This is a genomic window from Flavihumibacter fluminis (genome assembly GCF_021491375.1).
Classification (GTDB): Bacteria; Bacteroidota; Bacteroidia; order Chitinophagales; family Chitinophagaceae; genus Flavihumibacter; species Flavihumibacter fluminis.
The window spans coordinates 690,685-748,355 of record NZ_JAKEVY010000001.1; the positions used below are offsets into that span (position 1 = coordinate 690,685).

Here is a 57,671-nt window from a genome sequence, read left to right on the forward strand (position 1 = left end):
CCATGAGATTCCCCTACAATGGATACCCGAAAATTACGTCCGAATGAATTCATGCTTCTTGGTTTAGTTTGGCTCCCAATGAACGGATATGTTCATAAAAATCGGGATAGGATTTATTGATGGCTTCCGCTTTTTCGATGTTGGTGCTGCCATCCGCTTTTAAGGCTGCCACGGCACAGGCCATTGCAATGCGATGATCATGATGCGAATGCACCTTCGCACCGGTCAGTCCGTTTCCTCCCTTAATCAGCATCAGGTCGTCCTGCAATTCAATCGAAAGTCCCATTTTGCCGAATTCCTCCTGCAGGGTCAGCGCGCGATTACTTTCCTTGTGCGTGAGCCTGCCAACCCCTTCAATTACCGTGGTGCCTTCACAATAGGCGGCCAGCGCTACAAGCGGAGGAAATAAATCCGGACAATCAGTCGCATTGAAATGAAATGCTTTCATCGGCACCGGACGAATGGTGATCTGTTCCGGTTCAATACTGATGCCGGCACCACAACTCATCAATGCCTGCAGGATAGCTTTATCCGCCTGCGTTGAAAAAACATCCAGCCCCTTAATAATCGTTTCACCTGCAATTGCTGCTGCTACCAGTAAAAAGGCTCCCCCACTCCAGTCGCCTTCTACTGTGTAAGTTCGACTATCCGTTACTGTTGGGCGATTACCAGTAAAATAAAAGCTTTCATAGTTGTTATTCTGCGGCACTTCCAACCCAAAGTCTTCCATCACTTTGAGCGTGAGGTCGACATATGGTTTACTTTTTAAATTAGTTACCGTTATGGTTACATCTTTTGCCCCAGATGCAGCATAAGCCAGGAGAATTCCAGTCAGAAACTGTGAGCTGAGTGATCCGTCGATGGTGATATTACCGGGTTTAACCGGACCTTTCACAACCAATGGCAATTTGCCCTGTTGCGATTGAACCGACACCTGCAGTTGAGGCAATACTTCATCAAAAAAATCCATGGGACGTGTTACCAGGCTTCCTTCACCGGTGATGGTAATCGCCTGCTCATTCAACGCCACCAGTGGTGTAAACATCCGGATACCAAGGCCACTTTCACCGCAATGAACGGTAGTAGAACGGGCATGGATACCCGAAGAACGGATGATCAGTTCATTCTCTTTCTGTTCAATAGCCGCGCCCAATGCCTGGATTACGCCCAAAGCAGCTTTGTCGTCATTTGATTTTCCGGGATTGCGGATGATGCTGGTGCCACCGGCAGCAATCGCTGCCGCACAGGCGCGCTGCATGGAGCTTTTGGAGGCAGGTGCCCAGATTTCACCCTTTATGGAAGAAGGTTCTACCGTAACTACCATTATGCTGTATTATATCTGTTCTATTAATTGTTTAACCTGCGTCAATGGAAGCGTATGAACAACTCCCTTTCCGATTTTTTGCAGCAGGATATAATGAAGATTGGAGCGCTCTCTTTTTTTGTCGTGTTTCAACACATCAAAAACTTTGGTTCGATCGAAATCAGCATAGGTCGGTAACCCATACTGATCAATCAGCTTCACCAACGCAGTCGCCTGCTTAAATCCGAGCAATGCTTCTGATAAATGTGCCGCATAGGTCATACCAATAGAAACCGCCTGTCCGTGAGACAATTCATACTGATTCTCCAGGGCGTGCCCGAGGGTATGTCCGAAATTCAGCAGTTTGCGATCACCCTGTTCGGTTTCATCGAGCTGCACCACTTTTGTTTTTAACAGGGCATTCCTTCGAACCAGGGCAGCAAGCTCCGATTTCTTTTTCTGATACCAGGCGGCATCATGTTCCTTTAAACTGCGAAACATGGCTGCATCCTTGATAGCTGCATGTTTAATGATCTCCGCAAACCCGTTTTGCCATTCGGCTGTTGGCAGGGTTTGAAGCAGACTGGTATCAAAAAACAGGAAGGAAGGTTGTCTGATAGTACCTACCAGATTCTTGTAAACCTCCACATCCACGCCGTTTTTGCCACCAATAGAAGCATCCACCATGGCCAGCAGACTGGTTGGAATAAAACCGGTTCGGATCCCACGCATGTAAATCGCGCCCACATATCCTGCAAGATCAGTTATTACACCTCCTCCCAGGCCAATTAGGGTGGTTTTTCGGTCGGCTTCCATCTCAATGAGCGAATCAATCACAGTATCCGCTGTTTGCTGGATCTTGTATTCTTCACCAGCTTTGATGACAATGGTATTCCAGCCTTTCAACTTTGATTTACAAGCTTCAAATACATGTTCATCAGTGAGGATGATACTATGTTTTTTATCGGCAACATTTTTCAGTTGGGATAAACTCGCACCAAAATAATAGTCGGTGATGGTTTGTCCGATCCGGATTTTTTTTATTTCCATGCGCCCTGCTTAGCTGTTCATGATTTTGTTCTGGTGGTTGATGGACTCCATATGCACCGCATCAAAGTAACGGGTGATGAATTCCTTGCTCAATCCCAGTTTATCGCCTTTCAGGAAGGCACGATCCAGGATTTCATTCCAGCGATTGGTTTGCAGGATGGTGATATTGTTATTCTTTTTGTAAGTACCGATTTGTTCAGCCACTTTCATACGTTGTCCCAGTATCTGCATCAGTTCATCATCGAGGTGATTGATCTGCTGGCGAAGTTTTTCAAGTGCCGCATGATAGGCTTCGGAATCCACATCTTCTCTTCTCCAGGTAATGCTGTCAAGCATTTCTGCGAGACGGGCGGGGGTTACCTGCTGCTTGGCATCGCTCCAGGCATTATCAGGATCAATATGGCTTTCGATGATCATGCCGTCGTAATCAAGGTCAATAGCTTTCTGCATCACATCCAGCAGGATATCTCTTCTGCCGCAGATATGGGAAGGATCATTGATCATCATCATTTCCGGGAAGCGGCGTTTCATTTCGATTGCCAGATGCCACATCGGTGCATTTCGGAATTCTGTATTTCCATATGAAGAGAAACCGCGATGGATCAAACCAATCTGGTTGATACCGGCTTTCGCAACACGTTCAACCGCGCCGAGCCACAGTTCAAGATCAGGATTGATAGGGTTCTTGATCAGTACTGGCACATCCACTCCTTTAAGCGCATCGGCTACTTCCTGCACACTGAAGGGGTTTACGGTGGTTCGGGCACCAATCCACAAAACATCCACGTCGAAGTGCAGCGCATCTTCCACCTGCTTGGCTGTAGCTACTTCCACTGCAACCGGCATCCCGGTGAGCTTTTTAGCCTGCTGTAACCAGGGTAGCCCTTTGGTACCGATACCTTCAAAAGAACCCGGACGTGTACGTGGTTTCCAGATACCGGCTCTCATGATATCTACCTTACCGGTCTGTGCCAGCTGCTGGGCAGTTTGTAATACCTGCTCTTCGGTTTCTGCGCTGCAGGGACCCGCGATGATCAATGGGCGCTTGGCCCATGCTTCCTGTGTTACCTGTTTCATTGTTTTGTTGTCGGTTGCTTGCATAAAATTACTGTATTTAAAAAGTTTACTATTTATTGTTTAATACTTCCATCCCCCATCTTCCATTCCTCCCTCTTCCATTCTCACTTCTCACGTCTCACGTTTCACTTAATTATCCTGCTAATCCTGTTCGCATTCTCTATCAATTCCTGCAAATACGCATAGTTCTCTTTCTCCAGGCAGGCTTTGAATTTGCGTAGCTGTGTAATATGTTCATTGAGCACATCGAGCACATTCTCGCGGTTTTGCATAAAGATAGGAACCCACATAGAGGGATTGGATTTAGCCAGGCGTACGGTACTCTCAAAACCACCACTCGCCAGTTCAAAAATCGCCTGGTCTTCTCTTTCTTTCTCCAATACGGTATTGGCGAGCGCGAAGGAAGTAATATGGGAAATATGACTCACATAGGCAGCATGCAGATCGTGATCATGTGCATTCATTTCCAGCAGGTGCATGCCAATTTTCTGAAAAGCATTTTTTACCCAGCTAACAGCATCCGCATCACTTTCTGCGGCGTTGCACAATACGACAGCCTTATTTTCAAATGCATGTTTTACAGCGGCGGCAGGGCCGCTGTATTCCGTACCCCACATCGGATGTGAAGCTACATATCGCCCTCTACGGGGATGTTCTTTCACTGCATCAATCAATTGCCCCTTGGTAGATCCGGCATCCAGCACAATCTGATGGCTAACGCGGTCCAGCACTTTGGGCAACAATCCTGTCATTTTATCAACGGGAATGCAGAGGATAACGACATCCGATTCTTCAATTGCCTGCTCCAGCGGCAACACTTCGTCCACCAATCCCATTTCCAGCGCTTTTGCTGCGTGATCCGGATTGGCTTCCACACCAACAATACCGGCCGCCAGGCCTTTTTCATTTAACTGCAATGCCAGCGATCCGCCAATCAGCCCCACTCCAACTATTGCAATTCGTTTTCGTTCCATGCTATTTTCAACTTTACTGTATGTTTATTAGTCTCCCCTGTCTCCCTTCTCCTCCGTCTCCTTTGTCTCCCGCCTCCATTCCCTCACCCCTTCTTCCATCCTCCGGAATTTTTCCTTACCCGTTCCATCGCTTCTTTCAATTTCTCCTCCGGACTGCAAAGACTCACCCGAATAAATCCATTACCTGCTGAACCGAAGATGCCGCCCGGCGTAATGAATACATTTGCGCCATAGAGGATCGCATCACTCATTTCAAAACCATCTTTATATTGGTCAGGAATTTTTGCCCAAACGAACATGCCTACCTGTTCCGGATTATACGTTGCGTTCAATTCATCAAGTAATTCAAATACCAGTTTCCTCCGCCGGCGATATACATCATTTACAGATGCATACCAATCAGCTCCCAGTTGCAAAGCTTTTGCAGCAGCCAACTGAGCAGGCAAAAACATACCGCTGTCCATATTGCTTTTGAAGCGGATCACTTCATCAATGCGATCCTTCGCACCTGCCAGCATACCAATTCTCCAGCCTGCCATATTCTGGCTTTTACTGAGTGAGTTCAATTCTACCACTACTTCCATCGCACCAGGTACAGCCAGCAAACTAGATGGCTGATCATTCAGAATAAAACTATAGGGATTATCATGACAGATCAGGATCTGATGTTTTTTGGCAAATGCAATCAGGCGTGCATAAAAGGCCGCCGATGGAACCTGCCCGGTTGGCATATGCGGATAATTCACCCACATCAGTTTCACCTTACTCAGATCCGTTTTATCCAGCGCATCCAAATCCGGCTCCCAGTTTAAGGCTTCCACCAGTTCATACGAAACCGGTTCTCCACCCGCCAGTTTCACGGCACTGCTGTATGTTGGATAACCCGGGTTGGGAATCAACGCCTGATCTCCCGTATTCAGATAAGTCATGCAGATATGCATAATCCCCTCCTTGCTTCCGATCAATGGCAGGATTTCGGTTTCCGGATTCAAATCCACCCCATACCAGGTAGCATACCAATCGGCCATTGCCTTGCGCAATACAGGCGATCCCTTATAGCTCTGGTAAGCGTGTACATTGGGTTTTGCGGCTTCTTCCTGAAGGGTTTTTATCACATCGGGATGTGGCGGTAAATCCGGACTTCCAATACCCAAATTGATAATCGCCTTGCCCTCTTTATTAAGCGCATCAATCTCGCGAAGCTTCTGAGAAAAATAATATTCTCCAATGCCATTCAGTCGGTCTGCGGTTTTCAGCTGCATCATTGCTTACCATTTTTATAAATTCCATAAACCTGCAAACTCACGGTCAGCGGTTCGATTTCTTTTATTACTCCCTGGAACTGTTCCAGGCTGTCGAATTCCATATCCGCATGGAAACTGTATTGCCAGTCGCTGCCAGGAATCGGAAAACTCTGCAACTTGCTCAAATTGATTCCTCCTTCCGCAATTCTGGTCAATACTTTCGCAAGGCTTCCCCTTGAGTGATCGGTATGAAAATTAACCGAAGCTTTGTTGGCATCCGTAATCTCCTGCACCATATCCCTTCTTTGAAGAATGAGAAAGCGGGTATAGTTGTTTTTCATCGTGTGGATATTCGGAGCCAGCACTTCGAGATCAAACAGATCTGCCGCCAGTTTACTGGCAATAGCTGCTGCATGTTTATTGTGCTTCTGGTGAATATGTTTGGCACTGAGGGCAGTATCCTCTGTTTCCACGAGTTTCCAGTTGAACTTCTCCAGGTAATCGATGCATTGCAGAATGGCCATCGGATGTGAATGCACTTCCCGGATGTCTTCCAGTTTTACACCGGGATTTACCAGCAGGTTCTGTTTAATCTGGAGATACACTTCGCCTACCACCTGCAGGTTACTTTTCTGTAATAAATTATAGTTGGGAAGTATGCTGCCCGCGATGGAATTCTCAATTGCCATTACTCCGCCTTCGCTTTCTTTTTTACTGGATGCAATTTTAACTACCTCGCGGAAGGTATCGCAGGGAATGACTTCAACATCCTTGCCGAAAAATTGCTGGGCTGCCACCTGGTGGAAGCTGCCTTCATAACCCTGTATGGATACTCTTGTTGCCATAAAAAACAAGAGTCCCGGGCTTTCGCCGGGACTCTTTATGTTTAGTTTTAGTGATCTTAATTCGCTGATCTAACACAAAGCATCGCCGGCCTTCTGCCTGTAAAAAAGTAGAAGTAAAAATAAAATCGGCCAAATGCATTTGCTGTGATCATGAAGTAAAAATATACAATGATTGAATACAACAAAAAAGTTTTTTCCTTACGAATGTTAGTTAAACCGCCTCATTGCAGGCGTTTCATCTGTTGTTCATCCATTTTCCGGAAAAGGTGAAAAGGTTTAAACGTACGCCAGTTATCCAGCTCCACCAGCTCTATTATCCGTTGTAATTTAGATTTCCGGAAATCATACTGTGTTTGTTCCGGCATATTTAATAAGACAGCCCATCCGTTTTCATCCACCATCTCCTCGTACCACTCTTCATAGTAATCGCGGTCTCCGGAATGATAGTTCAACACATTTTCAGCAATGAAGATGAACTTATGAATGCCTGCTTCCTGGAACTTGTCAATCACCTCCCTTTTAAGTTGCATGATGTCATTCTCAATGGCATCATTCCATTCACCCAGCAGTTCAATGATAGCGTACTGTTCTTCGTAATCTGCCAGGATGACTTTCAGATAGAGGGTTCTAGATCCAAACTCATCCCACTGGGGATGGATATAGAAATTATAAATGGTTTGGGAATATTCAAACTCAGAATAAACGCGCCCGTAAAAAGGTGATCGCTCATCTTCTTCGCTCACATAGATATGACGCCAGTTGTAAAATGGTTCAATTTCGTGCACACCGGCAAGTTACTAAGTTCTCCCAAATATGCTTAAGCCGGATTGGCTGCTCTCCAGGCGTCTACTGCTTTTTTAACACTACCGTATTTTAGCAGTAACCCTTTTGCCGCTTCGTAATCGTCCAGTTTCAGTTGCTGCAAAACCATATGGGTACCACGGTCTACCAGCTTTTCATTACTGAGCTGCATGTTCACCATTTTATTGTCTTCCACCCTTCCGATTTGTATCATGACAGTAGTGGAAATCATATTGAGCACCAGTTTTTGTGCGGTTCCACTTTTCATGCGGGTTGATCCGGTAACGAATTCGGGGCCAACCACTACTTCAATTGGGAAATCTGCTTCCTGGCTTACAGGAGAGTTGGGATTGCAGGAAATGGAGCCGGTGAGTATACCATTTTCGCGGCATTTTTTTAAAGCACCGATTACATAAGGAGTGGTACCACTTGCAGCAATTCCAACCACCACGTCCTTTTCACTGACAAAATGTTTTTTAAGGTCTTCCCAGCCCTGCTGCAAACTGTCTTCTGCATTTTCCACCGCTTTCTGAATGGCTTCCTCACCACCGGCAATCAATCCGATTACGAGCCCATACGGCATGCCATATGTTGGCGGAATTTCACTGGCATCCAGAATTCCCAAACGCCCGCTGGTACCTGCTCCCAGATAGAATAAACGTCCGCCTGCAAGCATATTATCTGTAATAGCGGAAACCAGTTTTTCAATCTGAGGGATTGCTTTGGCAACGGCCAACGGTACTTCCTGGTCTTCTCTGTTTATATTCTGCAAAATCTCCGACACCTCCATTTTTTCCAGGTGACGATACCGGCTTTCCTGCTCGGTTACTTTAACAAATTCGGGCATATGCTTGCGTTGATCTTGAAATTATTGGTGGTACTGAATCAATCCTTCAATCGGATGCTGAAGAATTTTTCCAAGTTCCAGTTCGTACGAGGAACAAAGGTCGGAAACCACATCACGGAATCCAAATGCTACCCCACCCACAAAATGAATCGGATAGTTCCAACTTTCCTTGTATTTGATCACATGTTGAAAGAAGAAATCATTCAGGCCATCTTCAATGATATTTTCAATCATGTAATGGCCGCGGTTTTCAGCCAGGAAAAGTGTGAAGCTGGCCAGAAAACGGTTGGGCAGAGGTTGTTTATAAACCCGATCCAAGATATCAACATCGTTCATTTTAAACTTGTCTTCAAACCGGTAGGCCAATTCTTCATCAAAGGTTTTATACAGGTAATACTGAATTACTTTTTTCCCCAGGTAGGCGCCGCTTCCTTCATCGCCCAGTACATAGCCCAAACCCGGACTGTTCTTCACAATTTTTTTTCCATCGTAATAACAGGAATTACTACCGGTTCCAAGGATACAGGCAATGCCTTTCCCCCGCTGACAAACTGCACGGGCAGCACCCATCAGGTCGTGATTGACTTCCACCGGCTGACCCGGAAATACCCGTTGAATGGCTTTCTGTACAGATTTCCGGTTGGCGGGATTTTTGCACCCCGTACCGTAATAGTAGATTGCTTCCAGTTTATAACGACTGATTTCGGGGTATAAATCACGCCGAATCAGTTCTTCGATTTGGTCAGTATTGAGAAAATAGGGACTGATACCCAGGGTGAAAACCGTTTTTTTAACCTTTCCTTTGTCCACTACACACCATTCGCACTTGGTTGCACCACTGTCTGCAAGTAATATGGCCATGAATTCACTTTAATGCTGGGACGAAAATAAAACTATGTTAGCATACTGGAGCAATAATATGGAGAGCGGCTCCGGGCATTTCAGTAATTTGCAGCTTTAGAACGTAATATGAAGCAAGGAAAAAAAGTTCAGGTTTGGCTTCCCCTGCTCTTCGCAGTTGTCATGATCGGGGGAATGGTAATAGGTTACAAACTGCGCGATAATACACAGGTTGCCAGTAATGTTTTCAGGTTTGATACCAAAAGATCACCACTTCAGGAAGTACTGGACCTGGTGATGTTGAAATACGTAGACAAAGTATCGGTGGATACACTTGGAAATGCTGCTATCCAGGATATGCTGACCAAACTGGATCCGCACAGCAATTTTATCCCGGCGCAACACCTGGGTGCTTTAACAGAAGACCTTCAGGGAAATTTCCAGGGTATTGGAATTGAATTCCAACTATTCCGGGATACCGTCAATGTTGTAAATGTGGTTCCGGGCGGCCCAAGTGAAAAAGCCGGCCTTCAGGTTGGGGATAAATTTCTCAAAGTGGGTGATACCACTGTTACCGGAGGTATCAGTTCGGATCGTATCAAGGAACTGCTGCGTGGCCCTGGCGGCTCCAAAGTAACCACGACCCTCCTGCGGAATGGCCAACCTATAACGGTGACAATTACGCGTGGAACCATCCCGCTTCCTTCCCTGGATGCAGCCTATTTACTAGAACCTGAAACAGGTTACATGCGGATCAGCAAATTTTCAGAAACTACCTATGAAGAATTCATGGCTGGACTGGAAAAATTGCTGGGTGAAGGGATGAAATCGCTGATTCTTGACCTCCGTGGCAATGGTGGCGGCATTTTGGGTGAAGCGGTTGATATGGCGGATGAATTTCTGGATGGCGATAAACTGATCGTATACACCGAAGGAAATAACATGAAACGCCAGGAGTATCGGTCCCGCCGGAATGGGTTGTTTGAAAAAGGCAACCTGGTGTTGTTGATGGATGAACAATCTGCCTCCGCCAGTGAAGTGTTGGCAGGTGCCCTGCAGGACTGGGACCGGGCTACCATAATAGGCAGACGCAGTTTTGGCAAAGGATTGGTGCAGGAACAGTATCAGTTGAGCGATGGGTCGGCTTTGCGCCTCACTGTTGCCCGTTATTATACTCCCAGTGGACGCAGTATTCAGAAACCCTACGATAAGGGTATTGAAGACTACCAGGATGACCTGCACAAGCGATTTGAAAACGGCGAAATGAACAATGCCGACAGCATTCATGCAGCCAATGGTAAAGCTTATAAGACCAGCAAAGGCAGAACGGTTTATGGAGGTGGAGGAATTGTACCGGATGTATTTGTTGGCGCCGATACCACCCTTTTATCCAGCTCAGTAACTGCCTTGTACCGGAACAACACCATTGGTAATTTCACCTACCTCTATTATGTCCGCAACCGCGCATCCGTGGATGAATTCAAGAGTCCGGTTTCCTACAATGATGCCATCCGGTTTTCAGAAAATGACTGGCAAAGCCTTAAAAAGATGGCTGAACAGGACAGTGTTAAGGTGGGTGATTTCACTTCCGCTGACCTTTCCTTTTTATCTGAGCGCATGAAAGCCCTAATTGCCCGGTATCGCTGGAGAAGCGAAGGGTATTTCCAGGTACTGAATGCAGGGGATGAAGTAGTGAGGAAGGCGATGGAGGAAGTACATGGAAGTGGAGGAATGGAAGAGGGGAAAAAGGGGGAAGGGAAGATGGAAGAAGGGAAGAAATGACACCTAACCCCCAATAATTAGCACTTGACCGAAAGCAGGGCGTTTCACAGGAAAGTGAGACGTCAGACGTCAGACGTGAAAAGTGAAACCGGAGGGTTTTTAAGGCAATCGCTAGCAGTGCGTTACTTTAAAAACCCTCCGGTTTTAAATACAGGTATAAGGTTTAGTATTCAGGATGAGGTAGTATTTCTTATAAAGGTGCAGCATCCAGGAATCAGGTGTAAAGTATGGGAGTCTTCCATTCCTACATCTTCCTTTCCCCCTCTTCCCTTCTCACGTCTGACGTCTGACGTTTCACTTTTCCCCTTCCTTATCCAACAACTCCTTCTTCTCAATCTGATAGGATCTGATCAGGCCAAGACCACCACCGATGGCGATCAGCGCGAACCAGAGGGCAGGGTTTTCATCATCGTGCAACATATATTGGGTAATGATATACGCAAGGGCCAAACCGATACCGGCGCCCAGGAAAAGCAAACCGTTCTTAAGGTTGCGGTAAGGAGCGGGGCGATTGGCAAACTCCTTGGGATTGAGTCCTCTTTCAATCATTGCCATATTCTCACGGCTTTTCAGGTAAACGATACCAAATACCATGGCGAAGGCGCCCAGGGGAACTAAAATCGGGATCAAAACTTCTGCGGTTTGCATACAATGTTTTTTATGGTTGTGTTTTAATTGTTTCTGTTCAATCAGACTACCGCTTCCGGATCCAGGTTACAGCAGCGAAGAACTTTTTTTTGACTGGTTGTATAAACCCCGATCAGTCAACAACCGGGTTCTGGGAATATGACGGCAGGTTTTTCTATCAGGTTACAGCCGAATCCGAAATACGCCCAACTTATCTTAATTTTAGTGTTGTACATTATTACCTGTAACCTAACAACCGCAACCGGCGTCCTACTCCCTGTAATGCAACCAGCAACACCGGATAACGAGATCATACAAATGGTGAAGAATGGTAATCAGCAGGCCTACAGCCAGTTGGTTACCAGGTACCAGAACTATGTATTCACCATAGTGTTAAGGTATATCAACAGTCGGGAGGATGCTGAGGAAGTGGCCCAGGATGTGTTCATCAAAGCCTATAAAAGCCTCGCAGATTTCAGAGGAGAGAGTAAGTTCAGTACATGGATCTATACGATTACCACCACCAGCTGCCTGACCTTCCTGAGAAAGAAAAAACTGGAAGTACATTCGCTGGATAATGAAAAGGTAATGGCCCATGCGGAACAGGTTGACAGTGGAATGCGGGCCAACCAGGTGGAACAGAAATCCAAACTGGCGATGGTGAACCAGGCTATTTCCCTGCTGTCGCCGGATGACGCCCAGGTAATTACACTTTTCTATAAGGGAGAACAGAGCCTGGATGAAATTGCACAGATATTGGGACAGGAAACCAATGCAATTAAAGTAAGGTTACACCGGGCAAGGCAACGACTTCGGGATAAAATGGAAAAATTCTTCCCCCAGGAAGTCCGCGACCTGACCACTTAAAATATAATTCACAATTCATCATTCATAATTTTTACTTCATGTCACAGAATATAGAAATGGAAGCCCGCCTCTGGGAATACATCGATGGGATAGCGAAGCCGGAAGAACGTTCGGTGATTGAAGCCCTGATTCAAACCCAGCAGGAATGGAGGGAGAAATACCAGGAGATGGTAGCACTTCACCAGGATTTGCAGGAACACCTGGAGTTGGAAGCCCCTTCCCTTCGTTTTACCAAAAACGTGATGGAAGAAATCGCAAGATTACATATTGCTCCAGCTACCAGCACTTATATCAATAAAAAGATCATCTACGGAATTGCAGGATTTTTCATCACCCTGATTGTTGGCTTTGTAATATATGCCATTGCACAGATCGATTGGAGCAGTGGATCCGGTAGTGGGGGCTTTGAATGGAACCGCATCGATTTTTCCGGAATATTCAACAATCAATTCGTGAATATTTTCATGATGGTGAATATTGTACTGGGATTGATGCTCTTTGACCGGTATCTCACTGCACAGAAAAAAAACTGGAAAAAGCAGGCTTCCTGAGCGATTGGGCTTCATCTGGCAAAATCACTCAAACGGTTGCATATGGAAGGATGAGACCGAATGCTTAAGTTCGGTCTATAAAAGGCCTTATCCATATAAACTAACATGGAACAACAGATTTTGCCAGCCTATCTGAAAGAAACAGCCCATCTTTCAACCGAAACGTTCGGATCGGGATTGATTAATACTACCTGGAAAGTAACGGATAAAAATCGCTCTTATATCCTGCAACGCATTAACCAGGATGTATTCAAACATCCGGAATGGATTGCATCCAATCTCAGGCAAATCGGGAGTTACCTTAAAACTCATCACCCTGATTATCTGTTTGTTGAACCTGTTAAAACGCTTGATAACCAGGACCTCGCAATTTCAAAAGAAGCCGGTTATTTCAGATTGCTCCCTTTTATCAAAGATTCCCATAGCATTGATGTGGTAACAGAACCTTCCCAGGCCTATGAAGCTGCCAAACAATTCGGAAGATTTACCGCTTTGCTGGAAGGAATAAAACTGGATGAACTACATACTACGATCGCGGATTTCCATAATCTCACCTTGCGGTTTCGTCAGTTTGAAGATGCCATTGCTTCCGGGATTCCGGATCGGATACAAAAGGCCGGTCCCGAAATTGACTATCTCAAGAATAAATCGGGAATCGTTACTACCTACCAGCATATTTGTAATAACCCTTCTTTCCATTTACGTGTAACCCATCATGATACCAAGATCAGTAATGTATTGCTGGATGCCTCCAATAAAGGGCTCTGTGTGATAGACCTCGATACCGTGATGGCAGGGTATTTCATTAGTGATGTGGGTGATATGTTACGGACTTATCTCTCTCCCGCCAGTGAAGAAGAAACAGACCTGGAAAAGATCTGCATTCGTACGGATATTTTTGAAGCCATCGTAAAAGGTTACCTGTCCGAAATGAATGCAATTCTTTCGGACGATGAAAGAAGAGCTTTCATTTATGCGGGCAAATTCATGATCTATATGCAGGCCATTCGGTTTCTCTCCGATTACCTGATTGGCGACACCTATTATGGTGCCAGGTATGCTGATCATAACCTGCAACGCGCGCGCAACCAGATCCGCCTTTTACAGGAACTGGAAGCAAAAGAACCAGAACTAACAGAGATCCTTAACCGATATATTTTTCATCAAGATCAAACAACATCAATATGAGTTCAAACAGAAGAAAATTCCTGCGGAACCTCACAATGGGTACCGGCGCGCTGGTGAGCAGCTGGCCGGTTCTGGGCAAGGACCTTGCAGAAGATGCACCCCATCCCACAGCAAAGACCTCTCCCTCCTTTAACATGTGCGGATACGCTGCACCCAAACTTGAAAAGGTTCGAATCGGTTTTATCGGGCTGGGCATGCGCGGTCCGGGAGCTGTTGAGCGCATGAGCCATATTGAAGGAGTAGAAATTAAAGCGCTTTGCGATCTTTATCCCGAAAGGGCCGCGGCCGCTCAGCAAATCCTCACCAAAGCAGGATTACCCAAGGCGAAAGAATTCTCTGGTGAAAATGGCTGGAGACAGGTTTGTGAGCAAAAAGATATTGATTTGATTTATATCACAACACCCTGGGACTTACACACACCAATCGCTCTTTATGCCATGAACAATGGCAAACACGCAGCCACTGAAGTACCGGCAGCGCTTTCTATTGATGAATGCTGGCAGCTCGTGGAAACATCCGAGCGCACCCGTAAACATTGTATGATGCTGGAGAACTGCTGTTATGATTTCTTTGAACTGCTTACGCTGAACATGGCGCGGAATGGCCTCTTTGGAGAAGTACTCCATGTAGAAGGAGCCTATATCCACGATCTGCTGGATCTAAATTTCAGTAAAAAAGGATATGCCAATATGTGGAGACTAAAAGAGAATATCCGCATGAACGGTAGTCTCTATCCAACCCACGGCCTGGGTCCTGTTGCACAATGCATGAATATCAATCGTGGTGATCAGTTCGATTACCTGATCTCCATGTCAACGAATGATTTCACCATGGGAGCACATGCAGCAGAACTTGCAAAAACCGATTCGTTTTTCTCCCCTTACGTTAATCAGAAATACCGGGGAAATATGAACAATACCCTGATCCGCACCCACAAGGGCAAAAGCATTCTCATCCAGCACGATGTCAGCTCTCCCCGTCCCTACAGCCGCATACACCTGGTAAGTGGCACAAAAGGGGTGGCACAGAAATGGCCCAGTCCTGCGAAGATCGCTTTTGGCCACAGTTGGATAAAACAGGAAGAATTTAAGGCTTTGGAAGATAAACATACTCCACCCATCGTCAAACATATTGGAGAAATAGCCAAGGGCGTTGGTGGTCATGGGGGTATGGATTTCATTATGGACTGGCGACTGATCGATTGTTTGCGTAATGGTTTGCCGCTGGACCAGGACGTGTACGATGCAGCACTTTGGAGTTGTATTATTCCGCTCTCTAACCAGTCGGTAAATAACAGGAGCCGCAGTATGGATATCCCTGATTTCAGCAGGGGCAACTGGATCACAAATAAACCGGTGGATCTGACACTCAATGGAGGAGGCAATACCCCGGTTCGTAAAATTGAAAAAAGCGGTAAACAGCTATAAAGAAGGTTTTCGTTGATTGGTTTTACTTAAACCCGTTCTCTGAAAAGAGACGGGTTTTTTAATAAAAATTGGCAGCTCGGCGGTTAGTAGAAACAAACCATCTGCTGCCAACAAAACGACTGCTAAATTGCTCATTCTGGAAGAACCAAAACGAACCTGTAAAATAGCTCGTAATTCAACTGGTATTTAATACTATTTTACTCAATCTTCATACTTTCATTTCCAAAACGGTTACTGGTTATCAATCCCTGGCTAAAGTCATATTCCTGATTTTTTGTAATTTACCCCAGACTAATACTATTTTGACTAGCTACATATGAAAAACGACCTGCTTAGAGAGATTACGCCGCTTACCCAAAGTGATTGTTTTACCCTTTTTTCCCGAGTGAAATCAGATTTCGATTTTCCTCTGCATTATCACGAAGAGTTTGAACTCAACTTTATTGAAAATGCAACTGGAGCAAGGAGGATTATCGGCGATCACATGGAAGAAATAAGCTCCCTGGAATTGGTATTGGTTGGATCAAACCTTCAGCATGGCTGGTTCAATCACAAATGTGTCAGTAAAGAAATCAAAGAAGTAACCATACAGTTTCACAAGGATCTGTTTGATGAAAAATTTCTGCGCCGGAATCAGTTAAGCTTTATCCGGGCTATGCTGGAAAAATCAAACCGGGGTATTCTGTTTTCGCCGGAAACTACCCAACAGGTAGCCGGCCGGATAAAAGCATTGAACCAGAAACATGGGTTTGACTCGGTATTAGAATTGTTTTCTATCCTGCATGATCTCTCCACCTCCAGGAATATGCGCATCCTTTCCGATGCCAGCTTCAACAATGCAGAACACTTCACATATAACAGTCGCCGTATTGGTACAGCAATGGATTACCTCAACAATAATTTTGAAAAGCCGATCTCTTTAACCGATGTGGCTAAACTGGTCAATATGTCGGATGTGGCTTTCAGCCGGTTTTTTAAAAACAGAACGGGTAATAATTTTATTGACAGCCTGATTGAGATCAGGTTGGGACATGCCTCGCGTATGCTCATAGACACCACACACACAATCGGAGAAATCGCCTATCGTTGCGGCTTCAATAATATGTCCAATTTCAACCGGGTTTTCAAAAAGAAAAAAGGCTGTACACCCAAAGAATTCCGCGAAAACTATAATGCCGTTGGAGCCGGCACCCGCGTCTTTATCTGATCAGCGCGGAAACAGGCTCGCATCGATGCCCGGAATAATGCGAAGGGCGTTTTTGTAATATACTTTTTTAAGTACCTCATCCGGCAGATCAAGTCCGTACATTCTCCAGAATGCATGGTATTTTTTATGGTAAGGAAAATATTCATCGGCTGTTTCCAGTACCCTGAAATAGGTTGCATATTCTGAAGGCACCCAACTGTCTTTTCCAAAAAGGATACGATCCTGGTATTTAAGGAAAAAATCATGAGCTGAACGGGGCTGCCGACCCAGTTCTGCAATTACGGCTCCAAACTCCACCACCACATTCGGCATCACCTGCAACAGGGAGTCCAGTTTTTTCAGGTTATTCGGATACCAGCCAAAATGCGCAGCAATAAATGTAGTGCCCGGGTGTTTTTTGAACATCCGGTGCTGCTCTGCAATCAATACCTCCCAGGGAGCCGGATCCTCATTCGAACGTTTCCGACGCGGATGTGTGTAAAGTTCCAGCAATCGCTCGTTTTCATTCGTTAATTCTTCCCAGAAAGAGGCAGGGTCTGCTGTGTGAATAAGGACCGGAATCTTGAGTTCGCCACATTTTTTCCAGATGGGATCCAGTCGGTGATCATCTACAGTCACCCGGTTTCCCCTGGTATCCTTCACCGAAAATCCCAGGTTTTTGAACACTTTCAATCCGCGGGCACCATTGTTATAATCTTCCTGTAATTGCTTTACTGCATTCTCCGACCAGCCTTCTGTGCCGATGCCCCCAAAATCGATATTGTGAAACACAATAAATCTTCCGGGATATTGCTTACGCGCGTTCTCTACTTTCTGTTTGAGCTCGGCACCATTACCACCACTCAGGTTGACCATCACCTTCATATTGAGCGCATCCATATTGCTGATGATATCAGCCAGTGAACCTGAGCCCATCCGGTACTGGTGGTTGTGCACGTCAACAAATGGAAATTTTGAACGGGTTACCGGATTTTCGGGCACCACCAGCGTAGAGGGAGGGTTATACGATTCAAAATCAATTTTAGGTTGTTGGGCACAGGCGATCAGGGTGGTTGACAACAAAACAGAACCCAGAACTGTAATTCGTTTAAGCATATCGGTTTAATTAAGCAGGTTGCTGATGTATCTTGCGCTCAGTTTAATCAGAAACATAAAAATATGGCAAGAGGACGGAACAGGAACAAGGAGGATAACGCAGAGGAGCGTCCAAAAGTTAAAATTTCCAAAGAATCACTTCGCCAGGCCCTGGTGCTTTTCAGGTATCTGAAGCCTTTCCGCGGTCAATTTATCATGAGCCTGGTATTCATCGCTTTATCGGCTTTAACCACCAGTCTCTTCCCTTTGTTTCTTGGAAAAATGATAGATGCAGCCGTTCCGGGAGGCGGCGCTGCGGTTGTTCCTTCTGCCCCTTCCAATCTGCCTTTCGGGCAGCAGTTGAAGGAAGTGAAATGGAGTCTGAATACCAGCCTGCTTTTCATCTTTATTACGCTCAGTTTTCAAATGTTCTTTTCCTATATGCGTGTATACCTGCTGACGGCAGTGGGCGAACGTTCCCTGGCAGGCATGCGGAAAGACGTATACAGCAAACTGCTGAGTATGCCCATGTCTTATTTCTCTGAAAAAAGAGTAGGTGAATTGAGCAACCGGATTTCATCGGATCTCTCCCAGATCCAGGACGCAATATCCTTTACCCTGGCCGAATTCCTTCGGGGCATATTCACTCTGGTAATAGGGCTTTTCTTTATTTTCTGGATCAGTCCGGAACTGGCACTGGTAATGCTGGGCGTGGTACCTGTAATTGCAATCCTGGCCGTTGTTTTTGGCAAGCGCATTCGCAAAATGGCACGGAAAGCACAGGATGAATTAGCTGAAAGTGGCACGATTGTGCAGGAAACTTTTCAGGGGATAACGGTTGTTAAAGCTTTCACCAGTGAATTTCACGAGATCAAGCGGTATGTAAAAAGTATTTTTGCTGTTGTTGATACATCTATCAAAAACGCACGCTATCGGGGTGCGTTTGTTTCCTTTATGATCTTTAGTGTGTTTGGTGCCATCGCTTTTGTTATGTGGTATGGTGCTAATATGATTCAATCAGGTGAACTTACCCTGGGTTCCCTTACCATGTTCGTCATCTTTTCAATGTTTGTAGGTGGAACTTTTGCAGGCTTCGCCGATATGTTTTCCCAATTGCAAAAAACCCTGGGGGCAACTGAAAGCATCCGCGAAATTCTCCGCAGCGAAAGCGAACCGGTTTCGCTGGAAGCTATCACTGTGGCACCGGAAAACCGCATCCGTGGGGATGTACAGTTCGAACATATTTTCTTCAGCTATCCTTCGCGTAAAGACACACCTGTGCTGAAAGGCCTTAGCTTGTCTGCGCAAAATGGGCAACAGGTTGCGATTGTGGGGCCCAGTGGTGCAGGTAAATCCACCCTGGTTTCCATGCTGCTCCGCTTTTATGAACCCGATGCGGGGAATTTGTTTTTCGATGGCAAACCAGCCTCCAGTTTTCCTTTATCAGAGTTACGTGCCCAGATGGCCTATGTACCACAGGAAGTATTGCTGTTTGGTGGCACTATCCGGGAAAACATCGCTTATGGAAAACCTGATGCAACAGATGAAGAAATCACCCAGGCAGCAATCAAAGCAAATGCACATCGGTTTATTGAAGCTTTTCCTGATCAATACAACACTGTTGTAGGTGAAAGAGGTATTCAGTTGAGTGGCGGACAAAGACAACGGGTTGCCATCGCGCGAGCTATCCTGAAAGATCCGGCTATCCTGATACTCGATGAAGCTACTTCTTCTCTCGATAGCGAAAGTGAACAGCTGGTTCAGGAAGCCCTCGATAATCTGATGAAAGGCAGAACCTCTTTTGTGATTGCACACCGGCTGTCCACCATCCGGAATGCTGATAAGATAGTGGTAGTGGATAAGGGCGTAGTACACGAATCTGGCACCCATGCAGAACTGATGGCAAAAGACGGACTCTACCGCAGGCTGAATGAAATGCAATTCGAATTTGGAGTCGTTACCCAATCAGTTACCGAAACCATTTAACCTATGCTAATTCGGGCAGTTTTGACAGGAATGCTGTCAGTACTCATATTTACTAACACTCAGGCACAGCCGAAATCCAGCGTTCGGTACAAAGACATCCTGTTTGAGAAAGTGGATCGTAAAAGGAATCTTTCCTACCAGGAACAAGAAACACCTGGCGTTAAAAAAAGGTTCCACAAATTTGATTGGTATGCATCCGCCGAAGACAAAAACCGCAGGCGTCCTTTGATCATTGCCATGCATGGCGGCGGATTTAAACTCGGCAACAAAGCATCCGACAGTACTCCTTTCTGGGCAAGAGAATTTGCCAAAAGGGGATACGCTGTAGCGTCGATCAATTACAGGAAGAGTAAAAAAAAGCCGCTCTCCCGTTTTGAAGATCTTGCCGACGGTTGTTTTGAAGCGTTGAAAGACCTGCAGTTAGCCATTGATTACTTCAAACGAAATCACGAGCAATACGGCATTGATCCGGATCAAATCATCCTGGCAGGGAATTCAGCCGGTGGCATGATGGCCCTCCACGAAGTATGCAGCAGTGAATCGGAACTTGCTGCCTATCTCAAACGCGCCAATAGTGCCAGTCTCGACACCACCCACAATCCTAACCGGGTATTGGCCGCTATCAATATGTGGGGCTCAATTTATGACAGTACGTGGATTAAAAATGCCAGGGTGCCAATTGTTTCCATACATGGAAGCAAAGACCGGGTAGTACCTTCCAATAATACGGCAGGACCGTTTTTTGGCACTGAAATCATTGCACGGGAGGCCCATCGTGCGGGAATTACCCATTATGTACAGTTATATGAAGGAGCCGGACATGAGCTGCACAAACATTTCAACCCGGTATTTGGCGGAGGCCCTGGTGCGAGGCGCCGCTGGCGCGATATGACCCAACGGATTGCTGCTTACCTCCAGGAAGAACTTTCCTTAAAGGATGCTTCTCAATAAAGGATGCAGGGCAGCCGTATGAATATTTCTCCACACACGATTTAGTTCAGAATCTTCTTTAGCGCCGGCCAGCGACTGATATCCGTACAAGTTCTGAATCAATTGTAAGGCTTGCCGCGTAATACTTCTGGCTTGAGCACTGACAACATCAATAGCCGACGGCTCAGGACCTATGCCTTGCTTTACCTGCTCCCAGTTGTCCCGACAGGTTTGCAATAACTCCATTCTCAATTGATTAAAGGGTTCCGTTGAAATCCTACTTTGATGTTCAGCCAATTCAACAAAACGTTTAACCATTCCAGTTATATTGGCTGCCAGCGTATAAGCAGCCAGCAATTCAAAAGGCAATTTAAACACCGGATCCGGATGGGTTGCCCGTTCGGGATCAATAACAAAAGCTCTTCGTGCTGGAATCCATTGCGGAGTAACTTTAAAACCATTGCTGGCAGTGGCTTTCATTCCCATGGTTGACCAGTTTCCGATTAGCTCAACTTCTTTTGCATCAAGCAGCATCGCAACTATAGTTCCTTGTACATTGAAATTGGCAGTCAGGTAAGTTGCATTGGAAGCACCACTTGCATGTGGCCATTCTCCTTTTATCCAATACCCCCCATCTAAAGGAACTGCGGCACCTCCGGCATTCCCACTACCCGTAATACACAAGCCTTCCTGGATAAGCAAATCAGCCTGCAGCGTTTTATCCATAAAACCAAGAAACCAGTGAGCCCCACTGCAAAGCGTAATGGTCCAGCCCAGCGAACCATCTATCCACGCTATCTTTTCCAGTATTTCCACTGCTTCGGGGAATTCCATGCCCATTCCTCTCAAATCTATTGGAAGATAGAGGTTCAGCCAGTTGGCTTTAAGCACCTGTTCCCATATAACCTCTGGCAATTCCCCTCTCAATTCCGCTTCCCTGGCGGTATCCCGTACCAGCTCTATAAACTCAACACTCGTATCAATATTCATTTTTACCGGCTTGTGATCACTATTTTCCCTGCACCATGATAGGAATGATAATCATTGTTATACATAGCATCTGCGCTTACTGGTCCCTGTTGAAATGTACCTGGAGAAACCGCACGCACCGTGTAATAATACACTTGCCGGTTATTAGTAGCATCCACAAACAGATGCAGCCGGTCATCGCGTATATCCATTGCTGTTGGAGTAACTGCATCTTTTATCCAGTCCATACCAGGAATATCTTTTATCCTTGGATTTTCAATTTCAAATCCGGCAGGAAGCAAATCCGTAATAACTACATTATCAATAGCACCTGCATACGCTTTTTCAAGGGTTAGCTGAACAACAACGAGGTCGTTCTGCCGGAAATTTCTGCCTGCAATCGGTTTCCCGTTCCGGTCAAAGAAAGCTCTCCGGATTTTGAGGTATTGGTCCTCCTGCTTATAGGATCCGCTTGCACTGATTCCTTCTGCTTCCCACCAGTAATATACGGGTCCACCGTTTGCGCTGATCTGCACAGGCCCGTTTCCAAGTGAAGCAGCTTCAACTGTCAGCAGTTTATCCTTAAGGGTAGCAATCGTTTTACCATTGCTTTGAATCGTTGCGGTAGCTGTATTATTGGCCTGGCGGGCAGCCAGTTTCCCAAGTGCCAGCATACCAAAGGATGCTTCCTGGGTGCTGAACCAATTTAATTCTTTAAAGCGTTGTGCTAAATTCCTAGCCAAACCTGACACCTGTGGATGATCCGGTTGTACTTCAATTAATACATTGAGCGCAATTGCCTCATCCCGAAGGGGAGAATAAAAACTGCCACCCGTAACAGCAACAGATCGCTCTCCTGAAAAGGAAGAGGGCAATAACTCAGCAAACCTATTGCGATCTCCCGCCAATGCATAAGCTGCCGACAACAGGTATTTGCTATCCAGGCTTAGCTGATCGGGTTTGGACTTGTAATAATTCATCACAGATATATTTGACTTACCGCCCAGTGCCAGTACGTATAAACTGTACGCCACTTCTTTGGGAGCGATCTTCTTTTGCTGGTTGTCATTGTAATAGTAAGTGATGGTATTTCGAACACTCAGGCGTTGGTTGATATAGTTCAGGAGCGTTTCCAGCAGGGAACGATCCACTTCAAAGCCGGCTTTTCTGGCTTCAATCAAAAAATGAGCCGCATAAATACTGGTCCACCATTGCTCGGTACGGTCATTGTCCCAAAGCGTTACCGCTCCATTGTACAATTGCCGCATTTTAATTTTGCGGATGGCTTCCAATACATTGGCTGCTGCCGCTTTGCGCGATGCATCTCCTTTTTGCAGCAACTCACTCAAATCACCAAAATACAATTGTGGAAAGGCCGCTGAAATACTCTGCTCTGTACACCCATACGGATAGTTAACCAACCTTTCTAGTATATTTCCCAACTCCAGCACCGGAGAAGGACTCACTACCAGTTTTTTTCGAACCGATGTTGGCATAAAATCAGGATCACCAATGTTTAGATTTACAGAACCATTTGCCTTAACAGCTCCCGATCCGGTTCTTTTCTGCAAGGTGGAAGCAGGTCGAACCGTAATATCTACTTCTTCCGAATAAACCGCCCCTCCTGCTTTCACATCAATTTTCACCTGTCCGTTGCCGATTGACGGGTTTGCGGCCGCCGTAAATACAAGTCGTTGTTCCGAGTTGGCATCAATCGTAACCGGTTGTTCTGAAGCTCCGGAGGCTGTTATTGATCCGCTGACTTTGATGGTGGCAGAGCCGGTCATTGATTTGGCTGTTGTATTACTAAGCGTTACAGGTATTTCAATACTGTCACCCGGACTCATAAACCTTGGCAAGGCAGTACTAATGACAACAGGATCCGCAATTTTCATTGTTTTTTCGGCAGAACCGAACCGGTTGCCTGCATGCGCTACTGCCATCAACCGAACCTCTCCCGAAAAGGCAGGTATCTCAACATTAAACGAAGCTTCGCCATTACTACCGGTGCTTACCAATCCGCTCCAGTACGATAAAATCTTTACCCGTTTATTCGGCATAGGATTTACCCGCTGGTCCATTCTCAGCTCACCATCCCCACCAGTACTGCTTCGGGTCGCTTTCAATTCCGGAAACAGCAGCGGATACAAATCAAAGGCATTTACACCAAGGGCTCTGTCCGCATAAAAATAGCCGTATGGATCCGGAGTTTTATAATCCGTTACCTGCAGCACGCCATTATCCACGGCAGCTAAAGTAACCATCGAACCCGGTACTGCTTTTACCCGTACCTGCTGGGTTTTCTTAGACCGACTCGATGCTTCAGCCAGGATCTCCACCGGAATAGAACGACGTTTTTCCCTTACCGTTACCCCTTTAAATCCATGAGCAACTGTCAGAGGAAGATCACTTACCGTATGTGTTTTGATAAGGGTAGCTGTGATGTATACATTCGGCAAATGAGCTTCGCTTATTGGCAAGGTAAGTGTAGCGCTGCGCTTCTCCACATTCAGGTATTGGTAGCTCAGCACCTTATCCTGCTCCATTGTAACCAGCAAACGACCGCTGAATGGTGTTTTAAACAGGAGCTTCACCTCTTCTCCAGGGTTATACATTTCCTTATCGGTTTCAATGTCAATATTGCCATCCGTATTTACTTCGAAAGAAGTATAATCACCCCCCCAATGTCCATAACTGTAAAAAGTTCTGCTAACATAAGTAGTACTACCGGGAAGGCTTAAACGAAGTTCATAATTACCCGGAGACCTGGGTATAAAACTATAGGATGAGTTCTCTCCGGAGATGGTTACCGTGCTGCTGGCAAGGATCTTTTCCTCTTTCTGGCTTTCATACCGGAAATAGGATCCACTTTTGCTTAATACGGTCCGGTATTCATGTTTGATTACTTCCACCGTTGCTTTCTGACCTGTTACTACCTGCTCTGCCTTATTCAATGCGATCAGTGGAAACTTCACGGCCTGGTTCAGTGGAAAATAATCATATCCATTGTCGCCAATTCCAAGGAAAGCGTCCTGCGTACTGATATCCGCCTGTACCATCCTGCTCACCGGTCGGCCGGTTTCATCAAAAACAGTTGTAAAGAATTTCGCCTGCAGTAATCCGATCATCTTATACAAAGCAGGAACCGTATAGGAAATACGGGCACGGCCCTCCGCATCGGTTTGTCCCTCTTCCATCTTTTTGTCAAAGAAGCTTTGCTGGTTGGTCAGTGAAAACTGGTAGCCGCCATATTTTTTCGGTGAGAAAAGGACTTGCTTTACCTGGATTTCGGTTTCATAGTTCCGGTTGGCGGCAGGCGGACCAAAAAAATTCTGTGCCTCCAATGCCAGGGTGGCTGTTTCACCGGGCTTGAGCTCTTTTTTATCCAGGCTGGTTTGTACTTTGATACGATCTGGCACAAACTCTTCCACCTGGATGGGCAGACTGGTCAGCAGTACATCATTTCCGCTGTACAATTCCAGTATATACGTACCCGTTAGGGCTGCAACCGGAATATCAATACTGCCGTCGGTACTACCTTCTTTATTAAGCGTTTTTCGGAAACTCTTCATCTCCTTTCCTGTGGGGAACAACACTTTACCCTTTATAGGCAGATCAGCAACCGGATTCCAGTTATAATCACGTACGATTGCAGCAAAATGCACCTGTTCACCCGGACGATAAATTCCCCGCTCTGTGTAAACAAACGCATCCAGTCCGGTTGCATTCAGCTGCTTTCCACCTACTTCAAAACGCGAGGTATTGACACGGGTATTACCAAAGAGCAGGTAGTTGAAGTCAGTAGCGGTTTTGGCAATGACCATAGCCGGACGAAAACCAGCCTGTTCCTTTCGGGCATAACTGATTTCTGCAACTCCTTCTGAATTGGTGGTACCCATACCCAATACTTGGTTATTGGCCCCGTAAGCTACCAGGTTCACACCTGTCAGGGCGGTTGCTGATGCAATGGAATTGGTAAATACAAAAATCTTCTCCTGTCCTTCTTTCACAATCAACCCGATATCGGAAAGTGAAATCATACGATTGTCACTCACCCAGTAATCATCCATGGATCGAACCTTGATATGATAGGCACCCTTCAGTTCCGGCAGCCGATCCTCCAGGTTAAATTCAAGTAATTGAGAACTGCCAACACGTGGCAGCGAACGGGTATCGATTTCTTTTTCATAGATCACATCACCAAGGGTAAAATCGCCTTCTCCCTCATAATAATATTCATCATAATCACCTACTCCATTGGATTCCTTGGGGTAATAGCCATAGCGGTTTGCGGCAAGCAGATTGGATTCATAAATTTTGGAAACAACCAGTTTCAGCTTCGGCACATTCACTATTTTGATCTCGATATTGCGTGCTCCTTCGGCCGATAAATAACTGGCTTTCCCGTTCATAAAACGAATGGATGGCTCCAGGGCTCCAAAAGCAATCGACTCGGTTTGTTCTTCTTTCAGTTGTCCCCCTAATATCCCTTTCAGTCCTTTTTTAATTTCCAGTTGATACGATTTTTCGGAGTCAAATGCATCACTGCTGATCATAAACCCATCTTCCATGAGTTGCACCTGGAAAGCAACAGTGGGATCAAGAGTAATAAAGTTTTTCAACCCCGCTTCCACCACCTGTTGGCTGGTCCTTACCAGTATGCGGCCGGTAGTTCCGTCGTGTTCGGGTTGCACGCCATTGATGGTAAGCACAAAGGGGGAGGCCAGCACCACCGGCTGTTTAACTGCTTCTTTCAATCCCTGTTTCCCTCCATCCGGGGTAAGCCCCTTCTCCAGTACCAGGTCCAGAGAAAGGTCCTTATCTTCTGCTTTTAGTCCTTGCAGACGCAGGGTCATTTTGGAATCTATACCCACCGTTAGCAATGAATAAGGTATAGCTGTTTCTCCTTTTAATATGCGAAGTTGTTCTTTCAGCCGGGAAGGATCCAGTTTATAATTAAAGTAAAGATCCAGTTGCGGAACCGGATTCGTACTGCCTTCTTCCGTCAACACCCAGGAAGCATTTATTTCATCCAGGTTGAGTAGCGGTGTACTGAATTGAAGTTTATCGCCGTTTTCTATCTGATTAAATGCAGATCCATTCAAAATAGCGGAGGTAAGTCGCGCGGTATAATTTGTTGCCGGCAGCAAAGGAGCCGCGGGAGAAAAGACCAGCAGATTGGATTGTTCCCACCGGAATTTGCCCCGAATTGCCGGTTCAAACTGCACATACTCCGTAGAATCCCATCGATTCAGCAAACTGTCAGAAACGATGGGATGATTGAACCGGAATACCAGGTTCTGCAATGGCATCACTTCTTTTTCGGCATTAGTATATTCAAGTACTACTGCTTTTCGGTTACAGGCAAGGAAGGAGAAAAACAGGATAAGGTAAAAGGAGATTCGTTTCAGGGAAAACATAGTAGGTTGGAATTGTTACCAAATGTATTCACAAGTTTAACGAAATCAAAATATCGGAAACCAGTAAGTTTGTTAAAGCAATCAAGTACCTTGAAGTTTTCCAATCGAATCAAAAAAACAGTCCTCCTCCTACTGGGAGCGGGATTATTTTTTTTACTGTTACAGCTTCTGTTTCCCCTGCCAGATGAACCGGAATGGTCAGCAGTTATTAAAGACAACAAAGGCAGGGTGGTGCATGCATTTTTAACCTCCGATCAGAAATGGCGGATGAAAACAGAGCTTACCGAAATTTCTCCTTTGCTGCAAAAAGCGATCCTTGAAAAAGAAGATCGCTGGTTTTACTATCATCCGGGAGTGAATCCGGTTGCCGTTATCAGAGCAGGGTGGAATAATCTCATAAAAGGCAAAAGAACTTCCGGCGCTTCCACCATTACGATGCAGGTAGCAAGGGCCCTGGAACCTGGCAGGAGAACCTGGTGGAAGAAGATAACCGAAAGTTTTCGGGCAGTGCAACTGGAGATTCGGTACAGCAAAAAAGAGATTCTGCAACTCTATCTGAACCTCGTGCCTTATGGTGGTAATATTGAAGGCGTAAAATCTGCATCGGTCCTGTATTTTGAGAAAAATCCCGATCATTTATCCCTGGCAGAAATCATGGCCCTGTCAGTGATCCCTAACCGTCCCAATTCCCTGGTTATGGGCAAACACAATGATCGAATTGTAACAGAACGTAACCGATGGCTGGAACTATTCCGGCAAAACGGCATCTTCCCAGAAAACGATATCCGGGACGCCATCGAAGAACCGCTCACTGCTTACCGGCATTCGGCTCCGCGATTCATCCCGCATCTCTCGTACAAATTACGGAAGTCAGGCGCCATCTCCATTCCAACCGCCATCGATTTAAACACTCAATTACAAGTGGAGAAACTGGTGGCTGATTATATCCGGCCCCTTCGGTATCAATCCATTCGCAATGCAGCTGTTATTGTAGTGGAAAATGCCAGTGGAAAGGTCATCAGTTACCTGGGATCGGCTGATTTTAAAGACGTATCAGACGGAGGCCAGGTTAATGGGGCTGCCGCCATCCGCCAGCCAGGCAGTACCTTAAAACCGCTGGTATATGGGTTGGCGATCGATGCCGGACTCCTAACACCTAAGACCATGTTGTCTGATGTAGCTACTAACTATGAAGGATATGCGCCTGAAAATTTTGACCGTCAGTTCAATGGAGCAGTAAGTATGGAATACGCGTTGGATCACAGCCTCAATATTCCGGCGGTTCGTACGCTGGCATCGCTGGGCAAAGACAAACTGATTGAAACCCTTTCCGGCATTGGCTTTCAGCAGATCAAAAAAGACCGGGGAAAACTGGGATTATCCATGGTGCTGGGAGGTTGCGGAACCAGCCTGGAAGAGTTAACCTCCCTGTTTAGCAGCTTTGCACGGGGAGGGATTTATCGCCCTCTCCAATTCACCACAATCGACACCAATCACTTGCAACAACCTGTATTTTCTACTGCTTCGGCTTATATGATCAACCAGGTTTTAAGCAAGGTAAACCGACCCGATTTTCCGTTAAGCTGGCAGAGCACAGAGAAAATGCCCAAAATTGCCTGGAAAACCGGAACCTCCTATGGCCGTCGGGATGCCTGGAGCATCGGTTTTAACCAGCGATATACGATTGGGGTTTGGGTAGGTAATTTTTCGGGTGAATCCGCCGCTTCCCTCAGTGGAGCAGAAACTGCTACTCCCCTGCTATTCCGGCTCTTTAACACCATCGATTATGATTCTGACCAGGACTGGTTTACACAGCCCGCTGATTGTGATATCCGAAAAGTATGCGCTACGAGCGGACTACCGCCAGGAGAATACTGCGAATCACAGATCACGGATTATTTTATTCCATTGGTATCCGGCAACAAAACCTGCGAACACAGCAGGGAGATTCCCATTCGTGCGGATGGAATCTATTCCTATTGTATGCAATGCCTCCCGGATGCAGGCTATAAAAAAGAACGATATCCGCTTTATGAACCGGCCCTGTTGCGTTGGATGGATGAACGCAAAATCAGTTATAAAAAAATTCCTCCGCATAACCCCGACTGTGAGCAGGTCTTTCGGGAAGGTGCGCCTGCTATTCTTTCCCCCCGCAATGGCAGTGAGTATTTATTGGAAAAAAGCAACCCGGAACCGCTTTTGCTGCAGTGCCAGGCTGCTTCGGATGTACTACGGGTTCACTGGTATATCAATGACCACTATTACAAATCAGCCGGTGTGAAGGAAAGAGTATTCTTTCAACCTGTAGCCGGACCTGTAAAAATTTCCTGTACAGATGACAAGGGCCGCAACCGGGATATCCGGATCCAGGTGCAATACTGGGAAAACTGAACCAATTTAAAATCTGCCAAACTTAAAGGTGATAGTAGCTGATACCCCACTCAGGTCTTCATCACTCAGTCCTTTACTGTTGGAGCCAAAAGCACGACGGTAAGAAACACCCGGACTGAAACGCATCCAGTTCGTAAGATTTAACTCAACTTGTGCGCCGGGTTCCATCAGGAAAAAGAAGTTTGGATTACGGCTATCGTAGTCTTCCCAATTATCGTAATCGCCACGGTCGTATTGCAGTATGAAGCCGGCACCGGTAAGCAGGTTCACAGCGAAATGAACTTTTTTGGTGGAACCGATCACATATTCTGTCATTAAACCGAATTGTCCGTATTGATAGGTCATTCGTTCTCCATCCCAGATCTTATTAGCATCCGGTACAGCGATTCGATTGGTAGTGGCTCCAGCGGCAACACCGATAAGAAAGGAGCGATTGACATACCAGCCGCCATACACTTCATTGATATTGGCAAACTGCCCATTGATACGGGTAAACTTATTGGAAATTGCACCATATCCGCCGGATTTGCGAATGCCATTGGATTTAAAAATGGTTTGGTTTTGCTGTGCCTGAAGTGACAGGTTTCCGAGGGTGAGCAACGCCATTGCCACCAGCATTGATTTGATCGTCATGATTCTTGCTATTTGAGAATCCGACAATCAATAATACCCTTACCCCTATTCCGGTGCCAAAAAAATCAGGGCTTTTCAAAATAGGCTTTGGCATTGTGATAGCAGATATCCGCAACAATGCCACCCATCCAGTTCAGATCATTTGGCAATAACCCCTTTTCAATATCGGTACCAATCAGATTACACAAGAGCCTCCGGAAATATTCATGCCTTGAATAGGAAAGAAAACTTCGGCTATCGGTAGTCATTCCGATAAAACTGCTGAGCAAACCTATATGGGAAAGTGCGTTTAATTGTTTTTCCATGCCATCCAACTGATCCAGGAACCACCAGCCCGATCCAAACTGAATTTTGCCGATGGTTTTCCCATCCATAAAATTGCCGGCCATACTGGCAAACACTTCATTCAGCCCAGGATTTAGGTTATACAGGATGGTTTTAGCCAATTGATCTGTCTGGTCCAGGGCATCGAGGAACCTGGCCAGGCGCATGGCCTGCTGGTCATCACCAATGGAATCCACTCCCGCATCAGCGCCCAGCTTTCGCAGTAAGCGTGTATTGAGATTCCGGATGGCCCCCAGGTGAAACTGTTGCACCCATCCCTTTGCATGATAACTGCGGCATAAATGCAGCAGGATAAAGCCAGACAAAGCATCCGGTGCCTGAACCTGGTAGTTTTTGGTAGCCAGCAAAAGTCGGAAATCCTGCTCTACCTGCTTTTTATCTTTCAATTGCGTAAGATCCGGTAATTGTACAAGTCCAAGATCTGCCACTCTGCAACCATTTGCATGAAAATAATCAATGCGGTTATCCAATACCGTTAGCAAGTCATCGAGTTCATGAATGGATTGTCCGCTTACCGTTTCAAGTTTCTCTATATAACTCAGCCAGGCTGCCTGGTTGTTCACATTCAATACGGGGTCGGGACGGAAGCTGGGCAGCACTTTAAAGTCTGCCTCCTGTTTTGTGAATGCCTGGTGATGGCGGAGATCATCACAGGGGTCATCCGTTGTTCCCACCATTTCTACCTTACGGTTACGAATAAGCGCTTGTGCACGGAACGCATCGGTATTTAGCAATTCATTGCAATGCCGATAAATGGAATCGGCTGTTTCACTGTTCAGGAATTCATGAATACCAAAGGGATTAGCCAGTTCCATTGCGCTCCAGTGAAACAAGGGATTACGAACGGTACGAGGTGCTATCGAAGCCCAGGCTTTGAATTTTTCTTCATCCGTTGCAGCACCCGTAATCAGTTCTTCAGCTATTCCAAGTGCCCGCATCGCCCGCCATTTATAATGATCCCCTTTGAGCCATATCTCAGTCAAATTGGCAAATTGTTTATTGGTGGCAATCTCTTCCGGGGAAAGATGACAATGATAATCAATGGTCGGAAGGTCTTTGGCAACATCAAAATAAAGGCGTCGGGCAGGTTCATTCTGTAGTAGAAAGTTTTCTCCCGGCCATTGTTTAGACAGTTTTTCCATGAATGCTTCTTTACTGAAAGGTTGAATTACACACCACTAAAAATGGAGAAACCTCCATCAATCACTACCTGTGAGCCGGTCACAAAACGGGAGGCATCACTCAATAACCAGATGAGTGCACCAGTCAGTTCTTCGGGTTTACCAAAGCGTTTGAAAGGGGTGTTATTGATGATGGATTGTCCGCGTTCCGACAGCGTTCCATCCGGATGCCATACCAATTTGCGATTCTGTTCCGTCAGGAAGAAACCTGGTGTAAGCGCATTCATACGGATCCGGTCTCCATACCGTTTAGCCAGTTCTACAGCAAACCATTCGTTATAACAATCCACTGCCGCTTTCCCGAGATTGTAGCCGAGCACTTTGGTAACTGCTTGTTTTGAGTTCATGGAGGATATATTCACGATACTGGCGGTTTCATTTTTCGCCAGTGCAGGGCCAAAAATTTGTGTCGGCAATACGGTACCCCACAGATTAATATCCATTACGGTTTTCATGCCTTCAAGATTCATAGTGAACAGATCCTCGTCGTTCTGCAATACACCAATCGGCATGTTACCACCCGCTCCATTTACGAGTCCGTCTATCTTGCCAAACGCATCAAGCACCTGATCCCGGGCTTTCACCAGTTCCTCTTCCTTCATGACATCAGCCACCAGTGCGATTGCTTTTCCGCCGTGCGAGCGAATCTTTTCGGCCCTTTCTTCTGCTACTGCGGCATTGCGCCCCAACACACCAACAGCCGCACCGGCATCACCGATCGCCTCTACAAATGCACCACCTAAAACACCGGTACCACCGGTAACAACTACTACTTTTCCTTCGAGAGAGAAATTTTTTAAAAAAGACATAATGGAAGTATGAAGTGAGAATTATGAATTATGAATTATGAATTATGAAGTGAGAAGTGCGTAACTACTTCATACTTCTTACTTCATACTTCTAACTTTAATAGATCTGTAGTCTACTGCGTCGCCATGGTCCTGCAACAAAATATGTCCCTTAGGGGCCATACCGAAATCTTTCCAGTTTGCATATTTGCTACGGGCAACAAGTGCATAATAAATGGGGGTTCCTCTCTGGTATTCGACTACTTTGTATCCGTTTAAAAAATGTTCGATCCGGTTATCAGGATACACCCGGATCATGCCTTTATTCCATTCACCGGGCTTGCGTTTTGCCTGGTCCATTTTCAGGGAAGGAATCAGGTCATAAAGGGATGCCATCGTCCGGTTACCCACCACTCCCATTTTTGCATCCGGATGCTTTTCATCATCGAGCACCTGGTATTCCAACCCGATGGCCGAACCACTGCTTTGTTCATTTTCTGTTACGAAGTATTTCACACCACTGTTAGCACCCGATGTAATCCGGAATTCAAACTGCAATTCAAAGGCACTGAATTCTTCTTCCGTAACTATATCACCACCATTGGTGGATTCTCCACCTCCACCGGGCAATACGCTTAAGACACCGTTCTGAATTTGCCAGCCTTTTTCCGGGAACTTATCCTTATGCGCCCCTCTCCAGCCTTTGGTATCTATGCCATTCCAAAGCAGCCTTACTCCCTGGGCTTTTTCTTCAGCGGAGAGACTGTTTGGATTCAGGTTTACAATAAAAATGGGTTCAGCTTTTTTGGGCAGAAGATTAGTTGACTGAATGCGGATATTTCTCCATTTGATTTGCTTGCCAGGCAGGTCGTTTTTCCCTATGGAATGTACCTGCAAAGCAATAAATCCGCTGGTGAGCATACTGTCTTCCAGATGTGCAGTGGGGATTCCATTCACAAATGTGCGAACAGTTTTGCCCAAACATTCAATCCGGTAATGATTCCACTGGTTGTTTTTAAAAGCGGATTTGCCTTTCTCATTGTATTCGAGGGAATACAGCCACAATCTTCTGGCTTCATCATAAATGCCGCCACTCCAGGATCTTTTGGAAGGATCAATTTCCATCTGGTAACCGTGCACTCGACCGTTCATATAGTCTGCCCTGCTCTCACTACGAAACTGTATACCGGAATTCATACTCGGATCCACCATAAACTCCAGTTCGAGAATAAAATCGGTGTAATTCTTTTCGGTTGCCAGGAAAGAATTCGGTTCATCGGACACTGTGGTACCTACAATTGCACCATCTTTCACTTCGTATTTGGCTTTGCCATTCAATTGTTTCCAGCCTTTTAAATCACGACCATTAAATAGTGATACCCATTGTTCGCGACTGTTTTGCGCCGCCGCAACAAAAAACAAGCACATGCAGCCAATCGTCAGTAGCAGATTTCTCATACCAGTAGTTTAAGGATTATAATTTCATTTCCCAGCCCTTCGCATACTCACGGCGCCAGAGTTGAGCAGCCTGTTTATCGTTCAGAATATGTCCGTTTTTGGGATCGCAATTCAAAACGCGCCCAGTTCTCCAGGAGATGTTACCCAACTGCGCCAGCAGGGTACTTTTATGTCCTTCCAGAATGGGAGAGGTCAGCGCCTGTTGTTTACGGATCGCTTCAATAAAATTGTGCAGGTGAATCGTATCCAGGTTAGCTCCCATACCAACTGTGTTGGTGGCATCAATCTTTCCAATTTCTGTCTCCACTTTTTTAATGAGTTTATTGTCCAGATCAAATACCTGGTAATCATCTCCACCAGGAATTACCATTGTCCCTTTTTCACCATAGAAAATCACGCCTCTTCCGCTGCCTTCAACTGTATGCGGATTGCAACTGCGCGACTCCCATAACATCGCTTTCCGGTCGGGGAATTCCAATGTAATGGTTTGTGTATCGGGGGTTTCCCAATCGTCGTTAAATGCATATCGCCCTCCCGCTGATACCACTTTGGTGGGATAGTCCACACCCAACCCCCAGCGCATTACATCAATTTCATGCGTGCCATTATTCAATGCTTCTCCGGTTCCCCAATTCCAGAACCAGTGCCAGTTGTAATGAATCAAGTTATCGCGGTAGGCCGTCCGGGGAGCAGGCCCCTGCCACAGTTCATAATCCAGGTGTGACGGTACAGCTGCCGGCTTGCCTTTTCCAATTGATTTTCGATTGGCAGCATACCATCCCTTTGCAAAATAAACACGGCCGATTACATCATTTTTCAACTCCTGCATAGCCTGTTGTACTTTAGGAAAGGAACGACGCTGGTTTCCCATCTGGATTAGCTTCCCGTATTTCGCAGCTGCAGCTACCAGTATTTCTCCCTCCGACGGATTATGGCTACAGGGTTTCTCCACGTATACATGTTTACCCGCCTGCACAGCCATCAGGGTAGCAGGTGCATGCCAGTGATCCGGTGTTGCTATACAAATGGCGTCCAGGTCTTTTTCTTCCAGCAGCTTGCGTACATCGGTATAGCCTTTTGGTCTTTTACCTGTCTGCTTCTGAATGGCAGCAATGGTTTTTTCCAACACCTGTTTGTCAACGTCACATATATACCCAACTTCAACACCCTGCATGCCTGCAAAGAGCTCAGCCAGATAGGCACCCCTGCTATTGGTACCCACTACACCAATCACCACCCGGGAACTGGGTGGCACACCTGCTTTCAGGAAATGGGGGAAAAACAAAACACCTGTTGCAGCCAATGCCGACTGCTGGAGAAATTTTCTACGGTCAGCCATACGTTTAATTTATGGTAAGCATGTTGCTATTAAAATTGCACTTTCCGCAGCTTACCCCCAAGTTTTCTTATGCAAACGTTTACGGCCTCAGAGTCCGGATAGAATCACCTTCCTGTATAACAGAAGGAAGTGTTGGCGATGCCTCTGCCGGATAGATTTTCTTCTTTTTTATCACTTTAAAAAGCAATTCCGCAGCCTCCTTTCCGATTTCAAAGGCCGGCTGCACGATGGAAGCAAGGGAGGGACTCAGGAACCGGGCAGCGGCCAGGTTGGTGAAGCTGATTAATTGATAGTTTTCCGGAATGGACTGCCCCAGTTGTCGACTGATTTCATACAACAACAAGGCCATCGATTCGGATGCGCCCAAAAAAGCATCCGGTTGATGGATGGCGATAAAGTCTTTCAACCTGGCAATATCTTCATCCGGCCGGCCAGTACCACTGAAAACCATGGGTTCTGCACCTGGCCTGTATTGTTGTACAGCTTTCTGATAACCGGCCAGTCTGGTACGGATAATATATAAATTAGGATTCAGTCCCAGGAAGGCAATTCGTTCAGCTCCCCGCTCAATCAGCAAACGAGTCGCTTCATAACTGACAACCTCATTATTGGTACTCACTTTCGGCACATCCAGTTCATTCACCAGGCGGTCGAACAATACCAGGGGATAATTAGCAGCCACCAACTGATCCAGGTGCGCATATCCGTTTCCGTTATGAGTTACTGAAATGAGTAAACCATCCGCTCTGCCATTACCCAGGAGTTGCACAAATTCGAGTTCCTTTACAGGGTCTTCGTGTGTCAGATAGATTAATACATGATAATTGTTTAACCGCGCGATGCTTTCCACACCACTGATGACCTGGGAAAAAAAATGATTTTCCACTTCCGGAACAATAACGGCAATGGTTTTACTTGAACCTGCGCGAAGGCCACTGGCATACACATTCGGACTGTATCCCAGTTCGTTGGCAGCCTGCTTCACTTTTTCTCTTGTTGTTGCTGAAATTTCATGACTGTTTTGCAAGGCACGCGAAACAGTAGCGATGGACAACCCCAGCTGCTCAGCTATTGTTTTGATGGTTATCCTTTTCATCTTATTCCTCCAGGAAATCCAGATCTCTGCCATGCGTTTCAGAGATCGTCAGTGTTGAATAAATACCTATGACAAAACAGATCAGGCCCACCAGTGCACCTGCCTGAATCACGCTAAATCCTCCTTTAAATATACCATAGAGCGTAGTCATGCCAACCACTGTACCACGAACCATATTCGGAATCGTAGTGGCTGCTGTTGCTCTTAAATTGGTTCCAAACTGCTCCGCACCAATCGTTACAAACATGGCCCAGTAACCTATTCCGAGTCCCAGTAACAAATTGACCCCGTAAAACATAGTAGCCGAATTGATTCCTGCGAACAAATAAATCAGGCTGGCTGCCAGGGTAAACAACATCATGTAGAGTACCGCTTTTTTCCTGGATTCCAGGGCATGACTGATCACACCACTCGATAAATCACCAATGGATAAGCCTACATAACACCACATGATGGAAAGTCCGGGTTGTATGGGCGTTTCAATTCCCAAAGCGGTACCGAACTCATTGCTGAAGGTGGCAAGAATACCAATTACAAACCAGGTTGGCAATCCCATTCCAATGCATTTAAGGTAGCGTACCAACCGGTCTTTATTGGTGAACAAGGAAAAGAAGTTTCCCTTTTTTACATGATGTTGTTCTTTTAATGCAGAAAAAACGCCGGACTCAAATACCCCCACCCGCATTAAAAGGAGGGCGATCCCCATTCCACCTCCAATGAAGTAGGCCGTTCTCCAGTCGAAGAGTTCCACTGTAAAATAAGCAGCTACAGCCCCTAGCAATCCCACACCCGCAACCAGGGAGGTTCCCAGCGCACGCAATTTTTTAGGCAGCACTTCGGCTACGAGTGTAATACCTGCTCCCAATTCACCTGCCAGCCCGATACCTGCAATAAAGCGGAGTATTTTATAGGTTTCCGGATCTTTTACAAAACCACAGGCAATATTGGCCAGTGAATAGGTAAGGATTGATCCAAACAAGACCGACAAACGTCCTTTTTTATCGCCTAAAACACCCCAGAGAATGCCTCCTATCAATAAGCCGGTCATCTGCCAGTTCAGGATGGATGCGCCAACGGTGGAAAGAGACGCTTCATCCAGTCCCATACTTTTTAGGCTGGGTATTCTTACAATGCCGAATAATAACAAATCATAGATATCAACAAAATAACCAAGGGCAGCTACTATAACCGGTATGCTGAACAAATGCTGGTAGGTCGTTTTCTGCATATGGGGTATCAATGCGTTGAATAAAGTTCTAAATATAATTTATCTGAGTTGAACACCAACCGGTGAATCTGGCTGACACGCGTCCTGGTGAAATAATTTAATACGATTTCCTGATTCCAGCTCAACAGTTAACAGGTACCCATAACCGACAAACTCAGTTTCTTTGACATATCCTTTAAGCGGAGCTGTATTTACAGTACTTAGCTGAAGCTGTGCCGGCCGGATGATTTTGGGAAACTCCAATCGCTCTCCGCTCAATTGCTCCCATTCACTTGCATTCAGCACCGAATAAGTGCCCAGTAAGCCGGCTGTATATTCATCTTCCGGGGCATAAAATAAACTGGCAGGATTTCCTTTTTGAAGCTGCCTACCCTCGCGTAAGATCAGCAGTTCATCCGCCCAACTCAGCCAGTCGCCCGGGTCATGTGATACCAATACCCAATTTATTTGCATAGCCTTACCCAGATCCAGCATCACCTGCTTCATGGTCTGTTTATGCAGTGCATCCAGATTGGAGAAGGGCTCATCCAGCAGAAACAATATTGGCGCACCTACCAGCAGACGTGCCATGGCAATGCGTTGTCTTTCACCACCCGACAATTGATCTGTTTTACGATTCAGTAAATGATCGATCTGGCAAAGCCGGTATATTTCTGCCGCCTCCTGTTCCGTTACTTTTTCCGCATAGTTTAAAATTTCCTGTACCCGGTAATTGTTTCGCAGTTCAAAATGCTGCGACAAATAGGCAATCTTACGATGTCCTGGTATTAGTTTTTCCCAGGCTTCTTCCACCCGCTCACCCTGCAGATAAACGGCCCCGCTTTTCAGATTTTGCAAACCTGCAATGGCTTTCAGCAGGGTCGATTTGCCCGAGCCGGTTTCACCTGCAACGGCCAGTTTCTGTCCCGGCCGCAACTCCAGACTGATCGGATACAAGACCATCCGGTCACCGATCCTAACTGAAATCTCTTGTACCTCTAATATGGCCTTATGCATATTTTTTCCTCCAATACATGTACACGATGGCTGCCAGGGTTATGATGGCAGCGCTGTAAAACAATCCGGGAATCCGGTTGATATGATCCTGATACACGGTTCCTGCAATCAGGGCTCCCAGCCCGATACCCGCTTCCAGCGCAATATACATGGTTGCCATCGCTTTCCCGCGTTTATCGGGATCACTCATATCAACTGTCCAGGCATTGATGCCGGGAGATAATATTCCGGTAGCAATGCCATAAAGAACTCCACCTGTAAGTAAACCCCAGCTGCTTTGCCAGCTTGCAATGACTATCAGTGAGAATACCAGCATGATCAGTCCGCCCCTTATTACTGTCTCACGGCCACGCCTATCCGAAACTTTACCTGCTACAAAGCGTACTACCAGGGAAGCAATGGTAAAGACCATAAAAAACAAACCTTTATTGTGTATGCCGATATGATCGCCCCAGTCAGGAACCAGTGTAAGAATAGCGCCATAAGAAAGATAGGAAAGCAGGGTAACCAGTGCCGCAGGAAAAACTTTCCATTCAAAGATATCATTCCTTCCCACCTGCAGGTGCCTCAATTGAAAACGTTGTTTTCCTGGCAATGTTTCCTTCATATTGTAAAGGATAGCAATTGACAGGAGGGCCAGAAAGGAGGATGCATAAAACAATACATCAATAGAATAAAACTGTACGATCGTACTTCCCAATGCGGGACCCAGGGCCATCCCGGTACTGAAAAAGAGCCCATGTATACCCATCGCCTCTCCCCAGCGCCCAACCGGTACAAGGTCTGCCACGTAAGCTGCTGTAGCTGTAGGTTTAAAACCGGTTGAGAATCCATGAATCAGTCGCAATAATAAAAAGCCGGCAACAGAGGTGAGCAGGGGGTATAAAAAACCACAGACAAAACAGACCAGGCTGCCGATGGCCATCACCGGGATTCTGCCAATCGAATCAGTAAGTTTTCCACTAAATGGTCGGGATATACCTGCCGTAAGTGTAAAAAGTGCAATGATTAATCCCTTGTATTCCGCACCTCCAAGGCTAGACAAATAAGCCGGCAATTCCGGTATCAGCATATTAAAACTGGCAGAAAAAAAGAGCGAACTCAGACAAACCATTGCGAAAGGCCAGTTATAAATGGGATGTACTGCCTTCATGTAAGAAATCGTTTCACCAGTTCCTTCCACTCTTCTTTGATATCCACAGCCGGCATCATGGCTCCTGCACGATTGTACCAGTAGCGGGCATTCCATTCATCACCTTCAACCCGGTGCAGGTAGGCATGCAGTAATGCGGCTTGTTTATCGGGCACATCCTGGATTAGCGCGTGCGCTTTTTCCCAATTGCCACTACCTTCTTCCCATAGAGCCTGTTGGTAAATGGTCAGTCCGGCAGGCTGTTGCCCCTGCATCACGGACTCAATAAATTCATCAACCGATAAACGCGCCGCCATATTAGTTTTGTTTAACCGGTAATTGAACGATATTGATCCAGAAAGTTTCAATAGACTTTATGACAGTAATAAACTTGGAAAAATCTACCGGCTTGGTAATATAACAATTCGCATGTTGGGAATAAGTTTCATTGATATCCCGTTCAGAGGCGGAAGAAGTCAGGATAACTACTGGTATAACTTTAAATCGCTCATGCGTTTTTATATATTGCAAAACCTGCTTTCCGTCTATTTTTGGAAGATTGATATCCAGCAAAATCATATCAGGCTCTTCCGCATCAGCAAAGCTTCCTTCTTTGTTGAGGTACTGGATGGCTTCTTCCCCATCGTTCACAACTTTCACACTGTTTGCCAGCCTTATACTTTCAAATGCTTCAAGTGTAAGAACAACATCACCTTCATTGTCTTCTACCAGCAGTATCCGAATTGGTTCCATGCAGAGGTTGGTAATTTGCGACAAGTTACTTTACAATTGTGAAATAGAAAGTGCTTCCTTTCCCAGGGGCTGAATCTACCCAGATTTTCCCTCCCATTTTCTCCACGATCCGCTTACAAATGGATAGCCCAATACCCGTTCCAGTATACGTTTTTTGCTGATGCAGGCGTTGAAACACCTGGAAAACCTTATCAGAATAGCGCATATCCAGCCCGATTCCATTGTCTTTTACCTGGATTGTCCAGTTATCACCACTATCTTCCACTCCTACCTGCACCAGCGGATCCTTTTCTCCCCTGTATTTTAGGGCGTTCCCCAACAGATTCTGCATTAATTGCAGCAATTGTGTATAGTTCGCTCTGGGTATGATGGGCAGATGTTCGGTAAGGATGACCGCATTCGATTCTTCTATCTTGGTCTTGAGTAAAATCTGAACATCCCGCATCACCAGGTTAAGGTCAACCGGTACGACATCTGCTGAAGTATTTCCAACCCTGGCATAATCCAGTAATCCGTGGATCAGGTCTTTCATCCGGTTGGCACCATCCACAGCAAATTCAATATAGGTATCCGCTTTTTTATCGAGCTGACCATGGTAACGTTGTTTGAGCAATTGCAAAAAACTGGATACCATCCTTAATGGCTCCTGTAAATCATGCGAAGCAATAAATGCAAATCTTTCCAGATCGGCATTGGAGGCGGATAATTCTTCCGCTTTGGCAAGCAGTTCCTGGTTGAGTTCTTCCAGTTTCCGATATGCTTTTCTGAGTTCGGAAATATTTCGTGCAAAGCAGGCTGCTCCAACTACCTCCTCTTTTTCATTTCGCATGGGAGAAAAAGAAACCATGTAAAACTGCTCATTGATTCCCGAATCCTGGAAATAAACCTGTTCCGCAGTAAAGGGTTCCCCTAACAGTGAGCGCTCGTAGAGCGGTTTCCATTGCTCAATTATATGATAGGGCAACACATCCGCGAGTATTGGCATTCCTTCTTCAATAGGCACACCTGTGAGTTCCTGATAGCCATCCAAAAATGCATTGTTAGCCACAATCAGTTCCATTCGCGTATTGTAAGACCAGATCATATCCCCGGTATTGTTTATCAACGCATCCAGGTTTTGTTGTACCCGCAATATTTCATTCAGGAATTCTTTCCGATGCGTGATATCCTGTGTTGCGCCAATCATCCGAATGGCCTTCCCTTCGGCTGTTCGGATTATAAATCCCTTGTCATGCACATATGCCAACTTTCCATCTGCCTTAAGGAACCGATACTCATCCTGCCAATAGTTTGTCTGCGGATCCATCAGTACATCACCTCTTCTTTTTAATACGCCTTCAAGGTCTTCCGGATGTACCCGTTTCATCCAAAAACTACGATCCTTGCTGGCTTCCTCACTATCATAACCAAACAGGTTTTCCAAACCCCGGCCTGTCCGAACGACCTCATTCGTAAGCAGGTTCCAATCCCAGATGGCATCATTGGTAGCCCTTGCCACAAGGTTGTAGCGTTCGTTGACTTCCAGTATCTCCAACAGGTATTTTTTTCGCTCCGATATATCGGTATGAATACCATATACTGCTTCAACATTGCCATCTTCATCCAGTATTGGACCAGCACTTAGGTATAAATCAAGTAATCTGCCATCCTTACCCAATAATTGCACTTCTCCTGTAAAATAGCCACCCGCCAGTATGGTATCAAACATCTCCCAACCTTGTTCCTTGTTGGCATAAACTAGTGCAGGAGATTCCATATTTTGAAGATCATCCGGACTATATCCCATCATTTCCTGCATGGCATGATTGAGGTAACTGCTGTTGGTTGCCGGTGAATAAATCGCTACTCCCTCCTGTGAGCTATCGAGTACTTTTTTGAATTGTACCAGGTTGCGCTCAGCTTCCTTTAATTCTGAGATATCCTTTCCATAGGCAAACACCACGCCTTCCTCATATACCAACTCAGAACTGCTCCAGGCCAACCACTTCCACTCTTCGTTCACGGTTTTGAAACGACATTCAAATCCTTCCATGCGTTGCCCGGCGAATGCGGATTCCAGCACATTCAATGCTGCATCCAGGTCTTCCGGATGAACAAAGGATAGAATCGGATTCGATAAAATAAACGCCTCCTCAAAACCAAGCAGCCTGATAAAAGCCGGATTAACTTTCTTGAAAAAGCCGTTGGCACTGGCCATACAAAGAGGATCCGGACAATGGGTAAAGAACATACTCAATTCCAGTTCACTCTTCTTGGTTTTGATATCGATTCCCATTTTAGAACCCAGCTCCGCGCAAAACTCCAGTAGCTCCTGGTCCGGTTTTCTCAGGTCTGGGTAGTAAAATTGTAAAAGGGTGATTGTATGCTCCTGGTAAATTACCGGAATGATCAGGGTGCTTACCCCGTGCTGCTCCAGGTCGAGGAAAGCAGGTTCACCCCTTTTCCAATATTCGCCCAGGTAATGCTTATTCAGATATAATTCACGGTCCGTAGTCAGCAGTACTCCCCAACTGGCCGTTCGCATTAATTTTAATTGTCCTTCATTCAAAAGCCAGGCATTTCCACTCCGGGCTTCCAGATATGTTCCTGTTAGTGCCAACACTTTTTCCAAAGCAGCTTCAATATCCTGACTAACCAGTATCGCTTCAGTAATTCTTGCCAATAACCGATCCTGCTCCTGTCGTTTACGGATACTAGTTATATCCCTTGAAATCCCGACCATTCCAAACACCTCTCCCGCTTCATTTTTCAGTGGAACTTTCGTGGTAAGGGCAAAACGCAAACCACCGTCTTTTGGAAAAAGCTGCTCTTCTTTGTTAAAAACAGATTGACCAGTTTGTAATACTGTCTGATCATCTTTCCAGAAACTGTTAGCCTTTTCTTCTCCCAGTAATTCAATGATAGTCTTTTGTGAAACCGAACCCTCAAGGTCCACACCAAACAGATCAAGCTGTGCCTGGTTACAAATGAGATGTTTGCCTTCCTGATCTTTGACAAATATATAATCCGGAATATTGTCAATAATGGCTCTGAGTCGATTCCGCTCTTCCTGCAGTCGCTTTTCTGCTTCTTTGACTGAACTTATATCCGTCATTGCACCAATCATTCGCAAGGGCGCCCCACTCTCATAACGGATCAAAAATCCTTTGTCCTGGACATAAGCATATTCCCCGTTTGCCTTTTTGAACCGGTATTCACCAATCCAGGTATCCAGACTTCTATCGGCAAGTACTTCGTCCAATCTGGATAAAACACGCTGTTTATCCTCCGGGTGGATCAGTTCTTCCCACAGGCCAGGATCAACAGAATTTCCCTGGTGATTGTATCCAAACAGTTTATGAAAACCGTCTCCCCAATAAAGATGATTGTTTTTCAAATCCCAATCCCAGATTGCATCTGAGGTGGCCTTATTTACCAGCTCCAAACGTTCATTTGAAATACGAATGGCTTCTGTTCGGTTAACCTCCTCCGTTATATCCTGTGCGGTTCCTTTAAATTTCAGAACCTGGCCGTTTGCATCCAGTTCAAATGCACCACGCTCCCGGATATATTTTATAGTGCCATCCTCAAGCAATATCCGGTGAACGGCATCCAGCATTTTTGCTTCCCTTATGCATTGTTCATTCAAGGCTTTAAAGGATTCCCTGTCATCAGGATGAATGGTGGAATAAAAATATTCCAATGTTGGCTTTTCAATTGGATTAAGTCCCCATATAGAATAGGTTTCAGCGGACCAGCTCATTGCCTGCAGTTGCATATCAAACTCCCAATAACCAAGATGTGCCAGATTCTGCGCTTCAGCCAGTACCGTATTTATTCGCAATAATTCATCCTGCTGCTTTTTTCGATCCGTTATGTCCCGAAACACATCTACTACCCCCCTGACCTCCGGGTCCTTCAGCAGATTAATCATATTACCTTCCAGCCACCGCCAATCTCCGTTTTTATGTTTGACTCTGGCATCCGCTCCTTTAACCAATTCTCCCGGAGAGGACAACATTTGCATCCACGCTTCCTTGACTTGATCCTGATCCTCTGGATGTAACAATTCAAACAAATTCAACTGTCTGCATTCCAGTTCTGAATAACCCAGCAATTTGGTGACATTGGGGCTGACATAAAGAACACTGCCATCCTCACCCAGCAAGCCAACGGCATCCATGCCGGTTTCAAGGAGCGTCTGCAGGGTTCGCTCTCTAAGTAAATCGGCCTTTTTTTCGATAGCCTGGTGTTGCACTACTACCAGCAAAAAATCCAGCTCTTGTATGAGAGATAGCTCCATCCTGCCTGTATATTCCAGTTCCCCGACTTTGAATCGTTTATTTTGAACGGTCAGTTCAGGATGTTCAGGAGTAAGTAACGGCATGGCTGCTTCCAGCTCAATTACCCAAAGCGGGTGGAGAAACTCACGGATATGCATACCCGCTTCTACTTTTTCAGTAGTTATGAAAACAGAAGATTGCGGAGAACAATCAGCCAACCTGCATTGTCGGTCAATTACCAGGTAGTCAATTTTCAGTTGCCGCAATATGGCAGCCTGTACCTGGGTTTGAAGTGAACTAGGCGGAGGATTCAAGGCTATAGGTTAATATCAGAGAAAACTAGCGATTTACCGCGTATTCTACTGTAGAAATTTAACGAAATACCGGTCTGCACAATAAAATCAGCTTTCCGGGGTTATAATAAATACTAAAAATCCGTATATGAAAAGTTTCCGTACCCTGCTGATCGCAGCGATCCGGCATGTCCTGCTGGTATGGGGAATCGCCCTCGCCTGCCTCACCTATTTTTCCAACAAACCCGCTGATCAACGACTGGGCTGGTATATTGCCGCCGCCGCGCTGATACTGTTCCACGCATTGGTGCGGGTTCGACAAACCAGACTACAGGCCCGTTTAGCGGCTTCCTAACAAGGGCTGCAAATACTTCCAAATGCTGTTGGCCACCATTTGGTGGCCTTCTGCTGTTGGATGTATACCATCCGCCAGGTTAAGGGATCGTTCACCAGCCACCCCGTCCAGCAAAAACGGTATGAGCGTGGCATTATTGGTCTTTGCCAACTCGGGGAATATGGATTGGAAATCTTTTGCATATTCCGGGCCCATATTCGGTGGCACCATCATCCCGGCCACCACCAGTTTCACCTCCGGATTGGCGGCTTTCACTTTGTCCAGTATGCCCTGCAGGTTTTTCCTGGTTTCCGCTACCGGTATGCCTCTAAGTCCGTCATTTGCTCCCAGTTCCAATACAAATATGTCGGGCTTTTGCTGCAAAATCCAGTCGATACGGGTCAATCCCCCGGCCGATGTTTCCCCGCTCAGTCCGGCATTGATCACCTCATATCCCAGTTCCAGAGAGTCAATTTTTACCTGGGTTCGGGCTGGAAAAGCTTCTTCCGGATCCAATCCAAATCCCGCCGTCAGACTATTCCCAAAAAAGACCAGTTTCTTATCCGCAAGCTTTTTATTGGTTGCAGCCACTTCCTGTTGTGCTTCCTTTTTTTGCGATCCACTTCCACAAGCCATCCATCCCGATGCCAGCAGGATTAATCCCCATATTCTCAACCTTGACATATTTACCTTGTTATTCGCCATATAAAACAGTTATTTTACCAAATGAGTTTGACAACATCCCCTATACTGGAAGCAGTTGGCCTTTCCAAAACCTATCCTTCCGCCAACCAACAACTCCAGGTGCTACAAGATATTAGTTTTTCCATTCAACCCGGCGAAACGGTTTCTGTCGTCGGTCCATCCGGCTCCGGCAAAACCACCCTGCTGGGCCTATGTGCAGGGCTTGACCGGGCCAGTTCCGGGTATGTAGCACTCAATGGGATCCGGTTACAGGACCAGTCGGAAGATGCGCTGGCCGGTATTCGTAACAAATACATTGGGTTTGTTTTCCAGAATTTTCAGCTCCTGCCCACCCTTACCGCACTCGAAAATGTGATGGTACCCATGGAATTGAAAAAAGAAAAGGATATCCGGTCGCGTGCACTGGAGTTACTGGACCAGGTGGGACTCGCCTCCCGCAGCCACCACTACCCATCCCAACTTTCCGGAGGGGAACAACAGCGGGTTTCCATTGCCAGGGCATTTGCCAATCAGCCTAAAATTCTTTTTGCAGACGAGCCTACCGGCAACCTCGATGCTGAAACTTCCGAAAAAGTGGAATCCCTGCTGTTCAATCTGAATAAAGCGGCAGGTACCACCCTGGTAATGGTGACCCACGACCTTGAACTGGCTGCCAAAACCGGAAGGATCATCAAACTCAAAGGCGGTAAACTGGTTTCAGACGAAAGCAACAGGGAGGTAGTTACATCATGAATACTGCCTGGATTTTTCAAATGGCCTGGCGCGATAGCCGCCGCAACCGCTCAAGGTTACTGCTCTTCATATCCTCCATCATCCTGGGCATTGCTGCGCTGGTGGCGATTTACGGTTTAGGGTATACGTTAGAACGCGATATCGATTCACAGGCGAAAACATTGATTGGCGCCGATCTTGCCCTGGATGCCAACCAGCCGCCCGATGCAACTGTTCAGCAATTGATAGATTCGCTCGGAAAAACCGGCACAGCCGCCTCCGAAAACAATTTTGCCTCCATGATTTATTTCACCAAATCAGGAGGTACACGGCTCGCACAGGTTCGCGCCGTGAGTGCAGGCTTTCCCTTTTACGGGGCTATCGAAACCCGGCCTGCCAATGCCTACCAACGTTTTGCCAGGCAGGAAGGTGCAATGGTAGAACGTACCCTGCTGCTTCAATTCAATGCCCAACCGGGAGATTCCATCCGGGTTGGTGAAAAGACCTTCCTGATCCTTGGAGAAATTTTACAATCGCCCGGAAAAACCGGCTTCTCGGCTGCTGTGGCTCCCGCTGTATGGATTCCAAAGCAGGACCTCGATGCCACCGGCCTGCTCCAGAAAGGCAGCCGAATCAATTACCTCTACTATTTTAAGTTCAAATCCGATAAGGTAGTAGAAGAAGTACTACCCCGCATCGAAACAAGGCTGGAAGATGCCGGATGGGATATTGAAACTGTTGAAAGCCGAAAACGCAATACCGGCAGGGCTTTCGAAGATCTGAATGAATTTCTTAAGCTGGTGAGTTTTATCGCCTTACTGCTTGGCTGCATAGGCGTTGCCAGTGCTATTCATATCTATGTGAAAGAAAAAATCAGTTCGATCGCCATTCTTAAATGCATGGGCGCCACCAATCGCCAGGCCTTCCTGATTTTCCTGGTGCAAATGCTGGTGATCGGTTTTATAGGAAGCATCCTGGGTGCTATCCTTGGTACCGTTATCCAGTTCCTGCTTCCTTCTGTGTTCAAAGATTTTCTGCCAATCGAAATTTCGATGCAGGTTTCCTGGAAAGCAATTGGGCAGGGTATACTGGTAGGACTCCTGGTATCACTTCTCTTTGCTCTGTGGCCATTATTGAGTGTTCGGAAAGTATCGCCGTTAAATACCCTTCGGGTAACGGTTACGCATAATCGCTGGTGGCAGGATCCCTGGCGTTTACTGGTTAGCGTTGGGATGCTGGTTTTCATTTTTGGCTTCAGCTGGCTGCAAATCGGAACAGCCGGAGCTGCTGCTGGTTTCACCCTGGGAGTGATTCTTTCATTTCTTTTATTATCCGGAGCTGCCTGGTTGCTGATATACGGAATCAGGCGATTTTTTCCGAGCCGGCTTGCTTATGTATGGCGACAAGGATTTGCGAACCTATTTCGACCCAATAACCAGACCGTGATCCTGGTTGTGGCAATCGGATTAGGCTCCAGTTTCATTGCCCTCCTTTTTTATATCCAGGAAGTGCTGACTGGCAAGGTTCAGATGGCTGCCAGCGAAAATCAGCCCAACCTGGTGGTGTTTGATATTCAGCCGGCACAGAAAGATTCGCTTTTCCAGCTTACCCGGGAATTCCAGCTGCCGGTGATCCAGGACGTACCGATTATCACCATGCGCTTGTCGGAAATCAAAGGATACAGTGCAGCTGACCTGAAAGCCGATACTACCATCGATATTCCAAGAAGAGCATTTGACGGAGAGATACGTGCTACCTACCGCGATAGCCTCACCGAAGCGGAAACAATTGTGCAAGGGAAATTGCAGGATTCGGCAAGGTCTATGAATGAGATCCTGATCTCTATCGAGGAAGGTTATGCGAAACGACTAAAAGTAACATTAGGGGATGAACTGGTTTTTAATGTGCAGGGAGCCCCGATCCGTACCAAAGTGGGCAGCCTTCGGCAGGTCGATTGGAACCGGGTACAAACAAATTTCAGAGTCATCTTTCCGAAAGGAGTGCTGGAACAGGCACCCAAATTTCATGTACTGGTAACGCGGGTACCATCTGCCGATTATTCGGCCAGGTACCAGCGTGCTCTGGTCGAAAATTTTCCAACTGTATCAGTAATCGATCTCAATCTCATCCTGACAGTAGTGGACGATATACTGGATAAGATCCGTTTTGTCATTCAATTCATCGGAGGGTTCAGTATTGTGACCGGCATCATTGTGCTGATTGCATCCATCCTGATCAGTAAATACCAGCGCATGCAGGAAACGGTTTTACTCAGAACACTGGGAGCAACCAGCAAACAGGTATTTGCGATCACTGCCCTGGAGTATTTTTTCCTAGGAGCTCTGGCCGCTTTCACCGGCATTGTGCTGGCCCTAATTGGAGCAGCATTGCTGGCGCGATTTAGTTTCGATGCTACCTTCATTCCACCACTGGCACCTACCCTGCTGATCTTTGTTGCCATCACCGGATTAACCGTACTGATCGGACTCCTGAACAGCAGAACTGTTTTAAAAGCGCCTCCTTTATCGATTCTGAATAGTGGAAGTTAGGCAGCCCGCTTTGTAGTATCTTGCAGAAAAACCGACGAATGTCGAAGGAAGTTATCGTAATCAAACTGGGAACTGCCGTAATCAGCAAGGCCGATGGAACCATAGATACTGCTATTATTAAAAAAGTGGCGGGAGAAATTGCAGCATTGAGCAAGCGTTATAATATCGTTCTGGTTTCCAGCGGCGCCGTTGGAAGTGGTAAGAAATACCTGAAAGCTTACAAGGGCAGTTTACTGGAAAGAAAGGCTGCTGCTGCTGTGGGCAACCCGATACTGATACAACTCTATCACAAATATTTTCAACAACATTCCATCAATGTTGCACAGGCTCTTTGTGAACGCGTACACTTTTCCAATCGCGTACAATTCCTGCAACTAAAACAAACCTTTGCTACTTTTTGGGAGAATAATATCATACCAATCGTAAATGAAAACGACCTGGTAAGCAATGTTGAGATCAAATTTTCCGATAATGATGAACTGGCCACGCTGATCGCGATTGGGTTTGATGCCAGTCACCTGATCTTATGTACCTCTACCGGTGGCGTGTTAGACGATCAGAAAAAAATCATTCCACTGGTTGAAAAGGTTGACGGATCCGTCATGAAGTTTATCACCAAAGACAAAAGCGGTCCGGGTTTAGGAGGCATGTTATCCAAACTCACGTTTACCCGCCTGGCTTCCTCTCTTGGCATTGAAGTAACGATTGGAGGCTTAAAAGGTAAGCAGCCACTTCAGGATGCACTCGCCAGAAAAAATGGAACCAGTTTTCTGGCAAAAAAATCAAATCTGCGGGCCAGGCAAAAATGGCTGGCAAGCGGTTCGATTACACTAGGCAAAATCACGGTAGATAAAGGAGCGGCCAAGGCATTGTTAAACCGGAAAAGTTTGCTCACCATTGGCATCGCTAAAGTGGAAGGGAAATTCCTGGAAGGAGAAGTTATTCAATTGATGGAAGAGGATAACACCATTTTAGGTGTAGCCAAAGCGAAACTGGATGCAGCCTCCATGGAAGCACATCGTGCCAGCAAAAATGTAATTGCAGCACATGCGGATGACATTGTACTATTCAACGACTAATCATGATCAACATAACCAACTCACTGCAAAAAACCCATAAAGCAGCCAGAACCCTGCAGGCACTTTCCAATTCAGCCATCCAGAAGCTACTACTGGATATGGCAAAAGCTCTGGAAGAAAAACAAGCAACCTTACTCAAAGCCAATGCAGGCGATCTTTCCCGCCAGGCAAAAGACAATCCGCGTAACGACCGGCTGTTGTTGAATGAACAGCGAATCAAAAACATAGCCGCGAGTATGCGAAAAGTAGCAAAATTGCCCGACCCAACCGGTCGGGTTCTGGAAGAAAGAATACTCTACAATGGTATTCATCTTAAAAAAATAGCGGTTCCATTGGGAGTGGTTGGTGCGATTTATGAATCACGTCCGAATGTCACCTTTGATATCGCAGCGCTTTGTTTGCGTAGCCGGAATGCAGCGGTATTGAAAGGAAGCAGTGAGGCTGCTGATACCAATGCAGCGGCCGTAAAACTCATCCATTCCGTTTTAAAAGCACACGGACTACCTACAGCGCTTGTGAATTTATTGCCACCCGACCGGGAAGTGGTGCAACAACTTTTTGAAGCTACCAACTATCTGGATGTGCTGATTCCCCGTGGCTCGGATCAGCTGATTCAATTTGTTCGCCAGCACAGCCGCGTTCCGGTGATTGAAACCGGTGCCGGCGTTTGTCATGTATACATTGAGAAAAAAGCGAATCTTAAAAAAGCGGTGGATATTATTGTTAACGCAAAGACTTCCCGGCCATCCGTTTGTAACGCCGCGGATACTATCCTGCTTGATAAAGCCATTGCCCCAACAGTACTGAACGCATTACAGCCCCCCTTCACTGCATTTGAAGTGGAAATTTTTGCTGACCCTGCTGCTTATAAATTATTGAAAGGATATCCATTCCTGCGTAAGGCAACCAAAGCAGAATTCGGAAGGGAATTCCTCAGTTTGAAATGTGCTATTAAAATTGTGGATGGAATAGATGAAGCTTTGGAACATATTGACACTTATTCTACCAAACATTCGGAAGCCATTGTTTCAGAAGACAAAAAACAATGTGCGCGTTTTATCCGGGAAGTAGATGCTGCGGCCGTCTATTCCAATGCTTCCACCCGTTTTACAGATGGCGAAGAATTTGGCCTGGGTGCAGAAATTGGAATCTCCACTCAAAAATTACATGCTCGCGGCCCTTTTGCGTTGGAGAAACTGGTTACGGAGAAATGGATTCTGGAAGGTAACGGACAGATACGAAAATAAAATTCAGAGCACCAGCTCTTCAAAAAGTTTTTGCAGCGCCATACTGGGGTCTTCACAAAATCCCGGATGCACTTTTGAGCTTTGCAGGATCGTACTCCTGGTAGCTGTCAGCCAGCGAAAGCGGCTGGGTTGATCCAGTTGTGCAATTTGTCCGCCTTGTTTACTACCATTGCAAATCCGTTCAAAGGATTCCAGATACTGTTTTAGTTCTTCAATATCAAGCGCTGCAAACAGTGCTTTTAAGCGTAACTCATCCAGGTGAAATTTACACTGAAGAAAACGGGCTTCCTTGCTGTACAGCACGACTCCAATATTGCAGAATTCCTCCCGCTCCACCCTGGGCACCACCCGCAAAACGGCGTATTCAAATAAGCGCTTTCCTTGCATCGATCGCCTGGTTTAAAAAGATGGAAGAATGAGTAAACCGATTCCACAAAAAGGTTTTATAAACAGTCCGCTGTTCATCAAAGCTCAGCTTGCTTTCAGCAGATAACCAGTCATCCGGGATAAGCTCAACGATAGCATCAAGCACGGATTTATCAATTTTTTCCCTTGCCCATTGGTCCGCCGCATTCAGTTCCTTTGCAAAGGGCAGGAGCACATGATCTTTGATCGCAGCAAATGGTTTCAAGCTCTGTGCTTCCCAATCGTCCCAACTGTGGTGGAAATACAAACAGGCTCCATGATCAATCACCCACAACTCCTTGTACCACATCAGCATATTGGTATTCCGACAAGTTCGATCCACATTGGTCAGGAAGGCATCCATCCACACAATTCTGGAAGCAGTTTGAGGATCTGGTTGGATTACATTCGGATCATAGGTGATAGAACCGGATAAGTAATGAACGCCAATATTTAATCCAACGCTGGCTTTCAGCAGATCCTGGATCTCTTCATCGGGTTCTGTTCTGCCAAATGCTTCATCTATGGTTGCATATACCAGCTCCGGCACTTTCAGTCCCAATAGTTTGGCAATCATTCCTCCTATTAATTCTGCAATCAATGCTTTTGTTCCCTGTCCGGCTCCCCTGAATTTCAACACATACAAAAAACCATCATCACCCTCAGCAATTGCAGGCAGTGATCCTCCTTCACGCAAGGGCGTAACGTAACGGGTAACCGCTATTGTTCGCATTTCATATGGATTGCTGCCTGTCATACTGTTCAAAAATACCTGCTATTTTTTATAATTGGACCAGTTAATCATGAGTACACTTAGCAGGATGGTGATCAGGCCAAGCACTTGCCAGCCACTTACTGTTTCATGCGCAAAAAGCACTCCCAGCAAAACTGCGATAACCGGATTTACATAGGCGTAGGTGCCTGCCTGTGCAGCTGGACGCACAGCGAGTAAATAGATATAACTCATGAAAGCGATCACTGAACCTGGAATGGTTAAATATAATAAGGACAACCATCCGCCGGTACTTACCTGGCTCCATTCGAACCCATTCCACTCACCGGTAATAAAACTGGGAATTAGTGAAAACAAACCGGCTGAGAATAATTGAATTCCGGCACTGGTGGCCACATCCACTTGAACAGCTTTATATTTCACATACAAGGATCCGATCGTCCATGCTATACAACCGAGTAAAATAACCCCGATACCAATTACCTGCATCCAACCTTTTTCTGCCTGCAAGCCATTTCTTACTCCTGCCCCGAATAGTAAGAGAATGCCAAAAAAACCGAGTATAACACCCATGATCACCCGCTTGTCACCGAAATAGTAAGACCATTGTTTTCGATCCAGCAAGACAAACCAGATGGGCAGAGAGGCAACAAGGATGGCAGCTAATCCTGAACCCAGGTATTGCTGCGACCATAATACCGAACCACTGCCACCAACCAGCATCAGTATACCTCCCACACTGTTTATGATTATCGCTCTTTTCCCGGGCATTGGTTTTTTATTAAAAAAAGACCAGGCAAGCAGTATTAGTCCCGCTATTGCAAAACGCATCGCACCCATCAGGTATGGAGGAATAGTAGCCAACCCAAACTGTGCAGCGAGGTAGGTAGAACCCCAAATAAGGTAAACAGCCGCAAATGCTAAAATGACTTTTACAGGCAATGGAATAAATTAAGGCGTAATGATACTACATTTTAACAATTAACTTATCCACAGCTATACACAGTCCTAATTGATTGATTACAATGAAAATACATAAGTTATACAGGAGTCTTTTGATACGCTTCGTAGTTTCCCTAAGTACATAAACCTTGCATTGGCGGCGCCGCTGCACTATTTTTGCACCATCTTATTTGGTCAGGCTACCGGACAATTGAAAAACCCAAACTCGTCCGCCCCCCGGTTTCCTGATTAACTCATCCAATCTTCCTGTGATTTTCCAGTTCTGATTATTATTATCCATAAGCCTGGGTCGGCATTGTTCATCTTTAATGTACCCGTATGTTAAGATCTCAATCGCTGAAACTCATTTTGGTTCTTTTTTTGTTCGTGTTCATCAGTGCATCCGCTCGCAATTCCATGCGTGAGCGAAATGTACAGATTGAAGCAGCTACACGTAGCCTAAGCGCCTTCAATGTATTTGAACCCGAAACCTATTCTCATCATTATGGACTGCAACTGTACATTAGCAATTACAATAAAATGCAGTCGGAGCTTTTCACTAAAATTCAAAAAACAGAAAAAGCCAAGCTCAAATTAATTGATAAGATTTTTACGTCTTATAAACTACCCGGAGAATTAAAATACCTCGCCATTGTTGAATCGGAAATGAAAAGTTCCGCTACATCAAGAGTTGGTGCGCTTGGTGTTTGGCAACTGATGCCATCAACTGCAATGGATCTTGGTCTTCGTGTTGATTCTACCGTTGACGAACGTTTACACCTGCAGAAAAGTACAAAAGCAGCCGCTCTTTATCTGCGCGATTTATACAGAACTTTTAACGACTGGTCACTCGCGATTGCCGCGTATAATTGTGGCCCCGGTCCCGTTTTTAAAGCCATTAAAAAAGCCGGCTCCAATAACTATTGGGATCTTCAACAATACCTCCCAAAAGAGACAAGGCATCATGTCAAAAAACTGATGGCTACACAGGTGTTTTTTGAAGGCAAATCAAACTTAACGGACTACTATGACGGTACCCTTGCGAGTAAATAATTCACCGGTATCGCAAATGAATTCAGCAAAATAAACATAGGTGCCTGCTGCAGCGGGATTGCCGGAAATAGTGCCATCCCATCCTGCCTGGCGTTCACCAATCTGGAAGTTTTTCCGCTCAAAGATCACATCCCCCAAACGGCTGTAAATCCGCAGGCTTTTAACCTCCCTGATCCCCTTACCCATTAGGTTAAACCGGTCATTTTTACCATCTTTATTGGGAGTGAAGGCATTCGGTATGGAAACGTTCTCAGCACATTCCAGCTGGAACCCGACCGCATCAGTAGCAACACAACCATATTGGTTCTGTACCGTAATAGTGATGGGTGCATTGTCTCTCGGAAATGCAAGTGGTTCCGGGCAGGTAGCACAACTTACAAACCAGCGGGGCGACCAGCTATAACTAACCACATCAGCACTATAGGTTGGTTTTAATTGTACCTGGTCCCCGGTTGCAAGGCGAATATCATTACCAGCATCTACAGTTGGCAGTTCCCTCACCATAACCAATACCTCAGCAGTATCTGTGAAGCAATTGTAAGCATCATAACCTACTACTCTATAACGGGTATCAGTAACCGGACTTGCAATTGGATTCGGACTGGTTGATGAACTCAATCCTTCACCACTAATCCATTGATAGCTGGAAGCACCACTTACCGGAAGGTTAACAGAAAATCCCCGACAAACAGCTGTATCGGCTGCAACCTGCAACTGTATCGGCTGGGCTACCGTAACAGTGGTTGAATCCATACTAACACATCCAAACTGATTGATTACAGTTACCTGATAGCTGGTGCTAACTGTAGGCGAAATAAATGGATTCGGAATGTTGAGGTTGGCTATCCCTTCAGCAGGCTTCCATTGGTACTGAACCCCATCCCGTACAGACAACTGCACACTATTACCCAAACACAAAACAGGATCTTTTGGAGTTAGCGCGGGTACCGGATTCGGATGCACTGTTAAATTCCAGTTGACAGTATCACGGCAACCATTATGCGCAACAATCAATTGAACCGGATAAATGCCCGCCCTTTCATACCGAATGATTCCGGGTGCCGGCTGCGATGCCACAGCTCCATTTCCAAGCGTCCATGACCATTCCAGATCCCCTTCCCTGTCGGCACTGCCGGCGAATGCAACTTCCGCATTTTCGCACACTGCCTGCGGACCTGCAATAGCTGCCTGTGTCACCCTGTTGACGTTTATATCCACTTCAGAGTTGGCTGTACAGCCAAAGGGTGAAACAATTTCAATTGTTGCGATATACACTCCAGGCCGATTAAAATAAAAAGATGGTTTTTCTTCATCGCTGCTCTGACCATTTCCAGATTGCCAGCGGTAGGTTAATGGTAATCCAAGTTCTGTTGCTGCGAGGCTGATGGTTGTCGGATCCAACTGAACAAATCCGGAATCACATACCAGGGCTGGCTCCGCTTTTGCGGTTGTTTTAAGCTGATCAATAATTATTTTATCATCAATCCGGGATGTTCCGGCACAACCGGATGAATCTTTCATAATGAGAGCAGGCTGATAAATACCCGGACTTAAATACCTATGCACGGCAAATGTATCGGTCGTTTGCAGAAGTGTACCATCACCAAAATCCCAAGTGAATGAACTGGCATTTCTTACAACAGCACTCAGTTGAACAGAAAGATCCTGGCATCCAAAAATGGTATCGGCAGATAAAATCGCATAAGGTCCCTTGATCTCAATAGGCACTTTTAGTGAGTCTACTGAATTATTAAATCCGTATGCATACAAGGTTACCGTATAAACGCCCGGCAACTCATAGGTACTGGATACATTGTTCTGATTACCGGCACTTCTGCCATTCCCGAAATCCCAGCGTATATATTGGTAGTTGTCGGAGGTATTGATAAAACTTGCTACTACAGGCGGACAACTATTGTTATTAATATAGGAGGTAGTATAGGTAAATCCGGCGGAAACGTCTTTTACGACAACTACTTTGTAGGCTGTATCACGGCAACCGGTAACCAGGTCGCGTGCGATCATACGTACAGTATCATTCGTAACACGGGGGTAATATTTGCTGACAAATGCCCCCTGGTTGTTAGAACCATCCTGGAAGCGCCACCGATAATCCACCGGATTGTATGGATACACATTGGAGGTACTGAAAAAGCTTACGGTGTTTTGAGGAATCACCCGCTGCGGACTGAAATCAAAACTTGCTTTCGGGCCATAAACCAGCACCTGTTTAGCATACTCACCCGTAACATGAAAGCAACCCTCTGCATCCGTAACTTTCAGGCGTGCATAATAAGGTTGGGGATTTTCATAGAGATGTTTAACCGGATCCGCATTGTTACGGGTAATTGACTGACCATCACCTAACGTCCATTCCCATTTCACAATGGGAACATTGTTTTGCCCAACAGATCGATCTATCAACAGAACCGAATCTTTTAAACAATAAAAATCCTTCGCCATTTCAAAGTCGGCAATGGGACCTTTTATCACCAGCGGCAATAAATTGGTGGTATCATAACATCCGAAGAAATGCGACTGAAGGATCATTTTGATACCCTTTTTAGCTGGATCAAGGTTGCGGTACCTGGCGCTGTAAACAGTAGTCCAGTTAGGAACCAGTTGCTCACTAAATCCCTCCAGGCGGCTGCCATCCTGGTATTGTCCTTCCACAATCAGGTAGTGCGAACTATTACTCCAGGCAGATGGCCGGGGGTTACCTTCCAATCCGTCTATTTTAATATCAATTGCGTCGTTGGAACAAAGTTCTTTGGTAACTGAACTCAAAACCGGCTGCTGTTTGAGTAATACTGCTGTTTCCACGGAATCACTCACCGTACAACTGCCATTGGTGATGGTGAGCCTGACTTTATAAGCACCTGTTTTCGTGTAGGTATGACGGATAGACTCCTGGCCACTTGTCCATTGAACCGGCACAGAACCATCTCCAAAATCCCAGGTATAAGTTTCTGCATCCCGGCTATTCTGGTAAAGGGTCACTTCTCCTCG

46 protein-coding genes (2 of these 46 only partly in view) are annotated in these 57,671 nt (G+C 46.0%); 15 read left to right on the top strand and 31 right to left on the bottom strand.

Translation table 11 applies throughout. From position 1 onward, the window contains the following. The 10 genes from L0U88_RS03140 to L0U88_RS03185 all read right to left on the bottom strand — a co-directional run. A protein-coding gene (locus tag L0U88_RS03140; protein ID WP_234864149.1) for a chorismate synthase crosses the window boundary here: on the bottom strand, positions 1-53 show its start. 943 nt of this gene lie to the left of the window's left edge; 53 of the gene's 996 nt are visible here — the first part of the coding sequence; it begins with the start codon at positions 51-53; its stop codon lies off the left edge, out of view. After that, positions 50-1,324, bottom strand: a complete 1,275-nt coding sequence (gene aroA / locus L0U88_RS03145) for a 3-phosphoshikimate 1-carboxyvinyltransferase (RefSeq protein ID WP_234864150.1) — start codon at positions 1,322-1,324, stop codon at positions 50-52. Before aroA ends, L0U88_RS03140 begins: the two co-directional genes overlap by 4 nt. Positions 1,325-1,333: 9 nt before the next feature. Beyond that, on the bottom strand, positions 1,334-2,353 hold the full coding sequence (aroB, locus tag L0U88_RS03150) for a 3-dehydroquinate synthase (protein WP_234864151.1): 1,020 nt from the start codon (positions 2,351-2,353) through the stop codon (positions 1,334-1,336). A 9-nt stretch (positions 2,354-2,362) separates the two neighbouring features. Then, on the bottom strand, positions 2,363-3,454 hold the full coding sequence (locus tag L0U88_RS03155; RefSeq protein ID WP_234864152.1) for a chorismate mutase: 1,092 nt from the start codon (positions 3,452-3,454) through the stop codon (positions 2,363-2,365). 101 nt (positions 3,455-3,555) lie between these two features. Next, positions 3,556-4,404 (bottom strand): prephenate dehydrogenase, encoded by an 849-nt coding sequence (locus L0U88_RS03160; protein WP_234864153.1) that lies wholly within the window; start codon positions 4,402-4,404, stop codon positions 3,556-3,558. 83 nt (positions 4,405-4,487) lie between these two features. Beyond that, complete coding sequence (locus L0U88_RS03165) at positions 4,488-5,669, bottom strand: pyridoxal phosphate-dependent aminotransferase (protein ID WP_234864154.1); 1,182 nt, start codon at positions 5,667-5,669, stop codon at positions 4,488-4,490. Further along, complete coding sequence (locus L0U88_RS03170; RefSeq protein ID WP_234864155.1) at positions 5,666-6,493, bottom strand: prephenate dehydratase; 828 nt, start codon at positions 6,491-6,493, stop codon at positions 5,666-5,668. Before L0U88_RS03170 ends, L0U88_RS03165 begins: the two co-directional genes overlap by 4 nt. A 221-nt stretch (positions 6,494-6,714) precedes the next feature. After that, positions 6,715-7,278, bottom strand: a complete 564-nt coding sequence (locus L0U88_RS03175) for a hypothetical protein (protein WP_234864156.1) — start codon at positions 7,276-7,278, stop codon at positions 6,715-6,717. Positions 7,279-7,310: 32 nt separating this feature from the next. Beyond that, on the bottom strand, positions 7,311-8,141 hold the full coding sequence (gene murQ, locus L0U88_RS03180; protein ID WP_234864157.1) for an N-acetylmuramic acid 6-phosphate etherase: 831 nt from the start codon (positions 8,139-8,141) through the stop codon (positions 7,311-7,313). Between the two features lie 21 nt (positions 8,142-8,162). Beyond that, on the bottom strand, positions 8,163-9,002 hold the full coding sequence (locus tag L0U88_RS03185) for an N-acetylglucosamine kinase (RefSeq protein ID WP_234864158.1): 840 nt from the start codon (positions 9,000-9,002) through the stop codon (positions 8,163-8,165). 108 nt (positions 9,003-9,110) lie between these two features. Between L0U88_RS03185 and L0U88_RS03190 the strand changes: the two genes are divergently transcribed. Further along, the gene (locus L0U88_RS03190; protein WP_234864159.1) at positions 9,111-10,763 is read left to right on the top strand and encodes a S41 family peptidase; all 1,653 of its coding nucleotides are present in this window, start codon (positions 9,111-9,113) and stop codon (positions 10,761-10,763) included. A 294-nt stretch (positions 10,764-11,057) separates the two neighbouring features. Here the strand turns inward: L0U88_RS03190 and L0U88_RS03195 are convergent, their stop codons facing one another. Continuing rightward, positions 11,058-11,411: a DUF6249 domain-containing protein gene (locus L0U88_RS03195; protein ID WP_234864160.1), complete on the bottom strand. Its 354-nt coding sequence runs from the start codon at positions 11,409-11,411 to the stop codon at positions 11,058-11,060. A 261-nt stretch (positions 11,412-11,672) separates the two neighbouring features. Here L0U88_RS03195 and L0U88_RS03200 point away from each other — a divergent pair, with 261 nt between their 5' ends. The 5 genes from L0U88_RS03200 to L0U88_RS03220 all read left to right on the top strand — a co-directional run bounded on the left by L0U88_RS03200 (position 11,673) and on the right by L0U88_RS03220 (position 16,630). After that, positions 11,673-12,257 (top strand): RNA polymerase sigma factor, encoded by a 585-nt coding sequence (locus L0U88_RS03200; protein ID WP_234864161.1) that lies wholly within the window; start codon positions 11,673-11,675, stop codon positions 12,255-12,257. Positions 12,258-12,295: 38 nt separating this feature from the next. Beyond that, the gene (locus tag L0U88_RS03205; RefSeq protein WP_234864162.1) at positions 12,296-12,808 is read left to right on the top strand and encodes an anti-sigma factor family protein; all 513 of its coding nucleotides are present in this window, start codon (positions 12,296-12,298) and stop codon (positions 12,806-12,808) included. 105 nt (positions 12,809-12,913) lie between these two features. Beyond that, positions 12,914-13,996, top strand: a complete 1,083-nt coding sequence (locus tag L0U88_RS03210; protein ID WP_234864163.1) for a phosphotransferase enzyme family protein — start codon at positions 12,914-12,916, stop codon at positions 13,994-13,996. Beyond that, positions 13,993-15,423: a Gfo/Idh/MocA family protein gene (locus tag L0U88_RS03215; RefSeq protein WP_234864164.1), complete on the top strand. Its 1,431-nt coding sequence runs from the start codon at positions 13,993-13,995 to the stop codon at positions 15,421-15,423. The genes L0U88_RS03210 and L0U88_RS03215 overlap by 4 nt, the downstream gene beginning before the upstream one ends. A 316-nt stretch (positions 15,424-15,739) precedes the next feature. Beyond that, entirely contained in the window at positions 15,740-16,630 is an 891-nt protein-coding gene (locus tag L0U88_RS03220) for an AraC family transcriptional regulator (RefSeq protein ID WP_234864165.1), read from the top strand. Here the strand turns inward: L0U88_RS03220 and L0U88_RS03225 are convergent, their stop codons facing one another. Next, positions 16,631-17,725, bottom strand: a complete 1,095-nt coding sequence (locus L0U88_RS03225; RefSeq protein ID WP_234864166.1) for an amidohydrolase family protein — start codon at positions 17,723-17,725, stop codon at positions 16,631-16,633. Positions 17,726-17,788: 63 nt separating this feature from the next. Here L0U88_RS03225 and L0U88_RS03230 point away from each other — a divergent pair, with 63 nt between their 5' ends. After that, the gene (locus tag L0U88_RS03230) at positions 17,789-19,690 is read left to right on the top strand and encodes an ABC transporter ATP-binding protein (RefSeq protein ID WP_234864167.1); all 1,902 of its coding nucleotides are present in this window, start codon (positions 17,789-17,791) and stop codon (positions 19,688-19,690) included. A gap of 3 nt (positions 19,691-19,693) precedes the next feature. Then, a complete protein-coding gene (locus tag L0U88_RS03235; protein ID WP_234864168.1) occupies positions 19,694-20,641 on the top strand; it encodes an alpha/beta hydrolase in 948 nt (315 codons plus the stop codon). On the opposite strand, the gene L0U88_RS03240 is transcribed toward L0U88_RS03235, so the two are convergent. Together L0U88_RS03240 and L0U88_RS03245 are read right to left on the bottom strand one after the other, a co-directional pair. Continuing rightward, the gene (locus L0U88_RS03240; protein ID WP_234864169.1) at positions 20,621-21,610 is read right to left on the bottom strand and encodes an acyl-CoA dehydrogenase family protein; all 990 of its coding nucleotides are present in this window, start codon (positions 21,608-21,610) and stop codon (positions 20,621-20,623) included. The genes L0U88_RS03235 and L0U88_RS03240 overlap by 21 nt on opposite strands. A gap of 2 nt (positions 21,611-21,612) precedes the next feature. After that, the gene (locus L0U88_RS03245; protein ID WP_234864170.1) at positions 21,613-27,009 is read right to left on the bottom strand and encodes an alpha-2-macroglobulin family protein; all 5,397 of its coding nucleotides are present in this window, start codon (positions 27,007-27,009) and stop codon (positions 21,613-21,615) included. A gap of 69 nt (positions 27,010-27,078) precedes the next feature. Between L0U88_RS03245 and pbpC the strand changes: the two genes are divergently transcribed. Beyond that, positions 27,079-29,400 carry a penicillin-binding protein 1C gene (pbpC, locus tag L0U88_RS03250; RefSeq protein ID WP_234864171.1) on the top strand — a complete coding sequence of 774 codons (2,322 nt, stop codon included), beginning with the start codon at positions 27,079-27,081 and terminating at the stop codon, positions 29,398-29,400. A 6-nt stretch (positions 29,401-29,406) separates the two neighbouring features. Here pbpC and L0U88_RS03255 read toward each other — a convergent pair whose 3' ends face one another. The 12 genes from L0U88_RS03255 to L0U88_RS03310 all read right to left on the bottom strand — a co-directional run bounded on the left by L0U88_RS03255 (position 29,407) and on the right by L0U88_RS03310 (position 44,925). Continuing rightward, complete coding sequence (locus tag L0U88_RS03255; RefSeq protein WP_234864172.1) at positions 29,407-30,033, bottom strand: hypothetical protein; 627 nt, start codon at positions 30,031-30,033, stop codon at positions 29,407-29,409. Positions 30,034-30,098: 65 nt separating this feature from the next. Continuing rightward, positions 30,099-31,520: a glucuronate isomerase gene (uxaC, locus tag L0U88_RS03260; protein ID WP_234864173.1), complete on the bottom strand. Its 1,422-nt coding sequence runs from the start codon at positions 31,518-31,520 to the stop codon at positions 30,099-30,101. 26 nt (positions 31,521-31,546) lie between these two features. After that, a complete protein-coding gene (locus tag L0U88_RS03265) occupies positions 31,547-32,368 on the bottom strand; it encodes an SDR family oxidoreductase (protein WP_234864174.1) in 822 nt (273 codons plus the stop codon). A 78-nt stretch (positions 32,369-32,446) separates the two neighbouring features. Next, positions 32,447-33,805, bottom strand: coding sequence for a 3-keto-disaccharide hydrolase (locus L0U88_RS03270; RefSeq protein ID WP_234864175.1), 1,359 nt, complete (start codon positions 33,803-33,805; stop codon positions 32,447-32,449). 16 nt (positions 33,806-33,821) lie between these two features. After that, complete coding sequence (locus L0U88_RS03275) at positions 33,822-35,144, bottom strand: Gfo/Idh/MocA family protein (protein ID WP_234864176.1); 1,323 nt, start codon at positions 35,142-35,144, stop codon at positions 33,822-33,824. 79 nt (positions 35,145-35,223) lie between these two features. Then, a complete protein-coding gene (locus L0U88_RS03280) occupies positions 35,224-36,273 on the bottom strand; it encodes a LacI family DNA-binding transcriptional regulator (protein WP_234864177.1) in 1,050 nt (349 codons plus the stop codon). After that, entirely contained in the window at positions 36,242-37,468 is a 1,227-nt protein-coding gene (locus L0U88_RS03285; RefSeq protein ID WP_234864178.1) for an MFS transporter, read from the bottom strand. The genes L0U88_RS03280 and L0U88_RS03285 overlap by 32 nt, the downstream gene beginning before the upstream one ends. A 39-nt stretch (positions 37,469-37,507) precedes the next feature. Next, positions 37,508-38,464 carry an ABC transporter ATP-binding protein gene (locus L0U88_RS03290; RefSeq protein WP_234864179.1) on the bottom strand — a complete coding sequence of 319 codons (957 nt, stop codon included), beginning with the start codon at positions 38,462-38,464 and terminating at the stop codon, positions 37,508-37,510. Continuing rightward, complete coding sequence (locus L0U88_RS03295) at positions 38,457-39,617, bottom strand: MFS transporter (RefSeq protein WP_234864180.1); 1,161 nt, start codon at positions 39,615-39,617, stop codon at positions 38,457-38,459. Before L0U88_RS03295 ends, L0U88_RS03290 begins: the two co-directional genes overlap by 8 nt. Further along, positions 39,614-39,913 carry a hypothetical protein gene (locus L0U88_RS03300; protein WP_234864181.1) on the bottom strand — a complete coding sequence of 100 codons (300 nt, stop codon included), beginning with the start codon at positions 39,911-39,913 and terminating at the stop codon, positions 39,614-39,616. Before L0U88_RS03300 ends, L0U88_RS03295 begins: the two co-directional genes overlap by 4 nt. 1 nt (position 39,914) lies before the next feature. Further along, positions 39,915-40,349 carry a response regulator gene (locus L0U88_RS03305; RefSeq protein ID WP_234864182.1) on the bottom strand — a complete coding sequence of 145 codons (435 nt, stop codon included), beginning with the start codon at positions 40,347-40,349 and terminating at the stop codon, positions 39,915-39,917. 25 nt (positions 40,350-40,374) lie between these two features. Beyond that, positions 40,375-44,925, bottom strand: a complete 4,551-nt coding sequence (locus L0U88_RS03310) for a PAS domain S-box protein (RefSeq protein ID WP_234864183.1) — start codon at positions 44,923-44,925, stop codon at positions 40,375-40,377. Between the two features lie 127 nt (positions 44,926-45,052). On the opposite strand from L0U88_RS03310, the gene L0U88_RS03315 reads away from it, so the two are divergent. Continuing rightward, positions 45,053-45,259 carry a hypothetical protein gene (locus L0U88_RS03315; RefSeq protein ID WP_234864184.1) on the top strand — a complete coding sequence of 69 codons (207 nt, stop codon included), beginning with the start codon at positions 45,053-45,055 and terminating at the stop codon, positions 45,257-45,259. Here L0U88_RS03315 and L0U88_RS03320 read toward each other — a convergent pair. Next, positions 45,245-45,943 (bottom strand): arylesterase, encoded by a 699-nt coding sequence (locus L0U88_RS03320; RefSeq protein ID WP_234864185.1) that lies wholly within the window; start codon positions 45,941-45,943, stop codon positions 45,245-45,247. The two genes, L0U88_RS03315 and L0U88_RS03320, sit on opposite strands and share 15 nt — an antisense overlap. Before the next feature lie 21 nt (positions 45,944-45,964). Here L0U88_RS03320 and L0U88_RS03325 point away from each other — a divergent pair, with 21 nt between their 5' ends. The 4 genes from L0U88_RS03325 to L0U88_RS03340 are packed head-to-tail and all read left to right on the top strand — an operon-like array spanning position 45,965 to position 51,529. After that, the gene (locus L0U88_RS03325; RefSeq protein WP_234864186.1) at positions 45,965-46,675 is read left to right on the top strand and encodes an ABC transporter ATP-binding protein; all 711 of its coding nucleotides are present in this window, start codon (positions 45,965-45,967) and stop codon (positions 46,673-46,675) included. Next, the gene (locus tag L0U88_RS03330; protein WP_234864187.1) at positions 46,672-49,203 is read left to right on the top strand and encodes an ABC transporter permease; all 2,532 of its coding nucleotides are present in this window, start codon (positions 46,672-46,674) and stop codon (positions 49,201-49,203) included. Before L0U88_RS03325 ends, L0U88_RS03330 begins: the two co-directional genes overlap by 4 nt. Before the next feature lie 38 nt (positions 49,204-49,241). Next, positions 49,242-50,282 (top strand): glutamate 5-kinase, encoded by a 1,041-nt coding sequence (proB, locus tag L0U88_RS03335; RefSeq protein ID WP_234864188.1) that lies wholly within the window; start codon positions 49,242-49,244, stop codon positions 50,280-50,282. A gap of 2 nt (positions 50,283-50,284) precedes the next feature. Then, positions 50,285-51,529 carry a glutamate-5-semialdehyde dehydrogenase gene (locus tag L0U88_RS03340; RefSeq protein ID WP_234864189.1) on the top strand — a complete coding sequence of 415 codons (1,245 nt, stop codon included), beginning with the start codon at positions 50,285-50,287 and terminating at the stop codon, positions 51,527-51,529. A gap of 3 nt (positions 51,530-51,532) precedes the next feature. On the opposite strand, the gene L0U88_RS03345 is transcribed toward L0U88_RS03340, so the two are convergent. Genes L0U88_RS03345 through L0U88_RS03355 form a run of 3 tightly spaced genes read right to left on the bottom strand, consistent with a single transcriptional unit; the run spans position 51,533 to position 53,609 of the window. Further along, positions 51,533-51,916 (bottom strand): DUF3037 domain-containing protein, encoded by a 384-nt coding sequence (locus L0U88_RS03345; RefSeq protein WP_234864190.1) that lies wholly within the window; start codon positions 51,914-51,916, stop codon positions 51,533-51,535. Further along, positions 51,894-52,667 (bottom strand): HipA family kinase, encoded by a 774-nt coding sequence (locus tag L0U88_RS03350; protein WP_234864191.1) that lies wholly within the window; start codon positions 52,665-52,667, stop codon positions 51,894-51,896. The genes L0U88_RS03345 and L0U88_RS03350 overlap by 23 nt, the downstream gene beginning before the upstream one ends. Before the next feature lie 42 nt (positions 52,668-52,709). Beyond that, positions 52,710-53,609: an EamA family transporter gene (locus L0U88_RS03355; RefSeq protein WP_234864192.1), complete on the bottom strand. Its 900-nt coding sequence runs from the start codon at positions 53,607-53,609 to the stop codon at positions 52,710-52,712. Positions 53,610-53,948: 339 nt separating this feature from the next. On the opposite strand from L0U88_RS03355, the gene L0U88_RS03360 reads away from it, so the two are divergent. Beyond that, positions 53,949-54,662: a lytic transglycosylase domain-containing protein gene (locus tag L0U88_RS03360; RefSeq protein ID WP_234864193.1), complete on the top strand. Its 714-nt coding sequence runs from the start codon at positions 53,949-53,951 to the stop codon at positions 54,660-54,662. On the opposite strand, the gene L0U88_RS03365 is transcribed toward L0U88_RS03360, so the two are convergent. Further along, positions 54,624-57,671, bottom strand: the 3' portion of a protein-coding gene (locus L0U88_RS03365; RefSeq protein WP_234864194.1) for a PKD domain-containing protein. It continues 1,884 nt past the right edge of the window; 3,048 of the gene's 4,932 nt are visible here — the last part of the coding sequence; its start codon lies off the right edge, out of view; it ends in the stop codon at positions 54,624-54,626. The genes L0U88_RS03360 and L0U88_RS03365 overlap by 39 nt on opposite strands.

Bases quoted from the DNA above. Each gene is read 5' to 3' on its own strand.
- aroA (WP_234864150.1), bottom strand. From the start codon at position 1,324: ATGGTAGTTACGGTAGAACCTTCTTCCATAAAGGGTGAAATCTGGGCA.
- aroB (WP_234864151.1), bottom strand. From the start codon at position 2,353: ATGGAAATAAAAAAAATCCGGATCGGACAAACCATCACCGACTATTAT.
- L0U88_RS03155 (WP_234864152.1), bottom strand. From the start codon at position 3,454: ATGCAAGCAACCGACAACAAAACAATGAAACAGGTAACACAGGAAGCA.
- L0U88_RS03160 (WP_234864153.1), bottom strand. From the start codon at position 4,404: ATGGAACGAAAACGAATTGCAATAGTTGGAGTGGGGCTGATTGGCGGA.
- L0U88_RS03165 (WP_234864154.1), bottom strand. From the start codon at position 5,669: ATGATGCAGCTGAAAACCGCAGACCGACTGAATGGCATTGGAGAATAT.
- L0U88_RS03170 (WP_234864155.1), bottom strand. From the start codon at position 6,493: ATGGCAACAAGAGTATCCATACAGGGTTATGAAGGCAGCTTCCACCAG.
- murQ (WP_234864157.1), bottom strand. From the start codon at position 8,141: ATGCCCGAATTTGTTAAAGTAACCGAGCAGGAAAGCCGGTATCGTCAC.
- L0U88_RS03185 (WP_234864158.1), bottom strand. From the start codon at position 9,002: ATGGCCATATTACTTGCAGACAGTGGTGCAACCAAGTGCGAATGGTGT.
- L0U88_RS03190 (WP_234864159.1), top strand. From the start codon at position 9,111: ATGAAGCAAGGAAAAAAAGTTCAGGTTTGGCTTCCCCTGCTCTTCGCA.
- L0U88_RS03195 (WP_234864160.1), bottom strand. From the start codon at position 11,411: ATGCAAACCGCAGAAGTTTTGATCCCGATTTTAGTTCCCCTGGGCGCC.
- L0U88_RS03200 (WP_234864161.1), top strand. From the start codon at position 11,673: ATGCAACCAGCAACACCGGATAACGAGATCATACAAATGGTGAAGAAT.
- L0U88_RS03205 (WP_234864162.1), top strand. From the start codon at position 12,296: ATGTCACAGAATATAGAAATGGAAGCCCGCCTCTGGGAATACATCGAT.
- L0U88_RS03210 (WP_234864163.1), top strand. From the start codon at position 12,914: ATGGAACAACAGATTTTGCCAGCCTATCTGAAAGAAACAGCCCATCTT.
- L0U88_RS03215 (WP_234864164.1), top strand. From the start codon at position 13,993: ATGAGTTCAAACAGAAGAAAATTCCTGCGGAACCTCACAATGGGTACC.
- L0U88_RS03220 (WP_234864165.1), top strand. From the start codon at position 15,740: ATGAAAAACGACCTGCTTAGAGAGATTACGCCGCTTACCCAAAGTGAT.
- L0U88_RS03225 (WP_234864166.1), bottom strand. From the start codon at position 17,725: ATGCTTAAACGAATTACAGTTCTGGGTTCTGTTTTGTTGTCAACCACC.
- L0U88_RS03230 (WP_234864167.1), top strand. From the start codon at position 17,789: ATGGCAAGAGGACGGAACAGGAACAAGGAGGATAACGCAGAGGAGCGT.
- L0U88_RS03235 (WP_234864168.1), top strand. From the start codon at position 19,694: ATGCTAATTCGGGCAGTTTTGACAGGAATGCTGTCAGTACTCATATTT.
- L0U88_RS03240 (WP_234864169.1), bottom strand. From the start codon at position 21,610: ATGAATATTGATACGAGTGTTGAGTTTATAGAGCTGGTACGGGATACC.
- L0U88_RS03245 (WP_234864170.1), bottom strand. From the start codon at position 27,009: ATGTTTTCCCTGAAACGAATCTCCTTTTACCTTATCCTGTTTTTCTCC.
- L0U88_RS03255 (WP_234864172.1), bottom strand. From the start codon at position 30,033: ATGACGATCAAATCAATGCTGGTGGCAATGGCGTTGCTCACCCTCGGA.
- uxaC (WP_234864173.1), bottom strand. From the start codon at position 31,520: ATGGAAAAACTGTCTAAACAATGGCCGGGAGAAAACTTTCTACTACAG.
- L0U88_RS03265 (WP_234864174.1), bottom strand. From the start codon at position 32,368: ATGTCTTTTTTAAAAAATTTCTCTCTCGAAGGAAAAGTAGTAGTTGTT.
- L0U88_RS03270 (WP_234864175.1), bottom strand. From the start codon at position 33,805: ATGAGAAATCTGCTACTGACGATTGGCTGCATGTGCTTGTTTTTTGTT.
- L0U88_RS03275 (WP_234864176.1), bottom strand. From the start codon at position 35,144: ATGGCTGACCGTAGAAAATTTCTCCAGCAGTCGGCATTGGCTGCAACA.
- L0U88_RS03280 (WP_234864177.1), bottom strand. From the start codon at position 36,273: ATGGCAGAGATCTGGATTTCCTGGAGGAATAAGATGAAAAGGATAACC.
- L0U88_RS03285 (WP_234864178.1), bottom strand. From the start codon at position 37,468: ATGCAGAAAACGACCTACCAGCATTTGTTCAGCATACCGGTTATAGTA.
- L0U88_RS03290 (WP_234864179.1), bottom strand. From the start codon at position 38,464: ATGCATAAGGCCATATTAGAGGTACAAGAGATTTCAGTTAGGATCGGT.
- L0U88_RS03295 (WP_234864180.1), bottom strand. From the start codon at position 39,617: ATGAAGGCAGTACATCCCATTTATAACTGGCCTTTCGCAATGGTTTGT.
- L0U88_RS03300 (WP_234864181.1), bottom strand. From the start codon at position 39,913: ATGGCGGCGCGTTTATCGGTTGATGAATTTATTGAGTCCGTGATGCAG.
- L0U88_RS03305 (WP_234864182.1), bottom strand. From the start codon at position 40,349: ATGGAACCAATTCGGATACTGCTGGTAGAAGACAATGAAGGTGATGTT.
- L0U88_RS03315 (WP_234864184.1), top strand. From the start codon at position 45,053: ATGAAAAGTTTCCGTACCCTGCTGATCGCAGCGATCCGGCATGTCCTG.
- L0U88_RS03320 (WP_234864185.1), bottom strand. From the start codon at position 45,943: ATGGCGAATAACAAGGTAAATATGTCAAGGTTGAGAATATGGGGATTA.
- L0U88_RS03325 (WP_234864186.1), top strand. From the start codon at position 45,965: ATGAGTTTGACAACATCCCCTATACTGGAAGCAGTTGGCCTTTCCAAA.
- L0U88_RS03330 (WP_234864187.1), top strand. From the start codon at position 46,672: ATGAATACTGCCTGGATTTTTCAAATGGCCTGGCGCGATAGCCGCCGC.
- proB (WP_234864188.1), top strand. From the start codon at position 49,242: ATGTCGAAGGAAGTTATCGTAATCAAACTGGGAACTGCCGTAATCAGC.
- L0U88_RS03340 (WP_234864189.1), top strand. From the start codon at position 50,285: ATGATCAACATAACCAACTCACTGCAAAAAACCCATAAAGCAGCCAGA.
- L0U88_RS03345 (WP_234864190.1), bottom strand. From the start codon at position 51,916: ATGCAAGGAAAGCGCTTATTTGAATACGCCGTTTTGCGGGTGGTGCCC.
- L0U88_RS03350 (WP_234864191.1), bottom strand. From the start codon at position 52,667: ATGCGAACAATAGCGGTTACCCGTTACGTTACGCCCTTGCGTGAAGGA.
- L0U88_RS03360 (WP_234864193.1), top strand. From the start codon at position 53,949: ATGTTAAGATCTCAATCGCTGAAACTCATTTTGGTTCTTTTTTTGTTC.